This is a genomic window from Streptomyces sp. NPDC058000 (genome assembly GCF_042886435.1).
GTDB lineage: Bacteria > Actinomycetota > Actinomycetes > Streptomycetales > Streptomycetaceae > Streptomyces.
Genome location: NZ_JBHVQS010000035.1, coordinates 1 through 57,007, shown reverse-complemented (window position 1 = coordinate 57,007; position 57,007 = coordinate 1). Strand labels below are relative to the sequence as shown.

The 57,007-nt window shown below is 72.7% G+C and carries 50 protein-coding genes and 1 tRNA gene; 27 read left to right on the top strand and 24 right to left on the bottom strand.

Features of this window, described 5'->3' with window-relative positions:
* Positions 1-392: 392 nt before the first annotated feature.
* Positions 393-1,445 (bottom strand): questin oxidase family protein, encoded by a 1,053-nt coding sequence (locus ACFVT2_RS28080; protein ID WP_390022314.1) that lies wholly within the window; start codon positions 1,443-1,445, stop codon positions 393-395.
* A 422-nt stretch (positions 1,446-1,867) separates the two neighbouring features.
* Here ACFVT2_RS28080 and ACFVT2_RS28075 point away from each other — a divergent pair, with 422 nt between their 5' ends.
* Entirely contained in the window at positions 1,868-2,413 is a 546-nt protein-coding gene (locus tag ACFVT2_RS28075; protein WP_390022359.1) for a pyridoxamine 5'-phosphate oxidase family protein, read from the top strand.
* 126 nt (positions 2,414-2,539) lie between these two features.
* Here the strand turns inward: ACFVT2_RS28075 and ACFVT2_RS28070 are convergent, their stop codons facing one another.
* From ACFVT2_RS28070 to ACFVT2_RS28060, 3 genes are all read right to left on the bottom strand, one after another.
* Positions 2,540-3,067, bottom strand: coding sequence for a PPOX class F420-dependent oxidoreductase (locus ACFVT2_RS28070; RefSeq protein WP_390022313.1), 528 nt, complete (start codon positions 3,065-3,067; stop codon positions 2,540-2,542).
* A 263-nt stretch (positions 3,068-3,330) separates the two neighbouring features.
* Positions 3,331-3,900, bottom strand: coding sequence for a hypothetical protein (locus ACFVT2_RS28065; RefSeq protein ID WP_390022311.1), 570 nt, complete (start codon positions 3,898-3,900; stop codon positions 3,331-3,333).
* Positions 3,901-4,020: 120 nt separating this feature from the next.
* Positions 4,021-4,548 carry a GNAT family N-acetyltransferase gene (locus ACFVT2_RS28060; RefSeq protein WP_390022309.1) on the bottom strand — a complete coding sequence of 176 codons (528 nt, stop codon included), beginning with the start codon at positions 4,546-4,548 and terminating at the stop codon, positions 4,021-4,023.
* Between the two features lie 188 nt (positions 4,549-4,736).
* Between ACFVT2_RS28060 and ACFVT2_RS28055 the strand changes: the two genes are divergently transcribed.
* The 6 genes from ACFVT2_RS28055 (at position 4,737) to ACFVT2_RS28030 (ending at position 11,442) form a co-directional block, all read left to right on the top strand.
* Positions 4,737-5,738 (top strand): RNA polymerase sigma factor RpoD/SigA, encoded by a 1,002-nt coding sequence (locus ACFVT2_RS28055; RefSeq protein WP_390022307.1) that lies wholly within the window; start codon positions 4,737-4,739, stop codon positions 5,736-5,738.
* Between the two features lie 568 nt (positions 5,739-6,306).
* Positions 6,307-7,077 (top strand): DeoR/GlpR family DNA-binding transcription regulator, encoded by a 771-nt coding sequence (locus ACFVT2_RS28050; RefSeq protein ID WP_390022358.1) that lies wholly within the window; start codon positions 6,307-6,309, stop codon positions 7,075-7,077.
* Entirely contained in the window at positions 7,074-7,334 is a 261-nt protein-coding gene (locus tag ACFVT2_RS28045) for a hypothetical protein (protein ID WP_390022305.1), read from the top strand. Before ACFVT2_RS28050 ends, ACFVT2_RS28045 begins: the two co-directional genes overlap by 4 nt.
* Positions 7,334-8,347, top strand: coding sequence for a 1-phosphofructokinase (gene pfkB / locus ACFVT2_RS28040; protein ID WP_390022357.1), 1,014 nt, complete (start codon positions 7,334-7,336; stop codon positions 8,345-8,347). Before ACFVT2_RS28045 ends, pfkB begins: the two co-directional genes overlap by 1 nt.
* Positions 8,340-10,406: a fructose-specific PTS transporter subunit EIIC gene (locus ACFVT2_RS28035; protein WP_390022303.1), complete on the top strand. Its 2,067-nt coding sequence runs from the start codon at positions 8,340-8,342 to the stop codon at positions 10,404-10,406. The genes pfkB and ACFVT2_RS28035 overlap by 8 nt, the downstream gene beginning before the upstream one ends.
* Positions 10,407-10,533: 127 nt before the next feature.
* Positions 10,534-11,442, top strand: a complete 909-nt coding sequence (locus ACFVT2_RS28030) for an NAD(P)-dependent oxidoreductase (RefSeq protein ID WP_390022301.1) — start codon at positions 10,534-10,536, stop codon at positions 11,440-11,442.
* Positions 11,443-11,541: 99 nt separating this feature from the next.
* Here ACFVT2_RS28030 and ACFVT2_RS28025 read toward each other — a convergent pair whose 3' ends face one another.
* Both ACFVT2_RS28025 and ACFVT2_RS28020 read right to left on the bottom strand, forming a co-directional pair.
* On the bottom strand, positions 11,542-12,870 hold the full coding sequence (locus ACFVT2_RS28025; RefSeq protein WP_390022300.1) for an Ig-like domain-containing protein: 1,329 nt from the start codon (positions 12,868-12,870) through the stop codon (positions 11,542-11,544).
* Between the two features lie 81 nt (positions 12,871-12,951).
* Positions 12,952-14,142: a CaiB/BaiF CoA transferase family protein gene (locus ACFVT2_RS28020; RefSeq protein ID WP_390022298.1), complete on the bottom strand. Its 1,191-nt coding sequence runs from the start codon at positions 14,140-14,142 to the stop codon at positions 12,952-12,954.
* A gap of 310 nt (positions 14,143-14,452) precedes the next feature.
* On the opposite strand from ACFVT2_RS28020, the gene ACFVT2_RS28015 reads away from it, so the two are divergent.
* On the top strand, positions 14,453-14,728 hold the full coding sequence (locus ACFVT2_RS28015) for a hypothetical protein (protein ID WP_390022296.1): 276 nt from the start codon (positions 14,453-14,455) through the stop codon (positions 14,726-14,728).
* 46 nt (positions 14,729-14,774) lie between these two features.
* Here ACFVT2_RS28015 and ACFVT2_RS28010 read toward each other — a convergent pair whose 3' ends face one another.
* Positions 14,775-15,293, bottom strand: a complete 519-nt coding sequence (locus ACFVT2_RS28010) for a Yip1 family protein (protein WP_390022294.1) — start codon at positions 15,291-15,293, stop codon at positions 14,775-14,777.
* 286 nt (positions 15,294-15,579) lie between these two features.
* Here ACFVT2_RS28010 and ACFVT2_RS28005 point away from each other — a divergent pair, with 286 nt between their 5' ends.
* A complete protein-coding gene (locus ACFVT2_RS28005) occupies positions 15,580-16,296 on the top strand; it encodes a VIT family protein (protein ID WP_390022293.1) in 717 nt (238 codons plus the stop codon).
* Between the two features lie 32 nt (positions 16,297-16,328).
* On the opposite strand, the gene ACFVT2_RS28000 is transcribed toward ACFVT2_RS28005, so the two are convergent.
* The 4 genes from ACFVT2_RS28000 to ACFVT2_RS27985 all read right to left on the bottom strand — a co-directional run bounded on the left by ACFVT2_RS28000 (position 16,329) and on the right by ACFVT2_RS27985 (position 21,176).
* Positions 16,329-17,489 carry a P1 family peptidase gene (locus ACFVT2_RS28000; RefSeq protein WP_390022292.1) on the bottom strand — a complete coding sequence of 387 codons (1,161 nt, stop codon included), beginning with the start codon at positions 17,487-17,489 and terminating at the stop codon, positions 16,329-16,331.
* Positions 17,490-17,517: 28 nt separating this feature from the next.
* Positions 17,518-18,333 carry a L,D-transpeptidase family protein gene (locus ACFVT2_RS27995; RefSeq protein ID WP_390022291.1) on the bottom strand — a complete coding sequence of 272 codons (816 nt, stop codon included), beginning with the start codon at positions 18,331-18,333 and terminating at the stop codon, positions 17,518-17,520.
* A gap of 466 nt (positions 18,334-18,799) precedes the next feature.
* Positions 18,800-19,948 carry a low temperature requirement protein A gene (locus ACFVT2_RS27990; protein WP_390022290.1) on the bottom strand — a complete coding sequence of 383 codons (1,149 nt, stop codon included), beginning with the start codon at positions 19,946-19,948 and terminating at the stop codon, positions 18,800-18,802.
* A gap of 196 nt (positions 19,949-20,144) precedes the next feature.
* Positions 20,145-21,176, bottom strand: a complete 1,032-nt coding sequence (locus ACFVT2_RS27985; RefSeq protein WP_390022288.1) for a methyltransferase — start codon at positions 21,174-21,176, stop codon at positions 20,145-20,147.
* A 203-nt stretch (positions 21,177-21,379) separates the two neighbouring features.
* On the opposite strand from ACFVT2_RS27985, the gene ACFVT2_RS27980 reads away from it, so the two are divergent.
* Together ACFVT2_RS27980 and ACFVT2_RS27975 are read left to right on the top strand one after the other, a co-directional pair.
* On the top strand, positions 21,380-22,633 hold the full coding sequence (locus ACFVT2_RS27980; RefSeq protein ID WP_390022287.1) for an amidohydrolase: 1,254 nt from the start codon (positions 21,380-21,382) through the stop codon (positions 22,631-22,633).
* A gap of 140 nt (positions 22,634-22,773) precedes the next feature.
* Positions 22,774-23,856 carry a MerR family transcriptional regulator gene (locus tag ACFVT2_RS27975; protein WP_390022285.1) on the top strand — a complete coding sequence of 361 codons (1,083 nt, stop codon included), beginning with the start codon at positions 22,774-22,776 and terminating at the stop codon, positions 23,854-23,856.
* Between the two features lie 255 nt (positions 23,857-24,111).
* Here ACFVT2_RS27975 and ACFVT2_RS27970 read toward each other — a convergent pair whose 3' ends face one another.
* The 3 genes from ACFVT2_RS27970 to ACFVT2_RS27960 form a co-directional block, all read right to left on the bottom strand.
* Complete coding sequence (locus ACFVT2_RS27970) at positions 24,112-25,350, bottom strand: FAD/NAD(P)-binding oxidoreductase (RefSeq protein WP_390022284.1); 1,239 nt, start codon at positions 25,348-25,350, stop codon at positions 24,112-24,114.
* Between the two features lie 256 nt (positions 25,351-25,606).
* Positions 25,607-26,614, bottom strand: coding sequence for a sulfite exporter TauE/SafE family protein (locus tag ACFVT2_RS27965; protein ID WP_390022283.1), 1,008 nt, complete (start codon positions 26,612-26,614; stop codon positions 25,607-25,609).
* Positions 26,615-26,623: 9 nt separating this feature from the next.
* A complete protein-coding gene (locus ACFVT2_RS27960; protein WP_390022281.1) occupies positions 26,624-27,511 on the bottom strand; it encodes a GntR family transcriptional regulator in 888 nt (295 codons plus the stop codon).
* Positions 27,512-27,827: 316 nt separating this feature from the next.
* Here ACFVT2_RS27960 and ACFVT2_RS27955 point away from each other — a divergent pair, with 316 nt between their 5' ends.
* Positions 27,828-29,321, top strand: coding sequence for a rhodanese-like domain-containing protein (locus ACFVT2_RS27955; protein ID WP_390022280.1), 1,494 nt, complete (start codon positions 27,828-27,830; stop codon positions 29,319-29,321).
* 85 nt (positions 29,322-29,406) lie between these two features.
* On the opposite strand, the gene ACFVT2_RS27950 is transcribed toward ACFVT2_RS27955, so the two are convergent.
* Entirely contained in the window at positions 29,407-30,837 is a 1,431-nt protein-coding gene (locus tag ACFVT2_RS27950) for an MFS transporter (RefSeq protein ID WP_390022279.1), read from the bottom strand.
* Positions 30,838-31,118: 281 nt separating this feature from the next.
* Between ACFVT2_RS27950 and ACFVT2_RS27945 the strand changes: the two genes are divergently transcribed.
* Complete coding sequence (locus ACFVT2_RS27945) at positions 31,119-31,610, top strand: AMP-binding protein (protein WP_390022277.1); 492 nt, start codon at positions 31,119-31,121, stop codon at positions 31,608-31,610.
* Between the two features lie 1,014 nt (positions 31,611-32,624).
* The gene (locus ACFVT2_RS27940; protein ID WP_390022275.1) at positions 32,625-33,023 is read left to right on the top strand and encodes a hypothetical protein; all 399 of its coding nucleotides are present in this window, start codon (positions 32,625-32,627) and stop codon (positions 33,021-33,023) included.
* Positions 33,024-33,065: 42 nt separating this feature from the next.
* Here ACFVT2_RS27940 and mscL read toward each other — a convergent pair whose 3' ends face one another.
* The 6 genes from mscL to ACFVT2_RS27910 all read right to left on the bottom strand — a co-directional run bounded on the left by mscL (position 33,066) and on the right by ACFVT2_RS27910 (position 39,237).
* Positions 33,066-33,566, bottom strand: a complete 501-nt coding sequence (mscL, locus tag ACFVT2_RS27935; RefSeq protein WP_390022274.1) for a large conductance mechanosensitive channel protein MscL — start codon at positions 33,564-33,566, stop codon at positions 33,066-33,068.
* Between the two features lie 420 nt (positions 33,567-33,986).
* Positions 33,987-34,178, bottom strand: coding sequence for a hypothetical protein (locus ACFVT2_RS27930; RefSeq protein ID WP_390022273.1), 192 nt, complete (start codon positions 34,176-34,178; stop codon positions 33,987-33,989).
* A 237-nt stretch (positions 34,179-34,415) separates the two neighbouring features.
* The gene (locus tag ACFVT2_RS27925; protein ID WP_390022271.1) at positions 34,416-35,249 is read right to left on the bottom strand and encodes an S-methyl-5'-thioadenosine phosphorylase; all 834 of its coding nucleotides are present in this window, start codon (positions 35,247-35,249) and stop codon (positions 34,416-34,418) included.
* 293 nt (positions 35,250-35,542) lie between these two features.
* Positions 35,543-35,899 (bottom strand): FmdB family zinc ribbon protein, encoded by a 357-nt coding sequence (locus tag ACFVT2_RS27920; RefSeq protein WP_390022270.1) that lies wholly within the window; start codon positions 35,897-35,899, stop codon positions 35,543-35,545.
* 136 nt (positions 35,900-36,035) lie between these two features.
* Positions 36,036-37,334, bottom strand: a complete 1,299-nt coding sequence (locus tag ACFVT2_RS27915; protein WP_390022269.1) for an MFS transporter — start codon at positions 37,332-37,334, stop codon at positions 36,036-36,038.
* Positions 37,335-37,695: 361 nt separating this feature from the next.
* Positions 37,696-39,237 (bottom strand): potassium/proton antiporter, encoded by a 1,542-nt coding sequence (locus ACFVT2_RS27910; protein ID WP_390022356.1) that lies wholly within the window; start codon positions 39,235-39,237, stop codon positions 37,696-37,698.
* A 187-nt stretch (positions 39,238-39,424) separates the two neighbouring features.
* Here ACFVT2_RS27910 and ACFVT2_RS27905 point away from each other — a divergent pair, with 187 nt between their 5' ends.
* On the top strand, positions 39,425-42,232 hold the full coding sequence (locus ACFVT2_RS27905) for a penicillin acylase family protein (RefSeq protein WP_390022267.1): 2,808 nt from the start codon (positions 39,425-39,427) through the stop codon (positions 42,230-42,232).
* Positions 42,233-42,328: 96 nt separating this feature from the next.
* Here ACFVT2_RS27905 and ACFVT2_RS27900 read toward each other — a convergent pair whose 3' ends face one another.
* Complete coding sequence (locus ACFVT2_RS27900; RefSeq protein ID WP_390022265.1) at positions 42,329-42,949, bottom strand: 5-formyltetrahydrofolate cyclo-ligase; 621 nt, start codon at positions 42,947-42,949, stop codon at positions 42,329-42,331.
* 80 nt (positions 42,950-43,029) lie between these two features.
* Here ACFVT2_RS27900 and galU point away from each other — a divergent pair, with 80 nt between their 5' ends.
* The 10 genes from galU (at position 43,030) to ACFVT2_RS27850 (ending at position 52,579) form a co-directional block, all read left to right on the top strand.
* The gene (gene galU, locus ACFVT2_RS27895) at positions 43,030-43,932 is read left to right on the top strand and encodes a UTP--glucose-1-phosphate uridylyltransferase GalU (protein WP_390022263.1); all 903 of its coding nucleotides are present in this window, start codon (positions 43,030-43,032) and stop codon (positions 43,930-43,932) included.
* A gap of 4 nt (positions 43,933-43,936) precedes the next feature.
* Positions 43,937-45,283, top strand: coding sequence for a gephyrin-like molybdotransferase Glp (gene glp, locus ACFVT2_RS27890; RefSeq protein ID WP_390022262.1), 1,347 nt, complete (start codon positions 43,937-43,939; stop codon positions 45,281-45,283).
* A gap of 104 nt (positions 45,284-45,387) precedes the next feature.
* A complete protein-coding gene (moaC, locus tag ACFVT2_RS27885) occupies positions 45,388-45,870 on the top strand; it encodes a cyclic pyranopterin monophosphate synthase MoaC (RefSeq protein WP_390022261.1) in 483 nt (160 codons plus the stop codon).
* Positions 45,867-46,367: a molybdenum cofactor biosynthesis protein B gene (locus ACFVT2_RS27880; RefSeq protein ID WP_390022260.1), complete on the top strand. Its 501-nt coding sequence runs from the start codon at positions 45,867-45,869 to the stop codon at positions 46,365-46,367. The genes moaC and ACFVT2_RS27880 overlap by 4 nt, the downstream gene beginning before the upstream one ends.
* Positions 46,364-47,005 carry a GNAT family N-acetyltransferase gene (locus ACFVT2_RS27875; RefSeq protein WP_390022355.1) on the top strand — a complete coding sequence of 214 codons (642 nt, stop codon included), beginning with the start codon at positions 46,364-46,366 and terminating at the stop codon, positions 47,003-47,005. The genes ACFVT2_RS27880 and ACFVT2_RS27875 overlap by 4 nt, the downstream gene beginning before the upstream one ends.
* A gap of 152 nt (positions 47,006-47,157) precedes the next feature.
* A complete protein-coding gene (locus ACFVT2_RS27870) occupies positions 47,158-48,195 on the top strand; it encodes a hypothetical protein (RefSeq protein ID WP_390022258.1) in 1,038 nt (345 codons plus the stop codon).
* Positions 48,196-48,271: 76 nt separating this feature from the next.
* A tRNA-Ala gene (locus ACFVT2_RS27865) sits at positions 48,272-48,344 on the top strand.
* A gap of 325 nt (positions 48,345-48,669) precedes the next feature.
* Entirely contained in the window at positions 48,670-49,533 is an 864-nt protein-coding gene (locus ACFVT2_RS27860; RefSeq protein WP_390022257.1) for a chitosanase, read from the top strand.
* A gap of 348 nt (positions 49,534-49,881) precedes the next feature.
* Complete coding sequence (locus tag ACFVT2_RS27855) at positions 49,882-50,280, top strand: hypothetical protein (protein WP_390022256.1); 399 nt, start codon at positions 49,882-49,884, stop codon at positions 50,278-50,280.
* 151 nt (positions 50,281-50,431) lie between these two features.
* Complete coding sequence (locus tag ACFVT2_RS27850; RefSeq protein WP_390022254.1) at positions 50,432-52,579, top strand: bifunctional polysaccharide deacetylase/glycosyltransferase family 2 protein; 2,148 nt, start codon at positions 50,432-50,434, stop codon at positions 52,577-52,579.
* Between the two features lie 91 nt (positions 52,580-52,670).
* Here ACFVT2_RS27850 and ACFVT2_RS27845 read toward each other — a convergent pair whose 3' ends face one another.
* Positions 52,671-53,939, bottom strand: coding sequence for a glycosyltransferase (locus ACFVT2_RS27845; RefSeq protein ID WP_390022253.1), 1,269 nt, complete (start codon positions 53,937-53,939; stop codon positions 52,671-52,673).
* A 13-nt stretch (positions 53,940-53,952) separates the two neighbouring features.
* Positions 53,953-54,768 (bottom strand): MerR family transcriptional regulator, encoded by an 816-nt coding sequence (locus ACFVT2_RS27840; protein ID WP_390022251.1) that lies wholly within the window; start codon positions 54,766-54,768, stop codon positions 53,953-53,955.
* 272 nt (positions 54,769-55,040) lie between these two features.
* Here ACFVT2_RS27840 and ACFVT2_RS27835 point away from each other — a divergent pair, with 272 nt between their 5' ends.
* Both ACFVT2_RS27835 and ACFVT2_RS27830 read left to right on the top strand, forming a co-directional pair.
* Positions 55,041-55,514 (top strand): hypothetical protein, encoded by a 474-nt coding sequence (locus ACFVT2_RS27835; protein WP_390022250.1) that lies wholly within the window; start codon positions 55,041-55,043, stop codon positions 55,512-55,514.
* 121 nt (positions 55,515-55,635) lie between these two features.
* Positions 55,636-57,000 (top strand): ATP-binding protein, encoded by a 1,365-nt coding sequence (locus ACFVT2_RS27830; protein ID WP_390022248.1) that lies wholly within the window; start codon positions 55,636-55,638, stop codon positions 56,998-57,000.
* The last annotated feature ends 7 nt before the right edge of the window (positions 57,001-57,007 follow it).

The following is a 57,007-nucleotide window of genomic DNA, read 5'->3' as shown; positions in this document are numbered from 1 at the left end:
AACAATAGCGCTTCGGCTGAGAATGGCCCTTCCGGTCGGGGTGGCCGGTGGGGGTAGTTGGTCGGTGTGGTCGGCCGGTGTGGCCGATCGGGGTGGCCGATCGGGGTGGTCCCGGTGTCGGCGGGCGTTCGGTGTGCGGGGGATCCGGACGCGGGGGATCCGGGTCTGGCATAGGCGCGTGCCACGCGGGGTGGCGGGCATCGTCGCGCGGCATCGGTTAACGCCAGTGTGACGCCGTAACACCGCTATGTCGGTAATGTCGACACCATTTCTCGGTCAGATCGCGCTTCGACCGGATCGTGGTTCGGTCGGGTCGCGCTTCGGCCAGATCGTGCTTCGGTAGATCGTTGTTCGGTCGGATCGGGCTGTCGTTGTCGCGATGTCCGGCGTGATCAGTCCTCGCCCGGCGTGATCAGGTCCAGGGAGCGGAGCGCGGCCAGCAGCGCGCGGTCGTCGCCGACCGCGGTCCAGGAGGCGACGTCGAGAGCGGTGTCGGTCAGCTTGATCGCGTGCGCGTCGCCGTGCGCGGCGGCCCGCTCGAAGACCTCCTCCGGGCTGAGCGGTCCGGCCTTGAGGGCCGGCAGTGGCTCGTCGGGGCTGTAGACGGAGGTGAGCGCGGCGCTCGCCGTCCAGGCCGCCCCGAGCGAGGCCACCCACAGCTCGCGGGGGAGCACCGGGAGGGTGCGCAGGATGGCGTTGGGTGCGGTGGCCGCGTGGACCAGCAGGACCCCGTTGCCGTGGCCGTAGTCGAGGTAGCGGTGGGTGGCGGCCCGCACCAGCGCGGCCAGCTGGTCGCGGGCGTCGTCGGGGTCCTGCGGCGCGCGCAGCGACTCGGCGGCGGCCAGCCAGCCCGCTGTGCCGGGGAGCTGGGCCAGTCCGTCGATGACCGACGCCTGCTGGTCGGCGACGTGCGGGAGGGCGGCCAGCGCGTCGTCGGGGGCGGTGGTGCCGCTCGGCCGTACGGAGACCGGCAGGGTGGTGTGACGGGCCGCCCAGTAGCCGATGGCGTGCGCCAACTCGGCGATCCGCGGCTCCTCTTCGCCCTGTTCCAGAAGGGTGCGCACGGCGTGGCCGACGCGGATCACCGGGTGGGTGGCGGCGCCCGCGATACCGGGTAGCAGCCGGGGCCACCACTCGGCGAGCACCTCGCGCCAGGGGCGTTCGGCGACCTGGCGGGTCAGGTACGCGGTCCAGTCGGTGACCCGGCGCGGATCGCCCAGCGCCTCCTGCCAGTTGGTGTCGGTGATCGTGGTCCGCGTGCTCGGCACGTCCTCCAGTTGGGTGGCGTAGACGTCGAGCCAGCGGTGGACGGTACGCGCCTGGCCGTGCCGGATCAGGGCCTCAACGGCCATCGGGCCGTGGTTGCTGAGGAACCCGTTGAACTCGGGGCCGGTGGCGTGGAGGCGTTCCAGGGCCTCGTCGAGTGTCCCGCTCGTCGTATCCATGGCCCGAGGCTAGGTCCGGGCTCCGGGGCGGGGTAACGGGCCGCGGACGGATCATCAACCGGCCTGCGGAACTACGGCATTGGTCTTACGACGGTTGGTGCGGGGGTGCGGGGGTGCGGCGGGCGGGGCGCTGCCGCGGGGCCGCGCGCCGGGCGTTGTCAGTGGCGGGTGGGACGCTGAAGTCATGCGGTGCGGTGGGGCGTTGGAGGTGGAGGTGAGGGTGCGGCACCGCCGTGTGGGCGTGGGCGTGGGACGGCCACGGGGTCGAGGGGTGCGGGCGAGGACGGGATCGGAAATCCGGACAGGGGGTGTCGGGTATGGGCGGGAGCCTGGATGACATGACGAGCGAGAACGGGCAACGGGTCGGGAGCGGGGCGACGAGCGGAGCGACGGGCGGGGGTGACGCGGTCGGCTGGGCGGCCGTGGAGGCGGCGGTGCCGGAGTTCGCCGCGGCGGTACGGGAGCGGTTCGGGCTGTACCGGCACCACGTCCTGGCCACGCTGCGCAAGGACGGTGCGCCGCGACTGACCGGACTGGAGGCGGACTTCCGCCACGGCGAGCTGTGGCTGGGCATGATGACGGGCTCGCGCAAGGCGCTGGACCTGCGGCGGGACCCCCGCTTCGGGCTGCACGTCAACCCCGGCGGCGGGACGGACCTGGCCGGGGGCGACATACGGGTCTCCGGGCGGGCGGTCGAGGTGACCGACCCCGGACTGAAGGCGCGGTACGCGGCGGAGGTGACGCCGCCGGAGCCGTTCCACCTCTTCCGGACGCTGCTGACGGAGGTGGTGCGGACGTCCGTCGAGGCGCCGTTCATACAGCTGGAGATCTGGCGGCCGGGCCGACCGCTGCGCACGATACGGCGGACGTCGGAGGACCCGGAGGTGCTGGAGGTACTGGAAGGTCCGGGGTCGCTGGGCGCTCCGGGGCTCGCGGAGGATCCGGGGCTCCCGTTCCCGGGCGCGTGAGGCTGACTGGGAGCTGGGAGCTGGGAGCTGGGAGCTGGGAGCTGGGAGCTGGGAGCTGGGAGCCGGGGCCGGGGGCCGAAGGTCGGTCGGCGGTTGGTGGTTGGTGGTTGATGGTTGGCGTGTGGATCAGTCGACGTTGCGGGTGCCAGCGCGGTCGTCGTCCGGTTCCAGGTGCCAGCTGATGATGCGGCGCGGATGGATGCGGATCACCTCGTTGCTGAAGAACTCGGGTGCCATCGGCGGGGCGTCGAGGGTGAGCAGTTCGGCGCGACCGCGGATCTCCACGCCGCGGCCCCAGCCGGGTGCGATCGGGTCGTCGGCCGGGGCCATGTCGTCGATGAGGAGGGAGACTTCGGGGCGGGCCTGCGCATTGCGGTACTTCTGGCTGCGGCTGAGTGCCGGCCCGCCGATGTCGAGGGTGTCGTCGTCGTTGAGGACGAAGCCGACCGGGCGCACCTGCGGCCCGCCGTTCGGGCCCGTGGTCGCCAGACGGGCCAGCGGTTGGTCGGCGAGGTAGGCGCGCTCCCTCGGGGTGAAGACCGGGCCGGTGGATGGGGACGGGGATGGGGACAGCGATGGGGATGGCGACGTATCGGCGGGCTCCGGTGCGTGCGCGGGGGCGGGGGGCCGGGAGGGGGTCGGGGTGGGTGCCATGGGGAGGACGCTAGAACCTCAAGTGCGGCTGAGGTCAAGGGGATTGGCATCTCCTGTGCGCTCCCACCGCTCCCGGAGTTGTCGAGGCTCCCGCTGCTCCCGCTGCTCCCGGAGTTCTCGAAGCTCCCGCTGCTCCCGGTGCGCTCGGCCTGCGGCCGTGGTGCTCAGTGCTTGGCCCGCCGTGTTCAGCGTGCGGCCGCTGTGCTCAGTGCGTGGCTGCGTGGCCCGCCGTGTTCAGTGTGCGGCTGCTGTGGTCGCTGTGCTCAGTGCGCGGCGTGCACGCGTTGGTGTCCGGCCGCGTGCGGTTCGCGGGGGCGGTGCAGGCCGTGCGGCTCGCGTGCGCGGTGGGTGCGGAAGACGTAGAGCGAGACGACGAACATCACGAAGAACATCCCCCCGCCCCACCCCACGGAGCTCAGCACCGACGGTGCGCTGCCGCCGAGGGAGTAGAGCCAGCCCATCGACGCCCCGAAGAGCGCGCCGTACGCCAGCGCGCGGGTCTCCGTGATCATGGTCGGCTGGAAGTGCACCAGCGTCACGCCCAGGATCCCGGTGACCACCGCCGCGATCAGTCCGAGGAGCGCGGCCTGGCCGCCCTTGGTCCCGCCCGTGTGGGCCATCCAGATCGTGTAGCAGCCGAAGCAGAGCGCCGCGATCACCGGGAGCGCCAGGGAGAGCGGGGGATGGCGCATCGTGTCGGCCGCGGGGCGTCCTTCGAGGCCGGAGACCGACGCGCCGTGCTCCGGTTCGACGGTGCCGTGTGAGCGGGCGGCCCGGGCCTCGGGCGGTCCGCTTTGGCGAGCGGGCTGGTCACCGTGCGCGTGCTGGTCCATGGCGGGCTCCTCTCGTTCGCCCCTCTTCCAGTCCAGGCGACACCCGGGCGCCGGCGCCGGCAACCGGAGCGGCCCGGTGCGCCCCGTGGCTCCCGCGGGTCCCTGCCGCTACTGCTACCGCTACCGCAGGTCCTTCTGGTACCAGGCGACGTCCCAGTAGCGGCCGAACTTCCGGCCCACCTCGGTGAACGTGCCGAGGGGACGGAAGCCGAAGCGGGCGTGCAGGCGGCCGGACGCCTCGTTGGGCTGGGTGATCCCGGCGTAGGCGCGGTGCACGTCCTCGTCGGCCAGCGCCGCGAAGAGCGCCCGGTACAGGAGCGTGCCGACGCCCCGGCCGGCGGCTTCCGGCGCGCAGTACACGGTCGTTTCCACGGAGGTCGCGTACGCGCCCTTGGGGCGGAAGGCGCTGCTGGTCGCGTAGCCGAGGAGGGCGCCGTCCCCCTCTCCTGCGGACTGCGCAACCAGAAGGCGGTGCGGGCCGTCTTTGGGGTGGGAGAGCAACCACGGGCGACGTTGTGCGGGGCTGAAGGGCTCCGTGTCGAATGTGATGGCCGTCTCACGGATGTAGTGATTGTAAAGATCCGTGAGGGCTGTGAGGTCCGTCTCGGCGCCCGCTCTGACCTGCACTTCCCCGCGCTCAGTCAACATCTCTCCTCCCTCGTGACGGCGCAGGGTACTGCATGATCAGAAAAATCGGGGAGCGGCTTGGGAATTCTGTCCGGATTCCAGCCGTTGTTTCCTTCGGACGGGTCAGCCGGTTCGGTCCCCTGGAGGTCCACAGACCGACGACCCGCCCCACTGTCCCGCGACCGACTCAGCGCAAAGGGAGCACCCGCATGGCAACCCGTGCCGTCGCCCGTCGTCAGGCCAGCACCTCCGGCTCTGGCCAGGCCAACAGCGTTCGCGCAGCAGGCGGAGACATCGCCGACCGCGACCTGGTCGGCATGTACCTCGACGAGATCGCGCGCACGCCGCTGCTCGACGCCGCCAAGGAGGTCGAGCTGTCCCAGACCATCGAGGCGGGCGTGTACGCCCAGCAGATCCTGGATGGTGAGATCACCGACGGCAATGCCGTAGGCGCCGGCCGTGAAGAGCTCGAAGCGCTGGCCGCCGACGGCGACCGGGCCAAGGACGTCTTCATCCGGTCCAACCTGCGCCTGGTCGTCGCCGTCGCCCGCCGTTACCCGCGCGCCGGCCTCCCCCTGCTCGACCTGATCCAGGAGGGCAACGCCGGCCTGGTGCGCGCCGTCGAGAAGTTCGACTACGCCAAGGGCTTCAAGTTCTCGACCTACGCGACGTGGTGGATCCGCCAGGCCATCACCCGTTCCATCGCCGACCAGTCCCGCACCATCCGGCTCCCCGTCCACCTCGTCGAGGAGCTTGGCCGGATCCGCCGGGTGCAGCGCGAGTTCAACCGCAAGAACGGCCGCGACCCGGAGCCGGAGGAGGTGGCCGGCGAGCTGGGTTCCACGGCCGCCCGGGTCACCGACGTCCTGGACTGGGCCCGCGACCCGGTCAGCCTGAACATGGCGGTCGACGACGACGGTGACACCCAGTTCGGTGACCTGCTGGAGGACACCTCCGCGGCCTCGCCCGAGCAGTCGGTGCTGACGCTGCTGCGCAGCGAGGAGTTGGAGGACCTGATCGACCGCCTCGACCAGCGCACCGCGTCGATCATCAAGGCTCGCTACGGTATCGAGGACGGCCGCGAGCGGACGCTGACCGAGGTCGGCAAGCAGCACGGTCTGACCCGTGAGCGGATCCGCCAGATCGAGAAGCACGCGCTGCTGGAGCTGAAGCGGATGGCGCGGGACACCGGGTTCGACGCGGCGGCCTGAGCCGCGTCCCCCGGGGGCGGGCCCGTACCGGGCGCGTCCATGAGGCGAGCGCCCGTCCCGGTGCGGGGTGGACGGCGCGCGGGGAAGCGCGCCGCGCGAACGCACCCGCGGGTGTAGTGAGCGGGTGTGCAGCTGTCCCGTGGGCGTGCAGCTATCCCGTGGGCATGCGGTGATGCCGAACGTGCGGTGGCACCGGGCGTGCCGTGACGCCGGGCCCGCCGTGATGCAGAGCGTGCGGTGACGTCGAGCGTGTGCGGTGACATCGGGCGTGTGCGGTGACGTCGAGCGTGCAGTAAATCCATGTGGGGCGAGCCCCGGTGCCGTAGTGGCGTCGGGGCTCCTTTGTGTCTGCGGGCGGTTCCGCCGGGGGTGGTGCGCCGCATCTGGCCGCGGTGCGCCGCACCTGGCCGCACCGCGCCGTGCCTACGGGCGCGACACCGTGCGGCATCGTGCGACTCCGTGCCCGTTTGGGTCCGATTGCATGCCCGTATCTGTTTACTTGGTGGAAAGCTGGGCGTAGCATCCCGGTGAAACCACAAGTTCGGGCATGGAACGGACACAGACGCAGATGTACGCACCCGAGCGCCAGCAAGAGATCCTGCGGCTCGCCCGTGAGAGCGGGCGGGTCGATGTGCTCTCCCTCGCCGAGGAGTTCCAGGTCACCGCCGAGACCGTCCGGCGCGATCTGAAGGCGTTGGACCGCGCCGGTCTGGTCCGCCGGGTGCACGGCGGCGCCATCCCGGCCGGCCGGTTGGACTTCGAGCCCGACCTCGCCGAGCGGGACGCGGTCGCCGCCGACGAGAAGCAGCGCATCGCCCGGGCCGCGCTCGCCGAACTGCCCGGCGGCGAGGGCCCCGGCAGCGTGATCCTCGACGCCGGCACCACCGCCGCCCGGCTTGCCGCCGAGATCCCGCTGGAGGCCGAACTGACCGTGGTCACCCACGGGTTGCCGGTCGCCGCGCGGTTGGCCGACCACCCCGGCCTCACCCTCCACCTCGTGGGCGGCCGGATCCGGCACCGTACGCGGGCCGCGGTCGACGACTGGGCGCTGCGCGCCTACCGGGAGATCAACGCCGACGTGCTCTTCCTGGCGACCAACGGCTTCTCCCTCGACGGCGGGCTGACCACCCCCGACCTCGCCGAGGCCGCGGTCAAGCGGGCGTTGATCGCCGCCGCCCGCCGGGTGGTGCTGCTCGCCGACTCCGCCAAGTTCGGGCAGCAGCACTTCGCCCGCTTCGGTGCGCTGTCGGACGTGGACCTGCTGATCACCGACACCGGGCTGAGCCCCGAGGACGCCCTCGCCATCGAACGCGCCGGCACGGAAGTCATCCGCGCATGACGCCGCCCACCGCGATCCCCACCTACGTGGGCGTCACTGCGACCACCACCTACGTGGGCGTCGCCGCGATCACCACCTACGTGGGCGTCGCCGCGACCACCACCCACGTAGGCGCCCCCGTGGCCACCACCCACGTAGGCGCCACCGTGCCCACCGCGAAAGGCACGCCCGCCGCGCCCCGCCCGCGCATCCGCCGCGGCGCCCGCACCCCCCTCACCGCCCGCACCTCCCTCACCGCCGGACCGGAACACCCATGATCATCCTCACCGTCACCCCCAACCCCAGCCTGGACCGCACCTACGAGATCCCGGCGCTGGAGCGCGGCGCCGTCCTGCGGGCCACCGGCGACCGGATCGACCCCGGTGGCAAGGGCGTCAACGTCTCCCGGGCGGTGGCCGCCGCCGGCCACCGCACCCTCGCCGTCCTGCCGTTGGGCGGCCCCGCGGGCGCGGCGCTGGCGGGGCTGCTGCGGGACGAGGGCATCGACGTGGCGGGCGTACCGGTCGCCGGGCAGACCCGCTCCAACATCGCCGTCGCCGAACCCGACGGCACCCTGACGAAGATCAACGCGGCCGGTCCCGAACTGACCGCCGACGAGTCCGAGGCACTGCTGGCCACGGTCGGCGAGCGCTCCGCCGGCGCCGACTGGATCGCCTGCTGCGGCAGCCTGCCGCGCGGACTGGCACCCGAGTGGTACGCCGAACTGGTCGCCCGGGCGCACCGCGCCGGCGCCCGGATCGCCCTGGACACCTCGGGCCCGTCGCTCACCGCGGCGCTCCGCGAACGCCCCGACGTCGTCAAACCGAACGCCGAGGAGCTGGCCCAGGCCGTCGGCCGCCCCCTGGCGACCGTCGGCGACGCGGTCGAGGCCGCCGAGGAACTGCGCTCCTGGGGCGCCCGGGCCGTCCTGGCGTCGCTGGGCGCGGACGGGCAACTCCTGGTCGACGCGGCCGGCGCCCACTTCGGCAGTGCCCCGGTCGCCGCCGTACGCAGCAACGTCGGCGCCGGGGATGCCTCGCTCGCCGGCTTCCTCGCCGCGGGCGGCACCGGTGCCGTGGCGCTGGCGGCGGCGGTGGCGCACGGCGCGGCGGCCGTACAGCTGCCCGGCAGCCTGATGCCGACGCCCGCGGACCTGGCCCCGGAGCGGGTCACGGTGACCGCCGAGGTGCCGCTCGGCCGGGCGTTGACGGAGCCGGTACCCGATCCCCCCGCACCCCGTCCCCACCGCCCGCACGGCGGTACCGCGCGCAAGGGAGCCCGCGATGAGTGAGCTGATCACCGCGGATCTGGTCGATCTCGACCTGTCCGCCGCAACGAAGGACGCCGCCGCCCGCATGCTGGCGGAGCGGATGGCCGCCGCCGGGCGGGTAACCGACCTGGAGGGCTTCCTCGCGGACGTGGCCGCCCGCGAGGCCCAGATGCCGACCGGCCTGGACGGCGGCATCGGCATCCCGCACTGCCGCAGCGCGCATGTCACGGAGCCGACGCTGGCCTTCGGGCGCAGCGCGGCCGGTATCGACTTCGGCGCCGCGGACGGCCCGGCCGACCTGATCTTCCTGATCGCGGCGCCGACCGGCGGCGACGCGGACCATCTGTCGATCCTGTCGTCGCTCGCGCGCCAGTTGATGGACGAGGCGTTCACCGGCGCGCTGCGGTCGGAGACCGCGCCGGCGCGGGCGGCGGCGCTCATCCGGGGCGAGGAACCGGAGCCGGACGCTCCGCGGCCCGAGGACGCCCCCGCGCCCGAAGCCGCGGCCCCCGCGCCCGTACAGCCCGCCGCCGAGCCCACCGCCACCGCCCCCGCCCCCGCCGCCGCGACGCCCGCCCCCTTCCGTATCGTCGCCGTCACCTCCTGCCCCACCGGCATCGCGCACACCTACATGGCCGCCGAATCCCTGGAGAAGGCCGCGCGGGCGGCCGGCGTCGAACTCACCGTGGAGACCCAGGGATCGGCCGGATTCCAACGCCTGGACCCGCAGCTGGTCGCGGCGGCCGACGGCGTGATCCTCGCCCATGACGTCGAGGTGCGGGACCGGGAGCGGTTCGCCGGGAAGCCCCTCGTCGACGTCGGGGTGAAGGCCGGCATCAACCGCCCCGCCGCACTCATCGCCGAGGTGCGCGAGAAGGCCGCCCGGGGAGAGTCCGCCGCCGCGCCGGCACCCTCCACCGCCCCCATGGACAGGGGCGCCGAGGCCACCGACGGCTACGCCACCCGGCTCCGCACGTGGTTGATGACCGGTGTGAGCTACATGGTGCCGTTCGTCGCCGCGGGCGGTCTGCTGATCGCCCTGGCCTTCGCGATCGGCGGCTACACCGTGAACAAGGCGCCGTCGGTCGCCGACCACTTCCTGTGGACCGAGTCGGCCAGCTGGGCGGCGCTGCTCTTCCAGATCGGCAGCACCGCCTTCGGCTTCCTCGTCCCGGTCCTGGCCGGCTTCATCGCGTACGGCATGGCGGACCGGCCCGGCCTGGTGCCCGGCTTCGTCGGCGGGGCGATCGCGCTCACCGTCAACGCGGGCTTCCTGGGCGGGCTGATCGCCGGTCTGCTGGCGGGCGCGGTGGTGCGGGCGATCCAGCGGATCGACGTACCGCCGGTGCTGCGCGGCATCATGCCGGTGGTGGTCATTCCGCTGGTCTCCTCGGCGGTGGTCGGCTTCCTGATGTTCCTGGTGGTCGGCAAGCCGATCGCCGCGCTCCAAAAGGCCCTCACCGGCTGGCTGTCCGGCCTCTCCGGCGCCAACGCCGTGATCCTCGGGGTCCTCCTGGGCCTGATGATGTGCTTCGACCTGGGCGGACCGCTCAACAAGGTCGCCTACGCCTTCGCGGTCGGCGGCCTGGCCAACCCCAATCCGGGCAGCCTGAAGGTGATGGCCGCGGTGATGGCGGCCGGCATGGTCCCGCCGCTGGCGATGGCGCTGGCCACGACCGTGCGGGGCCGCCTCTTCACCCGGGCCGAACGGGAGAACGGCAAGGCGGCCTGGGTGCTCGGCGCGTCCTTCATCACCGAGGGCGCCATCCCGTTCGCCGCCGCCGATCCGCTGCGGGTGATTCCCTCCGCGATGGTCGGCGGCGCGGTCACCGGCGGCCTGTCGATGGCCTTCGGCTGCACCCTCCGCGCCCCGCACGGCGGCATCTTCGTCGTTCCGCTGATCGGCCAGCCGCTGCTCTACCTCCTGGCCGTCGCCGCCGGCACCGCCGTCAGCGCCACCCTGGTCGTCCTCCTCAAGCGCTTCCGGACGCCGGCGGCGGCACCGGGTACGGAGGGACCGGCACCCGCCGACGCCGCGCACCCCCAGGTGAGCACGCACCGCGAGGTAACCACGCACTAAAGAGTGGGTACTTGTCCGGAACTGCGCTCCCGCCAAGACTGATCAGCAAGAGATCAGCAAGAGATCAGCGTGAATGAGGCGGGGGCGTAGTTCCGTTATGGCAGTGGAGAATTCGGTAGGGAATTCCGTGGAGCACGCGGTCCGGGAAACGACGCAGCAGAGCGTTGCGGTACTCGGCCTGGGAGATATGGGAACGGCGCTGGCGACGGCGCTCCTGGCGGCCGGCCGTCAGGTGACCGTGTGGAACCGTACGGCGCGCAAAACCGACGGGCTGGTGGAAAAGGGCGCCCGGCGCGCGGAATCCCCGGCCGCGGCGATCGCCGCGAGCGAGGTCGTGCTCGTCTGCATCCTGGATTACGCCGACATCGCACCGCTACTGGCGGCCGACGGCGCCGGTGCGGTACTGAAGGGCCGGGTCGTGGTCAATGTGACCAATGGTTCGCCGACCGAGGCGCGGGCGCTGGCGGACCGGGTTTCCGACCTCGGCGCGGAATATCTCGACGGCGGCATCATGGCCGTTCCGGACATCATCGGAACGCCGTCGGCCTTTGTTCTCTACAGCGGCGCGAAAGGAGCTTTCGAAGCGTCCCGCGGGGTACTGGACGCCTTCGCGCGGAGCGTTTATCTGGGCACGGATCCGGGATTGGCGCCGCTCAACGACCTCGCTTTGCTGAGCGGAATGTACGGCATGTTCGGCGGTTTTCTGCACGCGGCCGCGCTGGTGCGTTCGGCGGACGGAAACGTCACCGCATTCACCCGGGATCTGCTGGTGCCGTGGCTGCGGGCGATGGCGGAGAACCAATTGCCGGCGATGGCGGCCCAGGTGGACTCCGGGGACTACGGCGCCACCGGCTCCCACCTCGCCATGCAGGTCTCGCACGACGCGATCGGCGACGTCAGCCGCGCGCAGGGCGTCAGCACGGAACTGTTCGACCCGCTGTGGGAGCTGATGAAGCGCCGGGTGGCGGACGGCCACGGCCAGGAGAGCAACGGGGGAGTGGTGGAACTGCTGCACCCCCGGGAGCGGCGGGCGTAATCCCGGCCGCACCCGCTGGACGACGACGAGGCGGTGACCGCCCTCCTGGGAGGAGCGGTCACCGCCTCGTGCGTGCGGTTCAGCGGGTGCGGCCGGGCGTCAGGAGGCGCTGCCCGCCGTCCACTCCGACCAGGACATGTTCCAGCCGTTGAGGCCGTTGTCCGGCTTGACGGTCTGGTCCTTGGAGTTCTTCACGATCACCACGTCGCCGATCAGCGAGTTGGTGTAGAACCACTTGGCCGGGGTGTCGCCACTGCCGCCCTTGTTGTCCTCCAGGCCGACGCAGCCGTGGCTGGTGCCGGTGCGGCCGAAGATCGACGAGCTGCCCCAGTAGTTGCCGTGTATGAAGGTGCCGGATGACGATAGCCGCATGGCGTGCGGCACGTCCTTGATGTCGTACTCGCCGCCGAAGCCGACCGTCGAACCGTCCATCCGGGTCTGCTCGAACTTCTCCGAGATCACCATCTGGCCGTTGTAGGTCGGGTGGTCGGGGCTGCCGCCGGAGATCGGGATGGACTTGATGACCTTCCCGTCCTGCTTGATGGTCATGGTCTGGGTGTTCATGTCGACCGTGGAGACCTGCGAGCGCCCGATGGTGAAGGACACCGACTTGGACTGCACGCCGGTGATGCCCGGGCCGCCCTTCACCCCGTCCAGGTCGATCTTCATGGTGATCTTGGAGCCGGCCTTCCAGTAGTCCTGCGGCCGGAAGTCCAGCCGCTGGTTGCCGAACCAGTGGCCGACGACCTGCTGGCCACTGCTGGAGGTCACCGTGATGTGGGACCGGACGTCCTTCTGGTTGGCGATCGGCTTGTCGAAGTTGAAGGACACCGGCATGCCGACGCCGACGGTCTTGCCGTTGTCGGGCGTGAACGAGCCGATGAAGCTGTTGGCCGACGAGACCGTGGTGAAGGTCGCGTTCTCGGTCGCCGGACGGCCCTTGGCGTCCTTGGCGTTCGCCACGATCTTGTACTTGGCGCCGCGGTCGAGCTGCGCCCCGGGCTTCCACGAGGAGCCGTCCGACGATATGGCGCCGGAGACGTCCTTGCCGGTGTCGACGGCGGTGAGCTTCACGTCCGTCAACTTGCCGCCGGTGACGCTCACCCCGGTGTCGTTGATGCTGGCGTTGGTGGCGCCGTCCTTCGACGTGACCTTGATCTTGGCGTCGGAGGCGTCCTTGGCGGCCGCGGCGTCCGCGCCGGCCTGGCCGTTCTTGCCGTCGCCGTGGCCACCCGCCTCGGCGTCGCCCCCGCACGCCGTCAGGGACAGCGCGCCCGCGGCGAGCAGGGCGGTGACGGCCAGCGTGCGGCGCGTCCGGCGGGCCCGGCGGGGTGCGGCGGATTCCCGCGCCTCGGTCTGAAGCGGCTGGTGGTCGGTGCGGGACTGGGCGGGCGCGGGGTTGTCCAGCGATGTCACGAGCTGCTCCATACAGGGGTGTTGTTATTCCGTGCTGGTAAACAGCACCTACGGGTGGATTTGGTTGCGGGTGCGACTGTGTTGTGATGAAGGTCACATTCGTGGCGGCAGGGGTCGGTCATCCGGCCCTGATAGCCAGGTTCGCAGTGCTGTGCCGTCTTCGTCCAGGTGGGGCGGCGCGGCGGGTTGCACCACCGGCGTGCCCGACAGGCGCAACGGGCTGGCGACTTGGGGAATCCGCCCGGCGCCGACCGGCGCGACCGGATCCAGCCCGAGCCGCGCCGCCAATTCCAACGCCTCGGACAGGCTGTTGACCGGCCCGCACGGCACCGACACTGCCGTCAGCCGCTCGGTCCAGCCCCGCGGAGTGTCGGCGGCCAGCCGGCTTTCCAGCGCTTCGATGAGGTCAGTGCGGTTCTGCACCCGGTCCTGGTTCCGCCGGAACCGCGCGTCCTCCGCCAGCTCCGGCGCTCCCAGTGCCCCCGCCAACGCCCGGAACTGGCGGTCGTTCCCCACCGCCACGGCCAACAGTCCGCCCCGGCACGCCAACGTCTCGTACGGGGCGATGCTCGGATGGCGATTGCCCATCGGCCCCGGATCCTGCCCCGTGGCCAGATAGCCGGACGCCTGGTTCACCAGCGACCCCAGGAGCGACGAGAGCAGATTGACCTCCACCAGCTGCCCCGCGCCGGTCCGATCGCGGTGCCGCAGCGCCGCCAGGATGCCCGTCGCGGCGTCCTTCGCGGTCAACACGTCGACCAGCGCCACCCCCGCCTTCAGCGGCGCCCCACCGGGCTCACCGGTGATGCTCATCAGCCCGCCCACCGCCTGGACCACGAAGTCGTACCCGGGCAGCGCCGCACCCGCACCGGAACCGAAACCGGTGATGGTGCAGTGCACCAGGCCCGGGTTGGCCGCCAACGTGGCCGCCGGGTCCAGGCCGTACTTGGCGAGCGACCCGGGGCGGAAGTTCTCGATCAGGACGTCCGCCCGGCGGGCCAATTCCCGGGCCGCGGCCGCATCCTCCGGATCGCCCAGGTCCAGCGCCAGACCGCGCTTGGAACGGTTCGCGGCGTCGAAGTACGCCGCGGTGCCCTCGGCGGCGAACGGCGGCCCCCAGGAGCGGGTGTCGTCGCCGGTGCCCGGCCGCTCGACCTTGATGACCTCGGCACCCAGGTCGGCGAGCGTGGCGGCGGCGAGCGGGCCGGCCAGGACCCGGCTGAAGTCGGCCACGAGGACGCCGTCGAGGGCGCGGGGGACGGTCCGGTGGTGATGCTGCGGCACGGGCGCACTCCTCACGTCGCGGACGAGGTGCCGCCATCGTTCGCGACCGCCCGCGGCGGAGGGAAGTCGCCGCGGTGTCCAACGGGAGGCGCGGCAGTGCGCCGGTGCGGCCGGTGGCGCACCACCGGGAGAGGGCCGCGAGTGGGCCGCAAGACGGACGGGGGATGCGCGTGTGGTGTCGGGAATACGGGGAAATGTCATAGGAGATGTGTCACTTCATGATTTACGACCCAAGATCCCCTGTTGGAAGCCCTGACGCGTGGTGTCTACTGGGGGCTTGCCCAGCGCCCACTTGTTCGGGAGGAACAGCATGCTCCCCTCCGTTTCGATTCTCCAGCAGATCGGCCTAGGCATTCTGCTGGTCGTCGTCGTCCTCTGGGCAGTCGGCCTGGTCAGACTCACCCGACGCGGGAACCACGGGACCGCCGCCCGCTACCGGCAGCGACCGCCCCGCTCCCGGGCCCGCCTCGACGCCGTACCGCGTCAGACCGGCCCGGGCGGCCCCGCCTCCGAAAACGTGGACCTCACCCCCGCCGAGCGCCAAGCCTTCGACGACCTCGTACGGCAGCTCACCAGCCGTAGTTGACGCACCGTCGGACCGCCGGGCGCAGCGACCCACGGGCGCGCCCGGCTCAGTGCACCGGCCCCAGCTTGAGCAACGCCAGCGCCGCCAACATCTGGACCGACACCGCGGCCGCCGCCTTACGGGTCGGCAGATGGTGTTGGCCACGTATCAGCAGCACCGCGAGGAAGTAACCGAACCCCCAGGTCGTCCACGTGGCGGCCTGAACGAACGTGGAACTCGTCGGCAGCCAGCCCGCGATGACCAACCGCGGCAGATCCGTCACCCAGAACAGCACCACGAACAGACTCGTCGTCGGCGCGAACCGCCCGTTGCCCCCGAGCGTCCGCGCTATCGCGTGCGTGACCGCCCCCAGCCCCAGACTGGCGAGCAACACCCCCGCCTCGGCCATCCCGGCCAACTGCAACCCCGCGGTGCGGTCCGCCGCCCACTGCGCCCGGAACGCATCCACCGACACGATGCCGATCCCGCCGCTGATCAGGCACAGCAGCACCGCCGCACTCCAGGTGCTGCGGTCCCGCGCCTCGTCGAACACGTCCACCGGCCGGTACCAGAGCCCGAATATCAACCGGTGCCACCACAGTCGGCGACGCCGTACGGGCTCCCGACGTGCGGGTTCTTGACGCGCGGGCGCGGGCTTGGGAGGCCCCGGCTGCACCAACGTGGGCGGCGGCGGAGGCGGCGGCTCCGCACCCGACGGCGCGGCGGCGCGCCGGCCGGACCGGGACGGAGGCGGTGTGGGGGGCGGCGATGCGGACATACGGCCGTTTCTACCACCGGCCGCATCGGCCCGACGCGCGGGCATCGGGCGAGGCAGAACACCGGCGACCGGACCCGGATGAGACGCTCGACCGGTGACTCTTCAGACACCGGAGCACGACGAGGCGCACAGCGCCGGACTGGGCAGCCGCCTCAACTGGCTGCGGGCGGCGGTCCTCGGGGCCAACGACGGAGTGGTCTCCACCGCCGGACTGGTCGTCGGCGTCGCCGGCGCCACCGACTCGCGGGCCACTCTGCTCACCGCCGGGCTCGCCGGACTGCTGGCCGGATCGATGTCCATGGCGGCCGGCGAGTACGTCTCGGTCTCCACCCAACGCGACTCGGAGAAGGCCGCGCTGGCCCTGGAGAAACGCGAACTGGCCACCGAACCGCAGGCCGAACTCCAGGAACTGACCGAGCTGCTGGAGGGCAAGGGACTCGGCTCCGAACTGGCCCGGGAAGTCGCCGAGCAACTGACGGAGCACGACGCGCTGCGCGCCCACGCCGAGGTGGAACTCGGCATCGACCCCGACGACCTCACCAACCCCTGGCACGCGGCGGGCGCCAGCTTCCTCGCCTTCACGGTGGGCGCGCTGCTGCCGCTGCTCGCGATCGTGCTGCCGGCGGCGGGCGCGCGACTGTGGATCACGGTGGTCGCCGTGCTCGCGGCGCTGGCCCTGTGCGGCTGGACCAGCGCACGCCTGGGAGCGGCGCCGGTGGGCCCGGCGGTGCTGCGGAACGTGGCGGGCGGCGCGCTGGCCATGGGCGTCACGTACGTGGCGGGGACGTTGCTGGGCGCGGTGGGCGTGTAGGTCCGGCCCGGTGGATCGGGGCCGGACCGGCCCTAGGTCCTGTCGCCTTCCCGCGTGCCGTCGGCCGGCCCGTACAGGTCCGAGTACGAGGGGAAGACGCCGCCGGGGCCGTCCACCGAGGTGGCGGCGAGGGCGGCCTTGACGACGGCCCGGGTCAGGACGTCGGCGCCGGTGGCGAGGATGTCGTTCAGGGCGCCGGCTTGCAGGTGGACGCCGAAGGCGGGGTCGGCCAGGGCCTCCGCGGTGGCGAGCGGGCGGGCGCCGGTGGCCAGGGCGAAGACCGTGTCGCCGTCGTTGAGGAGGTGGACGGGGCGGAGGGCGCGGGCCAGGCCGTCGTGGGCGGTGCCGGCGAGCTTGTGGGCCTGGGCGCGGGTGAGGTCGGCGTCCGTGGCCACCACCGCGAGGGTGGTGTTGAGGGGCGGGTGGACCGATGCGGCGGACCGGGCCGCGGAGATCTCCCGGGCCTGCGCGAGGCGGCGTTGGGCGGCCGCGTGGACCTCGGGGTCGGGCAGCGGGCCGCGGGCGCCGTAGAGGGCGCCGGTGTGGGGGTCGGCGAAGGAGCCCGCGGCGTTCACGGCGGCGAGTGCGGCGACGGTTATGCCGGACGGCAGGACCGCGCTGGCGGTGCCGATGGCGCCCTTGAAGCCGCCCGTGACCGCGCCGGTGCCGGCGCCGATGGCGCCCTGGGGGACGGGCGAGCCGGGGGCCGTCCGGGCGGCGGCCTCGACGGCCGCGCGGCCCAGGGCGGCGTCCGGGCGGGCCCGCCAGTCGCCGCCGCGGCCCAGGTCGAAGAGGGCGGCGGCGGGGACGACGGGGACGACCTGGGCCGGATCGGGGCCGACCCGGAAGCCGCGGCCCTGCTCCTCCAGCCAGGCGGCGACACCGGACGCGGCGTCAAGGCCGAACGCGGAGCCGCCGGTCAGGACGACGGCCTCGATGCGCTGGACGAGGTTGCGGGGGTCGAGGGCGTCGGTCTCCCTGGTGCCCGGGCCGCCGCCGCGTACGTCGACCGCCGCGACGGCACCGCCTTCGGGGGCGAGGACGACGGTGGTGCCGGTGAGCCAGCCGTCGCCGGTGCGCTGGGCGTGGCCGACCCGTAGGCCGGGGACGTCGGTCAGGGCGTCGTGCGGGCCCGGGGGGTGAGGGGTGACCTCGCCCCCCTGGTGCCGCTGGTGCTGCCGTGCGTCAGTCATGGGGCCATGCGTACCACGCGGCTCCCGCTCAGAGGCCGGCCGGGCCCATCACGACGACCGGGTGGAGTTCCGGGTCGAGGGTGCGCAGCAGTTCGCGCATCACCTGGGGCTTGAGGCTGACGCAGCCCTGGGTGGGGCCGTCGTGGTCCACGTGCAGCCAGACGCCGCCGCCCTTTTCGTCGCCGAGGGGCCGCTGGCCGTCCAGCGGGGACGTGCCCGGGACGCGGTTGTAGTTGATGGCGATGACGTAGTCGAAGGCGCCGGCCAGCGGCTCGCCCTCGACGCCGGTGCCATGGGCGACGAAGCTGCTGTTGTGGTCGTAGGGGAGCTTGGTGCCCTCGGGGGCGGGCAGTCGGCCGCCGGCGTCGGTGAGGGCGTAGACGCCCGCGGGGGAGCGCAGGTCGCCGTAGTGGTGGCGGGTGGTCCATCCGTGGGCGGCGTTGTGCGCGACCCAGGCGGGGCCGGCCGCCCAGAGGTCCGATCCGTCCGCGCGGGTGTAGAGGACGACCCGGGACTCGTACGAGTCGGGGCCCTTGCCGGTGACGACGAGGACCTGGCGGGCGTTGGCCGGTATGCGCTTGCGGGCGGCGTCGCTGAGGTCCGGGATGGTGCGCAGGCCGCGGGCGGCCTCCGGGGCGGCCTGTGCGGGCGCGGGGGTGTTCGGGCTGGACACCGTCCGGGCCGAACCGCTCTTGGCGTCCGGTCGGCCGTTGTGGTCGTCGCCCGAGGCCGGCCAGGCCCACAGGGCGGTACCGACCAGGGTGGAGAGCGCGAGGCCGCTGACGGCTTTGCTGCGCCGGGACAGTCTCCTGCGCGCACGGGACTGAGCGTGGCGGGCTGCCATGTCTGGCGTCTCCTCAGGTACGGGCGGGTGGACGGCCCGTGGGTCACCGCGAAATGTGCCGGACCCCCGGGCATAAAAAGGGCAATCTGCACCCTACCGCGTTCCGGCGGAGCCGCTTCCGCGGGCTGCGGTGAACGGTAGAGGGCACGAGGACGACGGCGCACGTCGGCTGGACCTTTGGTAGGGGATTACGGCGATTAGTCGGGTGTGCGGGGTGTGGGGGCCGCTCCGGAGGGTGCGTCAGGGGTGCCCGAAGTTGGCCGGAATGTGCTCCAAGTCTGCTCTGTGCGAGTCGAGTTGGGCGGCGATCCAGTGCTTGGTGCGCGGTTGTTGCGGGCCGCCTGACGGGGGTTCGGGCGGGCGGTCGGGGCGGGCGCGCGTACGGCCGTTCGGCACGCTAATGGGGGACGGGGCGCGGGACGGGCGCCGCTCGCACCCCTCACCGGGATGGGCCGACCGGCGGCCGCTACTCCTCCTCCAGGGCGGTGCCCTGGCGGGCCGTCAGGGTGACGCCCACCGCGACCGTCAGCGCCGCCACCAGGCCCGCCGCCGGAACCGCCGCCGGCCCCGCGAACGTGCAGGCCAGGACCAGTGCGGCGGCGACCGGCAGGACCAGCTGCTGGGCCGGCCCGCGCTTCTGGTGGCGGGAGTGGATCAGCCACACCGTGAACAGGTAGAGCGCGGCCGGCACCGTGAAGCAGGCCGCCGCCGCGTACGCCGAGAGGTGGGCCCGGCCGGCCGACTCCTCCACCGCGATCTCGATCCCCGCACCGACCGCCGCGGCCGAGCCGAACACCAGATAGTGCCCGTAGCCCCACAGGAACGACTGGCGGTTGGAGCGCAGGTGGAGGTGGATGGGGACCGCGAAGTAGATCCAGTACGCGGCGAAGACCAGCAGCAGACCGCCGGCCGCGATCGGCAGCAGGGTGTCCAGGTCGTGGTGCTCGTCGAGCGCCGACTGCACCGCCACGGTCGCCGCGGAGACCGTCTCGCCCAGCACGATGATGGTGAACAGGCCGTAGCGCTCGGCGATGTGGTGCGGGTGCCAGCTGGTCTGCCGGTCGCGTTCGGCGATCGCCGGGACCGACAGCTCCAGGAGGCCCATGACGATGAACACCCACGGGGCGTCGGCCGCGGGCAGGAACAGCAGCGCCAGCCAGCCGACCTGGCAGAGGGTCACCCCCAGGGCGTAGCGGAGGGCCGTCCGCCGTTCGGTGCCCCGGGTGCCGTGGGCGGCCCGCAGCCACTGGCTGACCAGCGCCAACCGCATCACCAGATAGCCGAACCAGACGATGCGGAAGTCACCGGCGGTGAAGGCCCGCGGCACGCCCGCGGCCAGGATGAGGACGCCGGCGATCTGCACGAGGGTCACCACCCGGTACAGCACGTCGTCGGTGTCGTACGCCGACGAGAACCAACTGAAGTTGACCCACGCCCACCAGATGGCGAAGAACAGCATCAGATAGCCGGTGATGCCGTGCCCCGGGTGGCCCTCGGCGAGGGCGTGCACCAGTTGGCGGCCGGCCTGGGCGATCGCCACGACGAAGCAGAGGTCGAAGAACAGCTCCAGTGGAGTGGCGGCGCGGTGCGCCTCCGCACGGCTGCGCGCACGCATCAGAACCGGCACGGTGCCCCAGCCCCTCTCGTCGACCGCTGGTGGGGTGGCCCTCAGTAGAGCGTGGGGGCCGGGGCGACGGCGGCAACGGCGGCAACGGGGCCGCGGCGTGTCGTGGACCCGCGCCCACCGGGCCCACGCCCACCGAGCCCACGACGTACGCGCTGGTGAGGGCTCCTGATCCGCCGGGCAGGCCCTAGTCGGCCACCGCTTCCACGATCGACGGGAAGCCGGCCGTCGGCAGTACCCGCGTCAGCCGGAAGTCGCCCGCCGCCAGCAGCGCCGCGAAATCGTCCGCGTTGCGCTCCCGGCCGTCGAGGAGCGCCAGCATGGCCATGTCCATCGTCTTGCCGAAGTGCGGTGCGTTCCCGGGCGGCAGGACCGAGTCGACGACCAGGAGGCGGCGGCCGGCCGCCATCGCCGTGCGGCAGCTGCGCAGGATGCGGCGGCAGTCCTCGTCCGACCAGTCGTGCAGGACGTGTTTGAGGACGTAGACGTCGCCGCCCTCCGGGACGGCGGCGAAGAAGTCGCCCTCCTGGGTGCGCCAGCGGCCCTTCAGGTCGTCGGTGTCCAGGAGGTGGTGGGCCAGCGGCGGCGCCAGGTCGAAGAGGACGCCGGTCGCCTGCGGGTGGCGGCGGAGCACCGCGCGCAACAGCCCGCCCCGGCCGCCGCCGACGTCGATGACGGTGCCGGTCTCGGGAAACGGGTAGACGGCGGCCACCGCGTCGTCCACCGGGGCGGCCAGCGACGCCATGCCGTCGTCGAAGAGTTCCCGCTTGGCCGGATCCGACTCCAGGTGGGCGAAGAGCGGTACGCCGAACAGTCGCTCGAAGGCCGCGCCGCCGTACCGCACCGCCTCGGTCAGGCCGGCGGAGGTCCGTAGGAACAGGTCGTCGGTGAGCATCATGACGGCGGGGTGCAGCGAGTCGGGCACGTCGGTGCGCAGCTGCCGGGCGGCCGGCGTCAGCTGGTACGCGCCCGAGGCGTCCTCGCGGAAGATGCCGCGGGCGGCGAGGTACCGCAGGACGCGGCGCAGGTGCGGGGCGTGGGTGTCGGTGGCGGCGGCCAGTTGTTCGGGGGTGCGCGGGCCCGCGGTGAGCCGGTCGGCGATGCGGTAGTGGGCGGCGGTGCGCAGCGCGGCGGAGAAGAGGTGGCCCAGGGCCTGGTCCATGAGGTGGGTCGCGAGGTCGCCTGGCTCGTCCGCCGGACGGGTGGGTGAAGTGGCCAACGTCAGCCTCCGGTCGTCGGCTTGGTCATGCCTGCGCCACGTCGCAGGCACGGTGATCCACGGTTGCAGGCGGGGGCGGTGGTGTCACGGGGGGTGGGGTGGCGACCCGCTGCGTACCGGCCAGGGAGCGCGGGCGCGGCCCGCGGCGTGATCGTGCGCGCCGGGGGGCAGACGGCGCCGGCCGTGCATGGTCGAATGCGCGTATGAGCGACCGTGACCTTCCCTTCCCCGCATCCGTCCTGGAACCGCTCGACGCCCGCCTCGCGGACCTCGTGGCGCTCTACGAAGACCTGCACCGCCACCCCGAAATGGCCTTTCAGGAGACCCGCACCGCCGGCGAGGTGGCCCGCCGCCTGACCGCGTACGGCTACGACGTCACGACCGGCATCGGCGTCACCGGCGTCACCGGTGTGCTGCGCAACGGACCGGGCCCGGTGGTCCTGCTGCGGGCCGACATGGACGCGCTGCCGGTGACCGAGAACTCCGGGGTGCCGTACGCCTCCACGGTCCCGGGGCGGATGCACGCCTGCGGGCACGACGTCCACGTGACCTGCCTGCTGGGCGCGGCGGACCTGCTCGCCGCGGGGCGCGACCGCTGGTCGGGCACGCTGGTCGTGCTGTTCCAGCCGGCCGAGGAGGCCGGCAGCGGCGCCCGCGCCATGCTCGACGACGGCCTCTACAGCAAGCAGCTGGTGCCGGTGCCCGATGTGGTGCTGGCGCAGCACGTCGCCCCGTTCGGCGCGGGGCTGATCGCGTACTGCCCGGGCGCCTGCATGGCCGCCGCTGACACGCTGGAGATCACCTTCCACGGGACGGGCGGCCACGGGTCGCGGCCGGAGACGACGGTGGACCCGATCCTGATGGCGGCGGCGTTCGTGCAGCGGGTCCAGTCGGTGGTGTCGCGGGAGATCGCGGCGAAGGAGCAGGCGGTGGTCACGGTCGGCTCGTTCCACGCCGGGGACACCGCCAACGTGATCCCGGACCGGGCCGTCGTACGGCTCAGCGTCCGCAGCTTCGACCAGAACGTGCGGACCGCCGTGCTGGCCGCCATCGACCGGATCGCCCGCGCCGAGGCGACCGCGTCCGACGCGCCGCGGGAGCCGGAGACGAAGCTGCTCGACTCCTTCCCGGTGACGGTCAACGACACGACGGTGCTGGCGGAGGTCAACGAGGGCTTCACCCAACTCTTCGGCGAACAGCGGGTGTTCGCCTACGAACCGGCGACCGGCAGTGAGGACGCGGGCCTGTTGGCGACTGCCGCCGAGGCGCCGCTGTACTACTGGTGGCTGGGCGGCTGGGACCCGGACGAGTTCCGCACGGCGCTGGCCGCCGGTCGGCTGGCCCAGGACATCCCCTCCAACCACTCGCCGCAGTTCGTGCCGGTCGCCCGGCCGACCCTGACCATGGGCGTGCAGGCGCTGACGGCCGCGGCGCTGACCCGGCTGGCCGGGGCGTAGCGGGGGCCGGTCCGGTCCGTTGACCTTGTCCCTGGGGGAAGGCCCAGCATCGGTGGGGCCGGGCGAGGCGCCCGGTACGAGGAGGACGGACGCCGTCCGGCGGGTGCCGGACGGGGCGACGGAGTGCGGAGGAGCGCCGGGTGGACGGGGAGTTGCTGACGATCGGGGCGTTCGCACGGGCGTCCCGGCTCTCGCCGAAGGCGCTGCGCCTGTATGACGAGCTCGGTCTGCTGACGCCTGTTCACGTCGACCCGTACAGCGGTTACCGGCACTACGCCCCGGCCCAACTGGAGCGCGCCCGGCTGGTCGCCTGGCTGCGGCGGCTCGGGATGCCGCTGGCCCGCATCCGTGAGGTGTGCGGGCTGGCGCCGGTCGCGGCGGCCCGGGCGGTCGCCGCGTACTGGGCGCAGGCCGAGGCCGAGGTCGCCGCCCGCCGGGACCTGGCCGCCTTCCTCGTGGACCAGCTGGAGCGGAAGGACACCATGATGAGCGAACCCCTTGACCCTGCAACCCCGTTGACGATGCGCTGCGCCGCCCTGGCGGACCGGGGACTGGTCCGGCCCACCAACCAGGACGCGGCCCATGCCGGCCCGCGTCTGCTGGCGGTCGCCGACGGCTACGGCCCCAGTGGGGGGCCGGCCGCCACCTCCGCCATCGAGGCGCTGAAGGCCCTGGAGGACCAGGATCTGACCTCGGCCGACCTGCTGGCCGTATTGGAGGAGGCGGCGCTGCACGCCCACCGGACCGCGCCGTCGGCCGACGAGTCGACCGGCAGCACCCTCACCGCCCTGCTGCGCTCCGGTTCCCGGGTGGCGCTGCTGCACGTCGGGGACTCGCGGGCGTATGTGCTGCGGGACTCCAAGCTGATCCGCCTCACCCACGACCACAGCCTGGTGCAGTCCCTCATCGACGAGGGCCGGCTCACTCCCGAGGAGGCGCCGTCGCATCCGCAGCGCGCCCTGCTGCTGCGGTCCCTGGACGGCGGCACCGACTTTGCCCCGGACCTCCACCTGCTCGACGTCCGCCCCGGTGAGCGCTACCTGCTGTGCACCGACGGCCTGACCGGCGTCGTCCCGCCCGAGGCGATCCAGGAGGCCCTCACCGGCGCGGCCACGCCCCAGCAGGCCGTCACCGCACTGGTCCGCCTCACCCACGAGGCCGGCGCCCCGGACAACGTGGGGTGCGTGGTGGCGGATGTGGTGGAGGGGGGCGAGGTGGCGTAGCTGGGGTGGGGCGGGGTGGGTGGCTTGGGGCGGGGCTGGGGGCCCGTAAGGGGGTGCCCTTAGGGGGAGTGGGCGCCCCTTGCGGAATCCCTGCCCGGCGGTGTCGAGGGCAACACCTCGATGCCGCCGGGCAGTTGGACCGTCAGGCGAAGCTTGACCGAAGCCTGGTTGAGGTCCGGTTGAGGACCGGCCGAGGTCCGGCCGGTCGCCGAGGAAACGCGGCCGGCCGGTCGGCCGGCCGGACCATGTCCGTGGCTAGGCCCGCCCCTTCAACATCCCCTGGAAGTAGAGCTGCGGCAGGCCGTAGCGCTTGAGGAACCACATGTCGGTGCGTTCCCGGGTGGTGTCGAGGAAGGGGAACGACGGGGCGGGGCGCAGGTCGTAGTCGAACTCGGCCAGCAGCATCTTGTGCCGGGCGGTGACCAGGGGGCAGGAGGTGTAGCCGTCGTAGCGGGCGGTGGCGGGGCGGCCGCGGAGCCCGGCGAGGAGGTTGGCGACGAGCACCGGGGCCTGCTTGCGGATCGCGGCGCCCGTCTTGGACGTGGGGAGGTGGGCCACGTCCCCCAGGGCGAACACCTCGGGGAAATCGGGGTTTTGGAGGGTGTGCGGGTCCGTCTTGACGTACCCGTGGGGGGAGCCCGGGTCGGCCAACGGGCCGTCGGCGAGCCACTGCGGTGCGCGCTGCGGCGGTACCGCGTGCAGCAGGTCGTAGTGGACGGTCTCGGTGCGGCCGGTGGCGTGGTCGGTGAGGACGGCCGCGCGTTCCGGGCCGTCCAGCCGGGTCAGTTCGGTCTGTAGGCGCACCTCGATGCCGTAGCGGCGGGCGGTCCCCTCCAGGGCCCGGGCGAAGACCGGCACCTTGAAGAGGGAGGGTTCCGGGAGGACGAGTACGGTGCGGATGGCGCCCAGGACACCGCGTTTACGCCAGTAGTCCGCCGCCAGGTACGCGATCTTCTGCGGCGCGCCACCGCACTTGACCGGCCCGGACGGCATGGTGAACACCGCCGTACCGCGCCGCATCCGACGGATCAGCTCCCAGGTGTACGGGGCGAGGTCGGCCCGGTAGTTGCTGCTCACCCCGTTGTGGCCGACGGCCGACGCCAGCCCCGGCACGCCGTCCCAGTCGAGCCGCAGACCGGGTGCCAGGACCAGCCGCCCGTAGGAGAACACCCGGCCGGTGGCGGTGGTGACCGTACGGGCCACCGGGTCGACGGCGGTGGCGCGCTCCCGCAGCCAGCGCACACCGGGCGGGATGACCTCCGCCTCGGGGCGCAGCGCGGCCCGCAGCGGCGCCTGGCCGCCGCCGACCAGGGTCCACAGCGGCTGGTACCAGTGCGTATCGGCGGGTTCCAGCAGCGCGATGTCGCGGAGGCCGGCGCGGCGTAACCGGGCGGCGACGGTGATGCCCGCGGTGCCGCCGCCGACGATCAGGATCTGGTGGTGGACGGGGGCGGTGGCGGGCGCGGGGTCCCCGTCGGCTGCGGGCCGGGTCATGCGTGTCTCCTGACTGCTGGTGGTCACTGGGGGTTGTTGGGGATCACTGGGGATCACTGGGGATTGCTGGGGATTACTGGGAATTGCGGGTGGCTAGTGGGTGGCTCATGGGGGTTGGGGATGCGGGGTGAACCGGGGGCGTGGGGTGTTCGGGGGCTTCGGCTCGGCTTCGGCTCGTCGTCGGCTTCGGCTTGGGCTCGGGGGTGGGTTCGGTGGGGCGTGGGCGGTGGGGCGTCGCGGCGTTCGGGCGGTGGCTTCACAGGCCGGGCAGCGTGGTGGCCGCCATCGCCAGCGCCAGGACGGCGACGAGGGCGGCGAAGGAGGTGGTGAGGGTCTGCGGGCGCAGGCGGCCGGCGAGCCGGTTGCCGAGGTGGCTGCCGGCCGCGGCGCAGGCCGCGAGGGTGGCAAGCAGGGGCCAGTCCAGGGAACCGGTACCGGCCCGGGTCGCCAGTGCCACACCGGAGTTGATCAGGATCACCAGCAGCGAGGTGCCGACGGCGACCGGCATCTCCAGGCCGAGGACGAGAGTGAGGGCCGGCACGACGACGAAACCGCCACCCACCCCGAAGAAGCCGGTGAGCAGCCCTACGGAGGAGGCGGTCACGATGGTGCGGAGCGGACGGGGGCCGGGGCGGGGGCTGTGGGGACGGTGGGGGCGGGGACCGTGGGACTGGTGGGGCCGGTGGGGGCCCGCGGAGGTGCGGGATTCGGGCGACCCGGTGGGCGGCCTGGTGGGCGACCCGGTCGGCGCCCCGGTGGGCTTCCCTAAGGACCGGCACACCACCTTCCGTAAGCGCACCGCCCGCACTCGAAGTATCGATTCCTCTGCCCTGCCCCCCGCCCTGTCCTTGGTGCCGTCCTCCGCCCCGTCCTCCGTATCGGCCCGCTCGCTCCCCCGGGTGCCGCGCAACACCATCCCCGCCGCCACCACGAGCATCAGCACCGAGAACGCCGCCATCAGGACCCCCGGGTCCAGGGCCGCGCTCCAGCGGGAGCCGGCGAAGCTACCGGCCGTCCCCAGCGCCCCGAACGTCGCCCCGGAGGCCCAGCGGACCCGGCCGGCCCGGGCGTGGCAGAGCAGCCCGCTGACCGCGCCGACCGCGACCACCACCAGGGCGCCCGCGGTCGCCTCGTGCGGTGACTGGCCCATCAGATAGACCAGGGCCGGCACCGCCAGCACCGAACCGCCACCGCCGAGCGCACCCAGCAGCAGACCGATCAGCAACCCGCAGGGCAGTGCCGCCGCGACTATGAGGACGGACATGGCGGCCCGTTAGACGGACGGCGCCGCGGCGCGCGGAGCCAGGGCGACCGCCCGGCTGGCATCGGACCACTCGGCGACGAACGCGAAGCGGTCGCCACGGACCACCGTCTCGCGCCATTCCACCGGCCGGTCCCCGGCCCGCCCGATCCGTTCGATGGCGAACGCCGCCTCGCGGTCGGCCAGTCCGAGCAGCCACGCCTGCCGGATGTCCGGCAGGAACGGAGCGATCCGCTCCCGACCACCGGTGACCTTCACCCCGCAGCGCCGGGACAGCTCGCCGTAGAGCGAGGTGTGCCCGAAGTCGGCCTCCAGCAGGGGCTCGGCGAGGTCGGCCGGTAGGTACGCGGTGTCGTGGGCGAGCGGTTCACCGTCCGCGAGCCGCAGCCGCTCCAGGACGACCAGGGGCGCGTCCAACACCAGCCCCAGGTGGCCGGCGACCGTCGCGTCCGCGGTCCGCTCCAGCCGCAGCACCTCGCTGCGCTGCTCCACGCCCTGGGCCTCCAGGTCACGGAAGAGGCTGTAGAGGGAGCCGAGCGGCTGCTGTATGCGGCGGGTGTCCAGGCGGCTGGCGCGGCCGCGTTCGGCGATCACCAGGCCGTCGGCGCGCAGTTTGCGCAGCGCCTCCCGGACGGTGTGCCGGCTGACCTCGTACTCGCCCGTCAGCCGGTGCTCGGCCGGGAACTCCTCGGTGAACGCGCCGACTTCCATCCGGCGGCGCAGATCGTCCAACAGCTGCGCCCACAGGGGCAGCGGGGAACCGCGGTCCAACGGGCTCGGTCCGTACGCGTCGCCGTCGCCGTCGCCGTCGCCGCTGCCGTCGTCGCCGTGCGGGGCCGTCCGGCCGGGTGGGGTCATCCGGCCGTGCGCGCCCGGTGGTTCGGGCTGGGGCGGCGTCATCTCGGTCCTCTCGTCCGTCGTCCGGCCTGCCTGTGGCTGCCGTCCGTCCTTCGGCCGGCCTGTCTTCGGCCGTCGTCCGGCCTGCGTTCAGCTGCCGTCCGGCCTGCCTTCGGTCTGCCTTCGGCCTGCCTTCGGTCTGCCTTCGGCCTGCGGGGAGGGGGCTCGGCTTGTCCCTCGCCAACCGGGTACCTAATGTACGTACATCCGTGCATCCGCACAACGGAGCGGTATACACGGTGCATTCAGCCGTCCACGCTCCCAGCCCGAGCGAGCCGACCGCCGCGCACGGGCGCCGCGCACCCCTGGAGGCCCGACCGTGCACTTCGCGCAGTACTACCTCGACTGCCTGTCCCAGGCGTCGTACCTGATCGGCGATCAGAACACCGGGCGCGCCGTCCTCGTCGACCCGCGCCGCGACATCGACGAGTACCTGGCCGACGCCGAAGCGGCCGGCCTGCGCATCGAACTCGTCATCGAGACGCACATTCACGCCGACTTCCTCTCCGGGCACCTGGAGGCGGCCCGGGCGACCGGCGCCGAGATCGCCTTCGGCGCGGCCGCCGAAACCGGCTTCCCCATACGGCGGTTACGCGACGGCGAACGCATCTGCCTGGGCACCACCGAGCCCGGAACAGCGCCCGGAACAGCGCCAGGCCCGACGCCAGGGGCGACATCAGGTGCGGAGGCAGGCCCGGAGGCAGGATCGGAATCAGGCCCGGAATCAGGTGCGGAATCCGGGGTCACCCTCACCGTCCTCGCCACCCCCGGCCACACTCTGGAATCCATCTGCCTGGTCATCCGGGAGAACCCCGACGACGACGTGCCGTTCGGCGTCCTGACCGGCGACACCCTCTTCGTCGGCGACGTCGGCCGTCCCGACCTGCTCTCCGCCGCCGGACACTCCCCACAGGACATGGCGGCACGCCTCTACCGCTCCCTGCACACCAAACTGCTGCCCCTCCCGGACGCGACCCGGATCTTTCCCGCACACGGCGCCGGCTCGGCCTGCGGCCGCAGCATCTCCACCGAGACCAGCTCCACCCTCGGCGACCAGCGCCGCCTCAACTACGCGCTCCAGCCCATGACGCCGGACGCCTTCGTCCAGCTGGTCACCGCCGAACAGCCCGCCACCCCGGGCTACTTCGCACACGACGCGGCCCTCAACCGCGACGGCCACCCCCTACGGGACTCCGCACCGCCGGCCCCGCTCACCCTGGACGAGGCGCTCACCGCCCGCGACCAGCACGGCGCCGCCCTGCTCGACTGCCGCCCGGCCACCGACTACGCCCGCGCCCACCTCGCCGGGTCCCTGCACGCCGGCCTGGACACCCGGTTCGCGGAGTACGCCGGCAGCGTGATGGCCCCCGGCACCCCGATCGTCCTCCTCGCCGCCCCCGGCACGGAGCACGAGGCCCGCCTCCGCCTCGCCCGCATCGGCTACGACCGGGTCCTCGGCCACCTGCCCGACCCGGCCGGCGTCCTGACGGGCGCCCCGGAACTCACCCGCCGCAGCAACCGCCTGCCCCTGTCCGACCTGCTCGAACGGCTGCCCCTGGACCCGGTGGCCGGCGCCCAGCTGATCGACGTCCGCAACCCGGCCGAGTACGCGGCGGGCGCCCTGCCCGGCGCCCGCAACATCCCGCTGGCCGCACTCCTCGACCGGCTCGACGAACTGGACCCGGCCCGCCCGGTCGTCCTCTACTGCCGCAGCGGCAACCGCTCGATGATCGCGGCGGCACTCCTGGAAGCCCAGGGCTTCGCCGACGTGAGCGACGTCTCGGGCGGCTACCCGGCCCCCGCCACCGCCTGACCCAGGGGGAGGGCCCTGGCCCTCCCCCTCCTCCCCTCCTCCCCTTCTCTTCGTCTTCCTTTTCCTCTGTCCCGTCCGGTGACCGTTACCGACGCCTCAGTGCCACCACCAGCACCACCAGCACCGCCGCCGCCACCAGCACCGCCCCCACCAGGCACCCCACCGCCGGCAGCGCCAGTGACGGCAGCACCCCGCCACCGGCCGTACTCACGGGACCATCGGGCCCCACAGACCCCATGGCACCCACGGGACTTCCCGAACCTCCCGAACCCCCGGGCCCCGACGTGGCGCCCGCACCCGCGCCCGTAAGGGTCAACCCCAACCCCGCCGTAACGGTCAGGACGGACTTGGTGACGCCCGAAGCCTCCCCCGCGCGTTCCCGGCGGACCACGGCCTGGGTCCCTGTAAGAGCCAGCCCGCCCGCCACCCCCAGCGCCGCCGCGGCGCCCGTCGAGGCCACCAACAGCGCGAACGCCCCCGTAACGGCCCCGGCCGCCCACAGTGCGCCCCCGGCGCCGGCCAGGCACAGCGCCATCACGGGCATGGCCGCCCCCGGACGGACCCGCCCGGCCACCGGACCCCCGACGGCCAACGCGGCGGCCGGGCCGAGGAACGCCACCCCCGCCTCCAACACCGCCCACCCGTGCCCCTGTTGGAGCGTCATGGGGATCACGTACAGCAGCGCCACGGTCGCCGCGTTGGCGACCGCCCCGGCCGCGGTCAGCGTCACGTAGGGCAGGTTGCGGAAGAGGGTGAGGTCCACCAGCGGCGCCGGCGCGCGCCGTTCGGCCCGTACGAACAGTGCGCCCAGCAGCAACGCACCCGCCGCCCAGCCCCAGACGGCGACGTGTTCCAGCCACCGTGCCAGGCACACCAGGGCGCCGGTCGCGGTCACCGCACCGGCCACGTCCAGGGGGAGCTCCGCGGCGGCCGCGTCCCGGGACTCGGCCGCCCGGCGAGCACACCACACCGCGGCCGCGGCCAGCGGCACCGTCATCCAGAACACGGCCCGCCAGGAAGCCGATTGGGCCAGGACGCCACCGAGGAACGGGCCGCATACGGTGGCCAGCCCGGCCAGGCCCAACGCCCGCCCGGTCGCCCGCCGCCCGTGGCCCGGCGGACAGGCGTTGGTGAGCAGCGCCAGCCCCGCGGGCATGATCAGCGCGCCGCCCGCGCCCTGCGCCACCCGCGCCGCCACCAGGAAAGACAGCGACGGAGCCACCGCACACAGAGCAGCGCTCACCCCGAAGAGCACCGCTCCGAGGGCCACCATCCGCCGCCGCCCGTAGAGGTCGGCCAGCCGCCCGGCCACCGGCATCAGCGCCCCGGCGGCGACCAGATAGCCACTGACCACCCACGGCGCCGCGGCCGGGGAACCGTGCAGATCGGCCCGGACGACGGGCAGCACCGGATTGAGCGCGAAGGAATCCAACTGGACGCAGAACGCCCCGACGGCCAGCGCAGCCTGCGCCCAACGGCCCTCGGGGGAAAGCCCGTTCATCGGAGATACGGACATGGCGCCGACAACCCACCTCTCAACTCGAACACCAAACGGAAACCACGCAAGGGAAGGAAGGGAGAAGAGGAGGGATGAAGTGCACCGGACCGGGGCAGGAAGAGGCAGGAACGTGCCGCGCTACCGTGCGGGTGCGAGAAGGGGCCGGCGCCGACCCCGTGGAGCCGTACGGTTCCCGTGGGGCCGTACAGCGGACGTTCAGCGATCGTTGATCGCAAATCTCCATGCTGATGCGCATGTTGCGCCGTGTGATCTCAGAGCATGCAGATGACGCCCGGGAAGTGCAAGAGCCCGATGCGTCGCAGATCGCCCTCACCTGGAGCGGGGAGCCGGGCCGTCTGGAGGAGCTGACGCACGGCATGCTCCTGGATCAGGCCGAACGGGCGGCGGCCGCACTGACCCGCTTCGGGGTGCGCGCCGGCGACCGGGTCGCGGTGCACCTGCCGCTGGTGCCCGAGTCGGTGATCGCCACGCTCGCCTGTGGTCGACTGGACGCGATACGCACCACATTGCCGGTCTCGCTGACCGTACCCGAACTGGCCGCGCGCATCCGGGAGTCGGGGATCCGGGTGCTGATCACGGCGGACGCGGCGTTCTGGGACGGGTCCGTGCGGCCGGTGAAGCCGCTGCTGGACCACGCGCTGGCGCGGAGCGCCGCCACGGACGCGAGCAGCCTGCCGCGCACCGTCCTGGTGGTGAACCGCTGCTCCCGCCCGGTCTCCTGGAAGCCCGGCCGCGACCAGTGGTGGCACGAGGCCCTCGCCACCGACTGACCTACAGGCATCCCGCACCTACCGGAGCTCCTGCATACCGGAGCTCCTGCATACCGGAGCTCCTGCATACCGGAGCTCCCGCATACCGGGGTTCCTGCCTACCAGAGCTCCCGCCTACGGGAGCGAGCCCTCACCTACGCGGGCACCCACCTACGGGGAGACCCATCTGCGGGGGCACCCACCTATGGGGCGCCCCTATACGGCGAGCGCCGCCCGACCACGCGCGCTGCCCCGCCCCGACCACGAGCACTGTCTCGCCCTCCCCGCCGTCACACCCGGCAAGGGCACCGCCCCCGCCGTAACGCACCGACGCACCCCACCCACGCACCGCACCCGGCGCACCTCACCCGGTCCACCGCACTAGGCGCACCGCACCGGGGACACCGCACCGGGGACACCGCAACGCCGAGCCGCACCACGCCCAGGCACCGCACCGGGCACACCGCGACCCAGCCCGCACCCGCCCAGGCGTCGCACCGGGCCCCGGCCAGCGCCCACCCCGCGCCCGCCCCCACACATCACGCCGCGCATCACGCCGCGCATCACCCCGGGCCCCACACCTCGGGCCCCACACCCCGATGCGCCACACAGCGGGCCGTACGTCGCATGCGCTCCTAGCGTGGGTCTTCCCGACCCCATACGGAAGCCCGGTAGCCATGCCGAATCGCAAAGCCCGTGGCCATCACCCCCACCCCCACCCCCTCCCCGGTTCTGAGCGTGGCCGGTCGCTTGGGCGAGGGTGTGCCGAGCACGGGCCGCCCACCCGCCCGCAGGTCGCGCACCGACCCCATCCGATACCCACCCACGAGAAGGGCACCCGGAGCACTTAGGGCCCGGTCCTCAAACTCCCGCCCGCTGGCCCCGCTCCCACGGCCAACGCTCGGCGGCGCCCCGGCACGCACTCTCACCACACGGGACGACGGGACGACGCCGCCATCCTCAGGGCGGACGGCGGGACCCGGACGGCAGGATCCGGAGCGCCGGGGCGAGGTGTCCCGCCCGTACCCTGAAGGGGTGAGCACCCCGTCCCAGCCCCAGCCCCAGCCGCAACCGCAGCCCCAGTCTCAACCCGAGCCCGAGCCGACCGCCCGGGGCAGCCGGGGCACCCGAGCCGGTGACCCGAGCCCGGCGCCCGAAGCCGCCACCGCGGGCGCGTCCGAGACCCTCGCCCCGGCCGGCTCGGAGGGGGCCGCTCCCGCCCTGGCCGAGGCCCCCGCACCCCGGGGCGCCCACAAGCCCGCCGCTGCCGCGCGGCCGGCGCCGAGGAACGCCGCGGCCTTGATCTTCGACGATCCGCTGAGCCAGCAGTCCTCGGACGACACCGACCGCGGCTGGGGTGAGCGGCCCACCACCAGGGACGGCGCCGCCGACCTCGCCCGTTTCCTCGACGAAAAGCCGCCCCACCACCTCTGAGCGAGGCGAGGGGGCGGCTCAGTCCGTCCGTAGCGCTCGCTACTACTGCGTCTTCTGCGCGACGATGGCCGCCGCGGCCGCCCCCGGAGCGGCGGAGGTGCCGTTGCGCTGGGCGATCAGGGCGTCGCGGATCTCGGTGAGCAGTTCGATCTCGGTCGGGGCCGCCGGAGCGTCGTCGACCGGCTTCTTCGCGTCCTGGCGGGCCTTCCACCGGCTCATCGGCAGGATCATGAGGAAGTAGACGACGCCCGCGGTGATCAGGAACGTCAGCGCCGCGCTGAGCACCGAGCCCCACAGGACGTAGATGCCGTCGACGTACAGACCGGTCTTCTTGTCCACCGAGCACGTGGTGAGGCAGGACTGGTAGTTGTCGAGGTTCTGCGAGCCGAAGGCACCGACGACCGGGTTGATAACGCCCTTGACCACCGCGTTGACGATGCTCGTGAACGCCGCACCGACGACGACCGCCACCGCGAGTTCGATGACGTTGCCGCGCATCAGGAAATCCTTGAATCCCTGGAGGACGCTCTTGTTCGCGCTCACCTGACAGCCTCTTTCCACGCTTGCTTTGGACGGTGCACCGACAATCAGCACCGCAACTTACGGCAGGGCGGGGCGGAGGTGTCCAATCGCGCAACACGAACCAGCGATCGACCAGAGCGCCAGTGCGGGTATCGGTATCCGTACGGGTGCGGATCCGGGGGACCGGGCTGTGCCGAGGGCGGCTCGTATGGGGAGGCCGGGCGGCCGTGCGGGAGCCGGGAGCCACCGGGGGGTGGCGGATCCGGCTGCTCGGCAGGGCCCTGGCGGCGGCGATTGGTGCGGCGGTGCCGATAGCGGCATCGGTATCGGTGGTGCGGGCGCGCCGTAGCGAACGGCGCGCGGCAGGTGCCCCGCCACTCGCAGAAGTCTCGCGTGCCCGGGCGGGAGACGCCACTCGATCTTGGCGCCGGGTCGGCATCGTCACCGCCCCCCGGAGGTCGCCGCGGCGGAGCAGGTGGCGGGCGCGGAAGCGGTGCGCACCGGGCCGTGCGACAGGCCGGTGGCCAGTGCTGCGGCGGTCGTTGCCAGGACGACGGCGAGCAGCCGCCGGTGGGCCGCCCCGCGCCATCGGCCGTGGCGGCCGCTCGCGCGGACGGGGGCGAAGTGCGGCACTTCACACCGTGGGGGAGCGGGCAGGGTGGGGGTCGGGGAGGGGCAGGGCATGGTGATCACCGCCTATGGTGCGGAAGCGGGACCGGCGTTCGGTCCCGGCGATCACCACCGTGCCGCAATGCGCCGCGGCCCGCTCCGGCCTGTGGACGGGCCCCGCGGTTGTGGACAACTCCGTCACCCGCCAGGGGTGTTCGGCAGTCGCCCGCCCCGGCCCCGCGGAAGCTGGCGCCCCCGCGCCTACGGCAGTTCGATCCCCAGGTCCCACCCCTGGTGCGCGTCCGTGCACAGGCAGGCGCGCTCGGCGTTGGTGGGCAGTGCGGCGACGGTGTCGAAGAGGACCTCGCGGAGCCGGCTGATGTTCTCGCCGAAGACCTTGAGGACCTCCTCGTGGGAGACGCCCTCGCCGGTCTCGGTGCCCGCGTCCAGGTCGGTGACCAGGGTCAGCGAGGTGTAGCAGAGGCTCAGCTCGCGGGCCAGGACGGCCTCGGGGTGGCCGGTCATGCCGACCACCGACCAGCCCTGCGCGGCGTGCCAGCGCGACTCGGCGCGGGTGGAGAAGCGCGGGCCCTCTATCACCACGAGGGTGCCGCCGTCGACCGGCTCCCAGTCCCGGCCGCGGGCGGCGCTCAGGGCGGCCCGGCGGCCGGTGGGGCAGTACGGGTCGGCGAAGGTGAGGTGGACGACGTTGGGGACGCCCCCGTCCGGGAGCGGTTCGCCGTCGAAGTACGTCTGGACGCGGGTCTTGGTGCGGTCCACGAGCTGATCGGGGACGAGCAGCGTGCCCGGGCCGTATTCGGGGCGCAGTCCGCCGACCGCGCACGGGCCGAGGACCTGGCGCACGCCGAGGGAGCGCAGTGCCCAGAGGTTGGCGCGGTAGTTGATGCGGTGCGGCGGGAGGTGGTGGCCGCGGCCGTGCCGGGGCAGGAACGCGACCGAACGGCCGGCGATCTCACCGAGGAACAAGGAGTCGCTGGGGCGCCCGTAGGGCGTGTCCACAGTGATCTCGGTCACGTCGTCCAGGAAGGAGTAGAACCCCGACCCGCCGATAACGCCAATCTCCGCGTCAGCCATGCGGTCACACTATCGGGGCGTGGCAGCGGCCCGCTGGTGGGCCGGTGGAACGGTGGCGCGAACGACCCGGGGCGACAGGACGAGGCAACAGGACGAGGCGTCAGGGCTGGGCGTCAGGGCGGGCTCGACGCGCGTCCCGCCCCGCCCCTGCCGATGGTGCCGCCCGCCCGGCGTCCCGGAACGTCGCGCACCCCGGGGGGAACGCAGCGAGCCCCGCCGTCCCCTGGTGGGGAGGGCGGGGCCCGGAAGTCCGGTTGCCGGCGTCGTCGCGCGTGCCGGGCTGCTGCCGCAGGTCAGGCGGCCGAGCCGGTGCTCGCCGAGGCCGTCGACTTGCTGCCCGAGGACGACGAGGACGAAGACGACGCGGAGGAAGACGAAGACGGAGAAGGCGACGACGTCGAGGGGGTGGAGCCGCTCGACGAGGAGCCGCTCGACGGCGTGGAGCTGCTGGCGGGGCTGCTGCTGGACGACGAGCCGCGGCTGTCGTTGCGGTAGAAGCCGGAGCCCTTGAAGACGATGCCGACCGCCGAGAACACCTTCTTGAGGCGTCCGTTGCAGCTGGGGCACTCGGTGAGCGCGTCGTCGGTGAACTTCTGCACGGCCTCAAGGCCCTCGCCGCACGCGGTGCACTGGTACTGGTAGGTCGGCACTTGACTTCCTCCTGGCACTCTCACTCATTGAGTGCTAACGACGCTCCATCTTGCAGTATTCCTGCGCGTCAGTCCACCGTGAACGTCCTACGGTGACCGACTCCACGCCGGGTCCCGGCCCCCGCTTCACGCCCGCTCAGGCGGCGCTCAGCTCGCGTTCCCGCTCGTCGGCGGCGGTGTCGGTGGCGGTGCCGGCGGCACCCGCCGCACCGGTGACGACCTTCGACGACCGGGGCACCAGATGGGCCCGCAGGGTCAGCAGGACCACCAGGGCCAGCGCCGTACCGGCCAGCGGCACCAGGAATCCGGAGCTCGGGCCGAAGCGGTCGGCCAGCTGGCCGGCGGAGGTGGCCGCCACCGCCTGGCCGAGGGCGACCGCGCCGGTCAGCCAGGTGAACGCCTCGGTCCGGGCGGTGGCCGGGACCAGCGACTCGACGAGGGTGTAGCCGGTGATCAGCGCGGGGGCGATGCACAGGCCGACGACCAGGCCGAGGGCGCCCAGCAGCGGTATCGCGGTCACCGCCCACAGCGGGGTGGTGGCCAGTGCCAGCAGCCCGTAGGCGACCAGCAGGCGGCGGCTCGGGCCGACCTTCCAGGCGATCGTGCCGCAGGCGATGCCGGCGAGCATGTTGCCGCCCGCGAAGATGCCGTAGAGGACGCCGTTGATGCCGGGCTGGCCGATGTGCTCGGTGAGCGCGGTCAGCGAGACCTGCATGCCGCCGAAGACCGAGCCGATGCCGAGGAACGCCACGATCAGGACGCGCACGCCGGGGAGGGACAGGGCCGAGACGCGCGGGCTGTCGTCGGACTGCCCCCGGTGGACGGGCGGTTGGGTGCGCCGCTGCGAGGCGAACAGCAGACCGCCGGCCAGCGACAGCACGGCCTCGGCGATCAGGCCGGCGGCCGGGTGGACGCCGGTGCACAGCGCGGTCGCCAGCACCGGGCCGACGACGAAGGTGAACTCGTCGGTCACCGACTCGAAGGCGGCGGCGGTGGGCATCAGCGGGCTGCCGCCCAGCTTCGCCGCCCAGCGGGCCCGCACCATCGGGCCGACCTGCGGCGTCGAGGCGCCCGTGGGGACGGCGACCGCGAGCAGCGCCCATAGGGGAGCGTGCGCGAGGGCGAGGACGATCAGGGCGGAGACGCCGGCGACGTGCACCAGGACGCCGGGGATCAGGACGGCGCGCTGGCCGAAGCGGTCGGCGAGCTTGCCGCCCTGCGGGGCGAACAGCGCCATCGAGACACCGGTGGCGGCGGAGACCGCGCCGGCGGTGCCGTAGGAGCCGGTGGTGGACTGGACGAGCAGAACGATGCCGATGGTCAGCATTGCGAACGGCTGCCGGGCCAGGAAGCCGGGCAACAGGAAGGTCCACGCACCGGGCGTGCGCAAAAGTTGTCCGTAACCGGGACGGGAGTCCTTGACCGCGGATGCCACGGCCGGGCCTTTCTGCCGCCTGGTAGCGCTACCCCGCGAGATCGTCACAGGTACGCGCCGAGAGCTGTCCTCTCGCGCAGGACCGAGTGATACCGCATGGTCCGCACCGAAAGGGGTGGCTGCGTGTGGCAGGGGACCGCGGCCGCCGAGCGGTCGCGCCAGCTCTGCGTCAGGCAGAGTTGGTTCGTGATCCGTACAAATTTCCTACTTGATTGTACAGGCTGAAGGCAAAGAAGCCCTGGGATTAACCAGGGCTTCTTGCAGATTTCCTTGGGATCCGTGGAGAGATGGCGCACATTCGGCGCCCGGCCGGGCAAGTCGGGCCGGTAGGGGCGAGCGGCGGGCCCGGGGGCCCGCCGGGTCACCCGGCCCCGCGCCGCCGGACGCGCCCCGCCTCTCCTTCCTGGGGTCGCTCCGCGCCGGTCCCCAGCCAGCCCGCGAGCTTGCCGCCCTGGGACACCGCCTGGAGCCGCCGCTCGGCCGCGTCCCGCACCGGGTCGGTGGCGACCACCAGCAGCTCGTCGCCGCGCCGCAACACCGTGGTCGGGGAGGGCACGAAACTGGTGCCGTCCCGGACGACGAGGGTGACCGCGGCGCCCGCCGGCATCCGCAGCTCGCCGACCTCCACACCGTGCATCCGCGAGGTGGGGCCTATCGACGTGGACAGCAGATGGCCCCGCAGCCGCTCCAGCGGCGCCGACTCGATGCCCAGGTCGGCGGGCTCCTCGCCCTCACCGAGCCGCAGCCGGCGGGCCAGCCACGGCAGCGTCGGGCCCTGGATGAGGGTGTAGACCACGACCAGGACGAAGACGATGTTGAAGACCGTCTCGCTGCCGGGGACGTCGTTGACCATCGGGATGGTGGCCAGCACGATCGGCACCGCGCCGCGCAGCCCGGCCCAGGACAGCAGGGTCTTCTCCTGCCACGGCACCCGGAACGGCAGCAGCGAGGTGAAGACGGACAGCGGGCGGGCGATCAGCGTCAGGATCATGCCGATGAGCAGCGCCGGCACGATGTCGTCGAGCAGGTTGTGCGGGGTGACCAGCAGACCGAGCAGGACGAACATGCCGATCTGGCCGATCCAGCCGACCCCTTCGGCGAAGCCGCGGGTGGCCGGTGCGTGCGGCAGCTTGGCGTTGCCGAGGACGACCGCGGCCAGATAGACGGCGAGGAAGCCGGAGCCGTGCGCCAGCGCGCCGGCGGCGTACGCGGAGACCGCGATGGCCATCACCGCGATCGGGTACAGACCGGAGGCGGGCAGTGCCACGTGCCGCATGCCGTACGCGCCGAGCCAGCCGATGGCCAGGCCGATGGCGGCGCCGATCGCCAGCTCCAGCGCTATCTCGCCGAGCAGCACGTACCAGTGCTCGGTCGGGCCGGCGGCGGAGAAGGCCACGACGAGGATGACCACCGGGGCGTCGTTGAAGCCGGATTCGGCTTCCAGGACACCCGTCAGCCGGGCCGGCAGCGGCACGCTGCGCAGCACCGAGAAGACGGCCGCGGCGTCCGTGGACGAGACCACCGCGCCGATCAGTAGGGCCTGGCGCCATTCGAGACCGGCGAGGTAGTGCGCGCCGGCCGCGGTGACCCCGACGCTCACCGCGACGCCGAAGGTCGAGAGCACCGCGGCCCGTGGCAGGGCCGGTTTGATCTCTTTCCACTTGGTGCCCAGGCCGCCTTCGGCGAGGATCACCACCAGTGCGGCGTAGCCGAGGAGTTGGGTCAGTTCGGCGTTGTCGAAGATGACGCCGCCGATGCCGTCCTGCCCTATGGCGATGCCTATCCCCAGATAGATGAGCAGGCTGGGGAGCCCGCTGCGCGAGGAGATTCGTACCGCGGCAACCGCGATGAGCAGTACGAGTGAGCAGATCAGCAGGAGTTCGTTGAGGTGTTCGACAGTCAGGAGCTGATCCTTCCACGCGCCTTGGTCGGGATGGGCTGGTTGTCCTTACCGTATCTAGTTACTGACCCTAACAATTTACCATTGCTTGAAAGTTTAATGTGCTCGGCTGTGACTCCACGTAGGGGTCGGCAAACCGGTGCGCCTATGGTTGCTCCAGCACTCCCACCCTGCCCCTCGAAGGACAGAGATGCCCGCCAACAAGTCCGGTCCAGCCCCCAAAAAGAAGAAGGGGCGGCGAGGCCGCCTCGTCGCGCTCACGGTCGTGCTGCTGCTCGTGGCGGGCATCGGCTTCGGTGCGTACTGGGGCGTCAGCACCGTTCGCGCCTCCTTCCCGGAGACCACGGGATCGCTCAAACTCCCCGGCCTGACCGACCCGGTGGATGTCGTCCGTGACGCCAACGGCATTCCGCAGATCTACGCCGACACCGACGAGGACCTCTTCCGCGCGCAGGGCTACGTTCAGGCGCAGGACCGCTTCTGGGAGATGGACGTCCGCCGCCACATGACGGCCGGCCGGCTCTCCGAGATGTTCGGCAGGAGTCAGGTCAAGACCGACGAGTTCCTGCGCACCCTCGGGTGGCACGACGTGGCGCAGAAGGAATACGACACCAAGCTCTCGGCCACCACGAAGAAATACCTCCAGGCGTACTCCGCCGGTGTCAACGCCTACCTCACGGACCACCAGGGCTCGGCGCTCTCTCTGGAATACGCCGCGCTCGGCTTCACCAACGACTACAAGCCCGAGCCCTGGACCCCGACCGACTCGGTGGCCTGGCTCAAGGCGATGGCCTGGGACCTGCGCGGCAACATGCAGGAAGAGATCGACCGGGCCCTGATGACCAGCCGGTTCACCCAGCAGCAGATCGCCCAGCTCTACCCGGGGTACCCGTACCAGCGGAACCGGCCGATCGTCGACGGCGGCAGCGTCGACCCCGCCACCAACGAGTTCGACCCCAAGCGCAGCAGCAACACCGGCACCAACAGCGGCACGGGTACCGGAACGGGCACGGGTACCGGCACCGGGAGCGGCACGGGTACGGGTACCGGGACCGGTACGGGCACCGGGTCCGGCAACGGCACCGTGCGCGGTGCCACCACCGGCGTCCAGGCCCAGCTCTCCGCGCTGTCCACGACCCTCGAACAGGTCCCGGCGCTGCTCGGCCCCAACGGCAACGGCATCGGCTCCAACTCCTGGGTCGTCTCCGGGGAGCACACCACCACCGGTAAACCGCTGCTCGCCAACGACCCGCACCTGGCACCGCAGATGCCCTCGCTCTGGTACCAGATGGGCCTGCACTGCCGCACCACCGGCCCCAAGTGCAACTACGACGTGGCCGGCTTCACCTTCTCCGGGATGCCCGGCGTCGTCATCGGCCACAACCAGGACATCTCCTGGGGCATGACCAACCTGGGCGCGGACGTCACCGACCTCTACCTGGAGAAGATCAACGCCGACGGCTACCTCTACGACGGCAAGCAGAAGCCCTTCGTCACCCGCCAGGAGACCATCAAGGTCGCCGGCGGCGAGAGCCAGAAGATCACCGTCCGGTCCACCAACAACGGCCCGATCGTCTCCGACCGCGACGACGAGCTCGCCGGCGTCGGCAAGGACGCCCCGGTCGCCAACGGCGCCCCCGACCGCGGCGACGGCTATGCCGTCTCCCTCCGCTGGACCGCGCTGACCCCCGGCAAGTCCATGGACGCCATCTTCGAGCTCAACCGCGCCAAGGACTGGACCGGCTTCCGCAAGGCCGCGGCCGACTTCGAGGTCCCTTCGCAGAACCTCATCTACGCCGACACCAAGGGCAACATCGGCTACCAGGCCCCCGGCGCCATCCCGATCCGCGGCAAGGGCGACGGCACCTACCCGGCGCCCGGCTGGGACCCCGCGTACCAGTGGAAGGGCACCATCCCGCAGAGCGCCCTGCCGTACGAGTACAACCCCAAGCGCGGCTTCATCGTCACCGCCAACCAGGCCGTCATCGATGACAAGTACCCGTACCTGCTCACCAAGGACTGGGGCTACGGCGCGCGCAGCCAGCGGATCAACGACCTGATCGAGTCCAAGATCAAGGACGGCGGCAAGGTCTCCACCGACGACATGCAGAGCCTCCAGAAGGACAACAGCAGCGAGATCGCCCGCCTGCTGACGCCCTACCTGACGAAGATCGACATCAAGGACAAGTACGTCCGCGACGCCCAGCAGCTGCTCAACGGCTGGGACTTCACCCAGGAGCCCGACTCCGCCGCGGCCGCCTACTTCAACGCCGTCTGGCGCAACACCCTCAAGCTCGCCTTCGGCAACAAGATGCCCAAGGAGCTGCGCGTCCAGGGCCAGTGCCTCTACGTCCGCCCGGCCAGCGACAACGGCCCGGCCGACGACCAGAACAAACTGGTCCGCGAGTGCGGCCAGCGGGCCGGCGACACCGCCCAGCCCGACGGCGGCGACCGCTGGTACGAGGTCGTCCGGAACATCCTCGACGACCCGAACAACGCCTGGTGGAAGACCGACGACCGGCCCGGCCACCCCGGCCTGAAGAACCGCGACCAGCTCCTCGCCCAGGCCATGAAGGACGCCCGCTACGAGCTGACCTCCAAGCTCGGCAAGAACATCGACAACTGGGCCTGGGGCCGTCTGCACCAGATGGACCTCAAGAACCAGACCCTCGGCAAGGAGGGGCCGGGCTTCCTCCAGGACCTGCTCAACCGCGGGCCGTGGAACCTCGGCGGCGGTGAGGCCGCGGTCGACGCCACCGGCTGGAACGCCGCCAGCGGCTACAAGGTCACCTGGGTCCCGTCCATGCGGATGGTGGTCAACCTCGCCGACCTCGACAAGTCCCGCTGGATCAACCTCACCGGCGCCTCCGGGCACGCCTACGACGCCCACTACTACGACCAGACCGACAAGTGGGCCAAGGGCGAACTGCTGCCCTGGGCGTTCAGCGAGGACGCCGTGAAGAAGGCGGGCAAGGAGACCCTGACCCTGTCGCCGTAACGGGTGGCGCAGCACCACCGCATCGGGCGGGCCGGACTCCTCCGGCCCGCCCGACGGCGTTTCACGTGAAACCTCGACGCACCACGCGTGGGCCGGTCAGTGCCGGAAGCGGTGCACTCCCGACGGGGTCACCGCGGCGTGCACCCGGCGGTCGTGCGACTCGGCCGGGACCGCGTCCAGCACCTCGTCGTCGTAGAGCAGCACCACCAGCGCGGTCCGCCTGCTGGACCGCTCCAGCCGGGCCAGCACCCGGTCGTAGGAGCCGCCGCCGCGGCCCAGCCGCAACCCCGTCCGGTCCACCGCCAGCCCGGGCAGCAGCACCACGTCCGCCTGCGTCACCGCCTCCGGGGTCAGCCGCGGCCCGTCCGGCTCCCGCAGTCCCCAGCCCGCCGGGACCAGCCGCTCGGGGCCTTCGTATACGGCCCAGTCCAGATCGTTGTCCGGCAGCAGTACCGGCAGCAGCACCCGCACCCCGGCCGCCCGCAGCGCCTCGATCAGGGCACGGGTGTCCGGCTCACCGCCGATCGACACATACGCGGCGACGGTCGGCGCGGCGCCCTCGGCCCCCTCCCCGGGGGCCGTGCGCAGCTCGTCCAGTTCCCGCACCCGCCGGGCCAGCGCGGCGCCCCGGGCCGCGACGGCATCGGCCGGCAACGCTCTCCTCACCTCCTGGAGATCCCGCCGCAACCTGCGCTTTTCCTCGTGCTCAACGCTCATCGTGGGCCTCGCTCGGGCTCTCATGATCTCTTAACCGGACGCTCATCACCGGTCCGTCCGGGCCGGTTAGGGTGGCGCGCATGACCCCATCGCATGCACGGATCAGCAAGGCTGTCATCCCGGCAGCAGGGCTGGGCACCCGGTTCCTGCCGGCGACCAAGGCCACGCCCAAGGAAATGCTGCCGGTCGTCGACAAGCCCGCCATCCAGTACGTGGTGGAGGAGGCGGCCGCGGCCGGACTGACCGACGTCCTCATGGTGACCGGCCGGAACAAGCGACCCCTGGAGGACCACTTCGACCGTAACTACGAGCTCGAAGAGGCCCTGCACCGCAAGGGCGACGGATCCCGGCTCGCCAAGGTCCTGGAGTCCAGCGACCTGGCGACCATCCACTACGTCCGCCAGGGCAACCCCAAGGGCCTGGGCCACGCCGTGCTGTGCGCCGCACCCCACGTGGGCGACCAGCCGTTCGCGGTCCTCCTGGGCGACGACCTCATCGACCCCCGCGACCCCCTGCTGCGCCGGATGATAGAGGTCCGCGAGGAGCACGGCGGCTCGGTCATCGGTCTGATGGAGGTCGACCCCGCCAGCATCCACCTCTACGGCTGCGCGGCCGCCGCCCCGACCGCCGACGACGACGTGGTCGCCGTCTCCGACCTGATCGAGAAGCCCGAGCCGGCCGAGGCGCCCAGCAACCTCGCCATCATCGGCCGCTACATCCTCGACCCGGCCGTCTTCGAGGTGCTGCGCAAGACCGACCCCGGCCGCGGCGGCGAGATCCAGCTCACCGACGCCCTCCAGGTGCTGGCCGCCCACCCCGAGCTGGGCGGCCCCGTGCACGGCGTGGTCTTCAAGGGCCGCCGCTATGACACCGGTGACCGCGGCGACTATCTGCGTGCCATTGTCAGACTGGCATGCGAACGTGAAGACCTGGGCCCCGACTTCCGGGCCTGGCTTCGCAGTTACGTCACCGAGGAGATGTAGGACGTTGAACGGCACCACCGACCAGGCCCACCCCGCCGACCGCGTCTGGTCGGTGGCCGAACACCTCGACGACATCCTGGCGAAGCTGCAACCGCCGGCCCCGGTCGCCCGGCAACTCCTCGACGCCCAGGGCTGCGTCCTCGCCGAGGACCTCACCGTTCCGCTGCCGCTGCCGCCGTTCGACAACAGCTCCATGGACGGCTACGCGATCCGCGCCGCCGACGTCGCGGCCGCCACCGAAGGGGCCCCGGCCACCCTCACCGTCATCGGCGACGTCGCCGCCGGCAGCGGGGAACTCCCCACCGTCGGGCCCGGCCAGGCCGCCCGCATCATGACCGGCGCCCCGGTACCGCCCGGCGCCGACGCGGTGGTCCCCGTCGAGTGGACCGACGGCGGCACCGGCCAGGGGCCGGCCGCCACCATGCGCGCCCACAGCGCCGCCCCGCAGGACGCCGGCGGCGAGGTCCGGGTGCACCGCCCGGCCACCGCCGGGGCCCACATCCGCCGGGCCGGCAGCGACGCCCGGGCCGGCGAACCGGCACTGTCCGCCGGCACCGTCCTCGGCCCCACCCAGATCGGCCTGCTCGCCGCCCTCGGCCGGGACACCGTCACGGTCCGCCGCCGCCCCCGGGTCGTGGTGCTCTCCACCGGCAGCGAACTGGTCCAGCCCGGCGAGCCGTTGGGCCCCGGCCAGATCCACGACTCCAACAGCTTCCAGCTCACCGCCGCGGCCCGCGAGGCCGGCGCGCTCGCCTACCGCGTCGGCGCCGTCGCCGACGACGCGAAGACGCTGCGCGCCGCCCTGGAGGACCAGTACGCCCGCGCCGACGTCCTGGTCACCAGCGGCGGCGTCAGCGTCGGCGCCTACGACGTCGTCAAGGAGACCCTGGCCGACCTCTCCACAGACACTGCGTCCGACGGTTCCTCCGTCACCGGCCGGGTCGAGTTCCGCAAGCTCGCCATGCAGCCCGGCAAGCCGCAGGGCTTCGGCCTGATCGGCCCCGACCGCATCCCGCTGCTCGCCCTGCCCGGCAATCCGGTCAGCTCCTACGTCTCCTTCGAACTGTTCGTCCGCCCCGTCATCCGGACGCTCATGGGCCACCCCGAGGTCCACCGCCGCCCCGCCCGCGCCCGCGTCACCGCGCCGCTCGGCTCCTCGCCCCGCGGCCGGCGGCAGTTCCTCCGCGGCGCCTACGACCCGGTGGCCGGCACGGTCACCCCCGTCGGCGGCAGCGGCTCCCACCTCATCAAGGCGATGGCGCACGCCGACGCCCTGATTGTCATCCCCGAGGACACCACCGAGGTCCCCGCCGACGCCACCGTGGACGTCCTCCCGCTCGGCCCCTGCTGACCCGCCCACCCGGAGCGGCGGGAGGGGGCGGCCCGTATCCCGTGCCCTTCGGGGCCCGGGGGTACGGTGTCGTCCCACAAGCGGCAGTATGGACCGGGAGAACGATGAGCAGCGGCCAGCAACACCTCACCCACATCGACGCGGCCGGTGCGGCCCGCATGGTCGACGTCTCCGACAAGGACGTCACCGCCCGCACCGCCCGTGCCCGCGGCCGCGTTCTGGTGGCGCCGCGCGTCATCGAGCTGCTGCGCGGCGAGGGCGTACCGAAGGGCGACGCCCTGGCCACCGCCCGCATCGCCGGCATCCTGGGCGCCAAGCGCACCCCCGACCTGATCCCGCTGTGCCACCCGCTGTCGGTCTCCGGGGTCACCGTGGACCTCGCGGTCGCCGACGACGCCGTCGAGATCACCGCCACGGTCAAGACCACCGACCGCACCGGCGTCGAGATGGAGGCGCTGACCGCGGTCTCGGTCGCCGCGCTCACCGTCGTCGACATGGTCAAGGCGGTCGACAAGGCCGCGGTGATCTCCGACATCCGCGTCGAGGAGAAGACCGGCGGCAAGTCCGGCGACTGGCGTCGGCCGTGAGCCCCGCCCGCGCCCTGGTCGTCACCGCCTCCAACCGCGCCGCCGCCGGCGTCTACGAGGACAAGGGCGGCCCGCTGCTCGCCGAGGGCCTGACCGCCATGGGCTTCGCGGTCGACGGCCCCCAAGTGGTCCCCGACGGCGACCCCGTGGAGGCCGCCCTGCGCGCGGCCGTCGCCGCCGGCTACGCCGTGGTGCTGACCACCGGCGGCACCGGCATCTCGCCCACCGACCGCACCCCCGAGGCCACCCGCCGGGTCCTCGACTACGAGGTCCCCGGCATCCCCGAGGCGATCCGCGCCGCCGGCCGCGCCAAGGTCCCCACCGCCGCCCTCTCCCGCGGCCTGGCGGGCGTCGCCGGCCGCACCCTGATCGTCAACCTCCCCGGCTCGGCCGGTGGGGTGCGCGACGGTCTGGCCGTCCTCGCCGAACTCCTCCCGCACGCCGTCGACCAGATCCACGGCGGCGACCACCCCAGAACCTCCGGGAGCCCCAGCTGAACACGCCCTGGCCGGTGGTCCTGACGGACGGAGAGATCTCCCTCCGCCCCATAAGGCTGCGCGACCAACGCCCCTGGCGCGAGGTCAACCGCCGCAACCGCGACTGGCTGCGCCCCTGGGAGGCGACCGTCCCGCCGCCTCCTCCGGGCGTCCCGGTGCCGCACCGCCCCACCTTCCGGCAAATGGTCCGCCATCTGCGGGCCGAGGCACAGGCCGGCCGGATGCTGCCGTTCGTCATCGAATACCGCGGCCGGCTGGTCGGCCAACTCACCGTCGCGGGTATCACCTGGGGCTCGATGTGCTCGGGCCATATCGGTTACTGGGTCGACCAGGAAGTCGCCGGCCGCGGTGTCATGCCGACCGCGGTGGCGCTCGCCGTCGACCACTGTTTCCGCAGCGTCGGACTGCACCGCATCGAGGTCTGCATTCGGCCGGAAAACATCCCCAGTCGGCGCGTGGTGGAGAAACTCGGCTTCCGCGAGGAAGGTCTCCGCCCGCGCTACCTCCACATCGACGGCGCCTGGCGCGACCACGCGGTTTTCGCGCTGACCGCCGAAGAAGTACCAGAAGGACTCCTCACCCGCTGGCAGAGCCGGCGGCCCGGCGCGCCCGACCGCCCCGACGCATCCCACAAATGAAAAACCTGTTCGAATTAGTCCGTCGCTGACACCGCATTCGCCACAACTTCATCGCAACAATCACAAAAAAAGTTCGAGATATCAGCCAGATCGTGCGACACACCGGCTCAATTGGCGGATGGCCCCACGGAAACCCCTCTACCGTGTGAGTTGTGAGAAGCAGCGGCCTCATCTACGCAGTCATCGTCGGGGCCTGGGCCGCCTATTTGGTGCCGATGTGGCTCCGTAGACAGGACGAGCTCAACGAGGCTCGTCCCACCGAGCGCTTCAGCACGGCCATCCGGCTCCTGTCCGGACGCGCGGGCATGCAGCGCCGCTACGACAAGGAGCACGGGGAGTCCCCCGCCGGCGAGGCGGACGAGGAGCAGGAACCGGACGCCACGGACGACCCGGCCGGCGCCCGGTCCTTCGGCGACCCCGTACCGCTCCCGGCGCTCCCCGACGACACCCGCACCCGTGCCCCGGCCGCCCCGCCGCGCCCCTCCCTCGCCGAACGCACCAAGCGCGCGAAGGTCCTGGCCCGCCGCCGACGCACCATCACCATCCTGTTCTTCGCCTTCACCGCCGGCGCCATCGCCGCGGCCGTGGGCGGCCTGGGGTTCCTCTGGGCCCCGGCCCTCCCCGCCGTTCTCCTCACCGCCTACATCGTCTATCTCCGCGCCCAGGAGCGCCGCCGCTTCACCTTCACCATGGACCAGCGCAAGGCGGAGGCGGCAGCACGACGACTGCGGGAGGGGCGACCCCGCCCTCACCAGGCGGCCGACCAGCCGCCCGCCGCCGACCACCAGCCCGACGTCCGCGCTGACGCCGCCGAGGCCGCCCCCGAGCCGTCCCGCCCGGCGCCGCCCCCGCACACCACAGGCGCCCGCGCCCTCGTCGAGGAGACCGACCACGCCGAGTGGGTCGACCAGCAGCGCAAGCGCCCCCGCCCGGCCACCGGCAGCTGGGAGCCCGTCCCGGTCCCGCTGCCCACCTACGTCACCGCCCCGGTCGCCCCGCGCGCCACCAGCCACGTCGACCTGGACGCCGACGACGCCTGGAGCTCCGCCCGCTCCAGCTCCGTCCCCGAGCGCCCGCGGCCCAGCGCCTCGCAGGACCGCCCCACCCACCCGGGCCGCCGCGCCCGCGGCCGCACCCCCCTCTTCGACCAGTACGAGGACGAGGACCGCCCGCGCGCAGCGAACGAGTGAGGCCCGCCCCGCTGACCAGCACCGGAAGCGATTTCCGAGCACGGCGAACGAGATGCTAGAGTTTCATTCGTCGCAAGGGCCTGTGGCGCAGCTGGTAGCGCACCTCGTTCGCAACGAGGGGGTCAGGGGTTCGAGTCCCCTCAGGTCCACCGCACGTCAGAACCCCTTCCGGAGAGATCCGGGAGGGGTTCTTTCGCGTCGTGCGGCGGCGCAGTGCAGCAACTGCGTTGACTCGCCCTGACTGCCCAGGTGGGCCTCGGTGGTTCCTGGCGGAGGCGAACGGAGCGTGGGCCCGCCTGGCGTCCGTGCCTACCACTCTGATCAGCGAATACCCGGCACACTAAGGTCTCCGGCAAGACCCAGGGCAAGAAGTAGCAAGCGGTAATTGATCGAGACTGCTGCTCGCGGTTTCTCCGCGAGCGGGAGCTCTTCAGTGAGCTGGCGCAGTCAGCAAGGAACAGGCCGGAGCGGTTCGTGGAGTTGACCAGAATACGTCGGACCATGCTCGTCGTCCTCGGTGCGGTGCTCACCGTGGGGGGCTGCACGTCCGGTACGGCCGACAAGGCCAGCGGTGCGGCCGGTGCTCCGGCGACGCCCGCGGCGGCGGGTACGGCGGCGATCCTGACCATGGACGACATCACCGCGGTGTTCGAGAACGGGGCCACCGTTCCGCAGTACGCCTACATCACCGATCTGCACGACGGCTGCGGCTACACGGCGGGGTGGATCGGGTTCTGCAGCCAGAGCGGCGACATGCTCGGGCTGGTCAAGTCGTACAACGCCGCCGCACCCCACAACGTGCTCGCGAAGTACACCGCCGTCCTTCAGCGGCTGGCCGACTCGGGGAGCGAGGACACCGGAGCACTGGGCGAGGCGTTCGTGCGCGACTGGAAGAAGGCCGCCCTGGACCCGACCTTCCGGAGGCTGCAGATCCAGGTGGGGCACGACACGTACCTCACCCCGGCCGTGAAGCTGGGCGCGCAGGAGGGGGTGAAGAGCGAACTGGGTCTGGAAAACCTCTTCGACACCGCCCTGATGATGGGTCAGAATTCCGACGACTGCGACGGCATGGTGAAGATCGCCCATGAAACCGACGAAACGCTCGGGGGCAGCCCGGCCTCCGGGGTGAACGAGGCGAAGTGGCTGGCCCGGTTCAACACCGTTCGCCAGAAGCACATGAAGCACCCCTGCACCCCCGACCGCCAGCACGACTGGCCGCAGGCGGTCGACCGGTCGCAGGCTCTGCAGGAGCTCGCGGACCGCGGCGAGTGGGATCTGAAGGCTCCGCTGACCGTGAGCGCCGACTTCAAAACGACCATCAGCAGGCCGCAGGACTGACACACTTCGCGCCACCCACCGCGCCGACCCGAGCATGAGCTTTGCTGGCTTTTTTCGTGGGCTTAACGACTCCTGTACCGCCCGCACACTCTCAGCCATTAGTGTCCGGATCTTGTGCAGACCATTCCGGAGCGCCAGGCGCCCGCCGGGGACGAAGTGATGCCTGGCGCGTCCACGACTCCCGATGTTCCCCTTCAGGGGCCTACTGAGGCCGGTCCCCCGGCCGAGCCCACCGGTGACACACTGCGTCTGACTGGCAGGCCGATACGGCGCCCCACTCCCAAACCCATCTTCGTCGACGCATCGGGAGGCCGCCGCAGACGGCTGCGCATCCTGGTGGCCGCGTTGGTGGCTCCGGCAGTTGCCTACGTCGCCCTGCTCGTCAGCACCCTCCTGGGCGGCCCGACCCTGCCGGCGCTGCTGCCGCACCCCATGCGGCCGAAGCCGCACGCGAGCGCCGTCGCCGCGCACAAGACGCCCCGGCCTCGGACATCCCCGACGGCCGCCGCCACCGCCCAGCGGCATCGGAGCCCGGGCCGGGCGACAACGGTGTCGAAGGCCGTCGGCGGTGCGTCCGCCAAGGCGAAGTCGCCCTCGACGGCGAAACCGTCCCCGACCGCGAAACCGTCCCCGAGGCCGAAGAGGTCCGAGAGCCCCAAGCCGTCCCCGAGCCCCAAGCCGTCCCCGCACCCGAAGCGGACCCCGACCGCGACGCCCTCCGCCCTGCCCACCCACGGCACGCTCTGAGCCACCTGACGTCCCGCCAGGAAACCCCGGGCCCCCGGGCCGCGCCCGCAGCGTCCCACCGATTCCTCACAGCGCCGCGCCGCCCTTCCCCGGCACTTCCCTGGCAAGCCGATCAGTTCCAGAACTCGTCGCTCATCCAGAAATCACCGATGTGACCCCTTCTCCACAGCGTGGCCGTACCGCCCGCGAAACGCCGGTGCGCACCCATTGGGTGCTGCTGGTGACCATGGTGCTGACCCTCACCCTCACGCTGCTCATCGAGGGCTACACGCAGCACATGTTCGGCTTCCAGGACGATGGCGGGAACCCTCCGCAGGGACCTGTCAACCAGGTGCCGCGCTCGGTCGAGAACGGCGGCCCGGTGATCTCGACCAGCGGATCCGCACCGGTCTCGCTCGCCCCACCGGCGCACACCGTGGTGCTCACCTTCGACGACGGCCCGGACCCGACCTGGACCCCCAAGGTCCTGGCGACGCTGGAACGGCACCATGTGCCCGGGACCTTCTTCCTCGTGGGCACCGGCGTGGCCACACAACCCGAGCTGGTCGCGCGGATGGCGAAGGACCACGACGAACTCGGCCTGCACACCTTCACCCACCCCTATCTGCCCAGCCTGCCCAGCTGGCAGCGCACGCTGGAGATGCGGGAGGACCAGCTCGCGGTGGCCGGCGCCGCGGGCGTCACCAGCAACCTCTTCCGCCCGCCGTACTCGTCCAGCGCCGACGCGGTGGGCAACGCCGACTGGGCCACGATGCGACAGCTCGGCAAGCTGGGCTACCTGACCGTGCTCGTCACCCAGGACAGCGAGGACTGGCAGAAGCCGGGCGTGCAGAAGATCGTCCGCAACGCCACCCCTCCCGGGTCCACCGGCCAGGTGGTCCTCTTCCACGACGCCGGCGGTGACCGCGCACAGACCGTGGCCGCGCTGGACACCCTGATCCCGCGTCTCCAGGCGCGCGGCTACCGATTCCAGACGGTCAGCCGGGCCTTCCACCTCGCGGACGCCAACCGCCCGTCCACCACCGGCGAGCACCTGCTCGGCGTCGGGCTGCTGTGGCTGCTCAAGGGGGCGGTCTGGGGTCTCAACGGACTCGACTTGCTGCTGCTCGTCGCCGGACTGTTGGGCATCCTGCGCGCGGTGATCTCCATGATCGCGGCGGCCAGGCACCGGCGGCATGCCAGGACGGCATGGGGAGCGCCGGTCACCGAACCGGTGTCGGTGATCGTGCCGGCCTACAACGAGTCGGCCGGTATCGAGGCGACCGTCCGGTCCCTGGTCGCATCCGACCACCCGGTCGAGATCATCGTCGTGGACGACGGCTCCAGCGACGGCACCGCCGACATCGTCGAGGCACTCGGCCTGCCGGGCGTACGCGTGATCCGGCAGCGGAACGCGGGCAAGCCCGCCGCGCTCAACACGGGGATCGCCGCCGCTTCGTACGAGATCGTGGTGATGATGGACGGCGACACGGTCTTCGAGCCGGACGCGATCCGCCATCTGGTGCAGCCGTTCTCCGACCCGCAGATCGGAGCGGTCTCAGGCAACGCCAAGGTCGTCAACCGGGGCGGCCTGCTGGGCCGTTGGCAGCACATCGAGTACGTCGTCGGCTTCAACCTGGACCGGCGCCTCTTCGACCTGGCCCGGTGCATGCCCACGGTGCCGGGCGCGATAGGCGCCTGGCGCCGGGCCGCGCTGGTGCGCGTCGGCGGTGTCTCCGAGGCGACACTCGCCGAGGACACCGACCTCACCATGGCGATCTGGCGTAACGGCTGGCGCGTGGTCTACGAGGAGAAGGCCATCGCCTGGACCGAGGCTCCCGCTTCCCTCGGCGCCCTGTGGCGGCAGCGTTACCGCTGGTGCTACGGGACCCTTCAGGCGATGTGGAAGCACCGCGGCGCCGTCCGCCAGAGCGGCGCGGCCGGCACGTTCGGCCGTCGCGGGCTGCTCTTCCTGCTGCTTTTCCAGGTGCTGCTGCCGTTGTTCGCGCCCTTGGTCGACGTGCTGAGCGTGTACGGGCTGATCTTCCTCGACCCCGTCCACGTACTGCTGCTGTGGTGCTCGTTCCTGCTCATCCAGGTCGTCACCGGGGCCTATGCGTTCCGCCTCGACGGCGAACGGCTCGGGCCGCTGTGGAGCCTGCCGTTCCAGCAGCTCGTCTACCGCCAGTTGATGTACCTCGTGGTGGTCCAGTCGGTGGCCACGGCGCTGTCCGGCAGCCGCCTGCGCTGGCAGCGCATGGAGCGCTACGGCTCCCACCAGGAACCGCCGCTGTCACCGGCGACGGGGACGCGGGGCTGACGGCAGGGGCCCCGGATTCTCCCGGGGCCCCTCAGGTCCACGCTCGGCAGAGCCCTCACCGGGGATGCGCCAGATCCGGTGGGGGCTTTTTCTATGTGTCCGGGGCGAGGCGGGTGAGGGCGTTGAGGGCGGTGGTGGCGCCGTCTTCGGTGGCGAGGTGGCGGGCGGCGGCCTCGGCGCGGGTGCGGAGGGACGGGGTGGTGGCGGCCTCGGTGAGGGCGGCGGCGAGGCGGGCGACTGCGTCGTCGGGGGAGAGGGTCTTGGTGAGGGTGGTGACGGGCAGGGCGGGGGTGGCGGCGCCCAGGTCGGCCAGGCGGGCGGCCCAGAAGGGCTGGTCCGCGGTGAACGGGACGGGGACGGACGGGATGCCCGCGCGCAGGGCCGCGGCGGAGGTGCCGGCGCCGCAGTGGTGGACGGCGGCGGCGACGCGGGGGAAGAGCAGGGCGTGCGGGACCGGGGTGGGGACGGTGAGGATGTCGTCGGAGGGGGAGTCGGCGGTGGTCAGGCCGGCGTTGCCGGAGAGGAGGAGGCCGCGGGTGCCGGCGCGGCGCAGGGCCCGGACGGCGAGGGAGTTGAGGCGTTCGGCGTCCTCGGCGGCCATGCTGCCGAAGCCGATGGAGACCGGGGGCGGGCCGGCGGCGAGGAAGTCTTCGAGGGCGGGCGGGAGTTGGGCGTCGGGGGCGTGGTGGGGCCACCAGTAGCCGGTGACGTCGAGGCCGGGGCGCCAGTCCGCTGGGCGCGGTACGAGGAGTTCGCTGAATCCGTGCAGGACGGGCCAGTTGGCGGCCTCGATGCGGCGGCGGACCGTACCGGGGGTGGCGGGCGGCAGGCCCAGGCGGGTGCGCAGGGCGCGGGTGGCGCCGGCGTGGAGGCGGTCGACGACGCGGAGCGAGAAGCGGCCGGCGGCGCGGTTGCCCCAACTGCCCAGCGAGCGGCCGCCGCTGACGACGGGTGCGAAGGCGCCGGTGGGGGCGGTGGGCTGGAGGTAGGCGCCGATGGACGGGATGTCCAGGGCCTCGGCGACGTGCCAGCCGAGCGGGGCCGTGGTGGTGGACAGCAGCAGCAGTTCGGTGTCCGGGGCGGCGACGTCGGCCATGCCGGTGCCGAGCTGTTCGATGAAGGCGGCGGCGCGCCGCATCAGGTCGCGGCGGGTGGTGGGGGTGCCGGGGGCGCTCGGGTCCGTGGCGCGGGGGTCGGCGGGCAGGCTGCGGAAGCCGAGGCCGGCGGCGCGGACCAGGGCGGCGAAGCTGTCGTGGGTGGCGAGGGTGACCTGGTGGCCGGCGGCCTGGAGGCGGGCGCCGAGGCCGGTGTACGGGGCGACGTCGCCGTAGGAGCCGGCGGCGGTGAGGAGGATGTTCATGGGCGGCCTTGGGTCAGGAGGGGGCGGGGCCGGTCGTGGGGTCGGCGGTGGGCGCCGGGGGCGACTGGCGGACCGCGTTGGCGTGGATGGCGGTGCGGAGGTACGGGGCGAGGCCCGGGCGTTGTTCGGTGGGTGGGACGAGCAGGGCGAAGGCGCGGGGATCGGTGGCGAAGTCGTCGGCGATCCGGCCGTGCATGTCGGTGGGGCAGGGGGTGAACCACCGGGTGATGTGCCGGCGGTGCTCCTCCGCGAGGTCCATGGCGCGCTCGCCGTCGGCCGGTTCGCCGGCGTCGAAGGCGGCGGTCAGGCGGGCCCGCCAGTTGGCCGCCTCGGCCATGATCTGCGCCCAGTCGTCCTTGGAGTGCGCGGCGGCCCGGGCCATCGAGCGCTGGTAACCGTCGCTGTGCCGCAGTTTCCGGTCGGCTTCGGTGGCGTACGTCAGGTCGAAGGCGATCTCGCCGAAGACCTCGAAGCGTTCTTCCGGGGTCAGGCGGACGCCGGTCTGCTGGACCTCCATGGCCTGCTCGGCGACCTCGACCAGGCGCTGTAGCCGGGTGATCTCCTCGGTGAGCCGGCGGTGTCGGGCGCGGAGCTGGTCGAGGGCGTTGGCCTGCGGGTCCGCCAGGATCGTGGCGATCTCGTCGAGCGGGAAGCCGAGCTCGCGGTAGAAGAGGATCTGCTGGAGTCGGGCGAGGTCGGCGTCGCTGTAGAGGCGGTAGCCGGCGGGGCTGCGGTCGCCGGGGCTGAGCAGGCCGGTCTTGTCGTAGTGGTGCAGGGTGCGGACGGTGACCCCGGCGAAGGCGGAGACCTGGCCTACCGGGTATCCCATGGGAGTGCCTTTCGCTTGCCGGTGCGGTGGGGACGGTGTCCCGCGCGTCGTCGATCAAGGGTGTGGCCTGACGTCACGTGAGGGTCAACGGGAGGGTGGGGAGGGTGGGCGGTGTCGGCATGTGAGAGGGGACGTCGGATCGGAGGGACCGCCGTTACATTTGTCGGGAAACAGGTATTCGCTCTTGTGTGCGCATCCTGTACGGCCTTGTGCACACAGGGTGCCCCTGGTGCGCAGCCCGTCCCCCATCCGTCCGCGGCCCGAAGGATTCCGTGAGAGCAGCAGTCGCCACCCCCCGAGCCGCCGCGGCTGCCGGGGCCGTGCTGCTCGCGCTGCTGCTCCCCGTGGTGCTCACGGGGTGTGGCGGGCCGGCTCCGCTGCTGCGGGACCAGGGACCGGCGGTGGCGCCGTCCGCCCGGAGCGGACCGGTCTACGCGGCGGGCGACGCCGGGCGCCCGCTGCAACGCCCGGACTCCCTCCCGCTGGGTGACTCCGCGCGGCTGACCGGGCTGCGCTGGAAGTCGTGGGGCGGTCCGACCGCGGTGGCCGGCGGCGGGCTGGTCGGGGACTGGTGCGCGCCGCAGTGCGTCCGTACGCCGTACCGGGTGACGGTCACGCTGAGCGGGCTCCAGCAACAGCAGGGATTCGCGTACTACTCCAGCGCCGGGGTGGTCGCGCCCGAGGTGCACGGTGCGAAGGCCGCCGAGCTGGGGCGGGTGAGCCTGCACCTTCCCGACGTCGAGTAGGCGAGTAGCCGAAGCAGGGGCCTGCTTCGACGTCGGGTGCCCCGGGAGTCCCGGGGTGGCGGGCGGGCGTTCGTGCCGGGGACGGTTCGAGGGACGAGTGGAACGGAGGAGGAGGGAACGGATGGGGCTGCGCGCCAAGATCGGTATCGCGATCTCCGCCACCGCGGCGGTGGTCGCGGTCCTCGTCGGCGTGCTCGTCCACCACCACACCGTCAACGCCCAGCTCGACCTGGCCGGGCACACCCTCGACAGCCGGTTGCAGACCACCGTCCAGGACCGGGCGGCCGGGATCGACACCGGGCGGGGGCTGATCAACCCCAAGGATCTGCCGGGTCCGCTGAAGGCACTGGTGGAGGGCGGCCGGCGGGGCGTCTATCTGGAGCTGGGCGGCCGTACGCCGTATCTGTGGGCGGCCACCGAGCTGGGCCCGGACATCGTCGCGCTGAAGCGCCCCTACGACCGGGAGCAGCAGACCGTCGAGGCGCTGGACCGGATGCTGTGGGTGGCCGGCGCGGCCGGTACCGGGCTGGGCTGCCTGGTCGGGCTGCTGGTCGCGCACCGGCTCGGGCGGCGGCTGACCGCCTCCGCTGCGACCGCCCAGCGGATCGCCGAGGGCGATCTGGGCGCCCGGCTGCCGAGGACCGGCAACGACGAGATCGCGCAGCTCACCGCGGCGGTGAACACCATGGCGGAGACGCTGGCGGGGCGGCTGCGGGCGGAGCGCGACGTCACCGCGAACATCGCCCACGAGCTGCGGACCCCGGTGGCCGGGCTGGTCACCGCGGCCGGTCTGCTGCCGCCGTCCCGGCCCGCCGAGATGGTCCGGGAGCGGGCCGAGCGGGTCCGCGGGCTGATGGAGGACGTGCTGGAGGTGGCCCGGCTGGACGCCCGTACGGAGGAGGTGGACCGGGAGGTGCGGCCGCTGGGGGAGCTGGTGCGGCGGGCGGTCGTGGCGGCCGACCAGGCCGGTGGGGCCGGGGCCGGGACGCCCGGGGCCGGGACGTCCGGGTGGGGTGCTTCCGGTGCGGACCGGGTGCCCGGGGAGCCGGCGTCGGTGGACGGGGCGATACGGGTCCGGGTGTTGGCTGACGGGCTGGTGGAGACCGATCCGCGGCGGGTCGAGCGGATCCTGGTCAATCTGATCAGCAATGCCCGACGGCACGGCGCGGAACCGGTGACCGTCGAGGTCGAGGGCGGCGTGATACGGGTGCGGGACGCCGGGCCGGGTTTCCCGGCGGCGTTGTTGGCGCACGGCCCGCAGCGGTTCCGGACGAGTGGCGGCCGGGGCGGGCCGGGGCTGGGCCTCGGGCTGACCATCGCCGCCGGGCAGGCCCGGGTGCTCGGGGCCGGACTGTGCTTCGCCAATCCGCCCGCGGGCGGGGCGCAGGCCACCGTCGACCTGCGGGGGGCGCTGTGCCCGGAGCGGGCCGGCGAGTGCGGCGAGGCCGGCGAGTGCGGAGAGGCGGGGGCCGCGGACGGGCGGTGAGTCGGGG

What these genes read in the sequence shown, in the direction of transcription:
- ACFVT2_RS28080 (WP_390022314.1), bottom strand. Translation starts at nt 1,445, where the DNA reads ATGGATACGACGAGCGGGACACTCGACGAGGCCCTGGAACGCCTCCAC.
- ACFVT2_RS28070 (WP_390022313.1), bottom strand. Translation starts at nt 3,067, where the DNA reads ATGGCACCCACCCCGACCCCCTCCCGGCCCCCCGCCCCCGCGCACGCA.
- ACFVT2_RS28065 (WP_390022311.1), bottom strand. Translation starts at nt 3,900, where the DNA reads ATGGACCAGCACGCGCACGGTGACCAGCCCGCTCGCCAAAGCGGACCG.
- ACFVT2_RS28060 (WP_390022309.1), bottom strand. Translation starts at nt 4,548, where the DNA reads ATGTTGACTGAGCGCGGGGAAGTGCAGGTCAGAGCGGGCGCCGAGACG.
- ACFVT2_RS28055 (WP_390022307.1), top strand. Translation starts at nt 4,737, where the DNA reads ATGGCAACCCGTGCCGTCGCCCGTCGTCAGGCCAGCACCTCCGGCTCT.
- ACFVT2_RS28050 (WP_390022358.1), top strand. Translation starts at nt 6,307, where the DNA reads ATGTACGCACCCGAGCGCCAGCAAGAGATCCTGCGGCTCGCCCGTGAG.
- ACFVT2_RS28045 (WP_390022305.1), top strand. Translation starts at nt 7,074, where the DNA reads ATGACGCCGCCCACCGCGATCCCCACCTACGTGGGCGTCACTGCGACC.
- ACFVT2_RS28035 (WP_390022303.1), top strand. Translation starts at nt 8,340, where the DNA reads ATGAGTGAGCTGATCACCGCGGATCTGGTCGATCTCGACCTGTCCGCC.
- ACFVT2_RS28025 (WP_390022300.1), bottom strand. Translation starts at nt 12,870, where the DNA reads ATGGAGCAGCTCGTGACATCGCTGGACAACCCCGCGCCCGCCCAGTCC.
- ACFVT2_RS28015 (WP_390022296.1), top strand. Translation starts at nt 14,453, where the DNA reads ATGCTCCCCTCCGTTTCGATTCTCCAGCAGATCGGCCTAGGCATTCTG.
- ACFVT2_RS28000 (WP_390022292.1), bottom strand. Translation starts at nt 17,489, where the DNA reads ATGACTGACGCACGGCAGCACCAGCGGCACCAGGGGGGCGAGGTCACC.
- ACFVT2_RS27995 (WP_390022291.1), bottom strand. Translation starts at nt 18,333, where the DNA reads ATGGCAGCCCGCCACGCTCAGTCCCGTGCGCGCAGGAGACTGTCCCGG.
- ACFVT2_RS27990 (WP_390022290.1), bottom strand. Translation starts at nt 19,948, where the DNA reads ATGCGTGCGCGCAGCCGTGCGGAGGCGCACCGCGCCGCCACTCCACTG.
- ACFVT2_RS27980 (WP_390022287.1), top strand. Translation starts at nt 21,380, where the DNA reads ATGAGCGACCGTGACCTTCCCTTCCCCGCATCCGTCCTGGAACCGCTC.
- ACFVT2_RS27970 (WP_390022284.1), bottom strand. Translation starts at nt 25,350, where the DNA reads ATGACCCGGCCCGCAGCCGACGGGGACCCCGCGCCCGCCACCGCCCCC.
- ACFVT2_RS27965 (WP_390022283.1), bottom strand. Translation starts at nt 26,614, where the DNA reads ATGTCCGTCCTCATAGTCGCGGCGGCACTGCCCTGCGGGTTGCTGATC.
- ACFVT2_RS27960 (WP_390022281.1), bottom strand. Translation starts at nt 27,511, where the DNA reads ATGACGCCGCCCCAGCCCGAACCACCGGGCGCGCACGGCCGGATGACC.
- ACFVT2_RS27950 (WP_390022279.1), bottom strand. Translation starts at nt 30,837, where the DNA reads ATGTCCGTATCTCCGATGAACGGGCTTTCCCCCGAGGGCCGTTGGGCG.
- ACFVT2_RS27925 (WP_390022271.1), bottom strand. Translation starts at nt 35,249, where the DNA reads ATGGCTGACGCGGAGATTGGCGTTATCGGCGGGTCGGGGTTCTACTCC.
- ACFVT2_RS27905 (WP_390022267.1), top strand. Translation starts at nt 39,425, where the DNA reads ATGCCCGCCAACAAGTCCGGTCCAGCCCCCAAAAAGAAGAAGGGGCGG.
- ACFVT2_RS27900 (WP_390022265.1), bottom strand. Translation starts at nt 42,949, where the DNA reads ATGAGCGTTGAGCACGAGGAAAAGCGCAGGTTGCGGCGGGATCTCCAG.
- galU (WP_390022263.1), top strand. Translation starts at nt 43,030, where the DNA reads ATGACCCCATCGCATGCACGGATCAGCAAGGCTGTCATCCCGGCAGCA.
- moaC (WP_390022261.1), top strand. Translation starts at nt 45,388, where the DNA reads ATGAGCAGCGGCCAGCAACACCTCACCCACATCGACGCGGCCGGTGCG.
- ACFVT2_RS27845 (WP_390022253.1), bottom strand. Translation starts at nt 53,939, where the DNA reads ATGAACATCCTCCTCACCGCCGCCGGCTCCTACGGCGACGTCGCCCCG.
- ACFVT2_RS27840 (WP_390022251.1), bottom strand. Translation starts at nt 54,768, where the DNA reads ATGGGATACCCGGTAGGCCAGGTCTCCGCCTTCGCCGGGGTCACCGTC.
- ACFVT2_RS27830 (WP_390022248.1), top strand. Translation starts at nt 55,636, where the DNA reads ATGGGGCTGCGCGCCAAGATCGGTATCGCGATCTCCGCCACCGCGGCG.